The sequence below is a fragment of the Pseudoalteromonas holothuriae genome (genome assembly GCF_945859825.1).
Taxonomy (GTDB): Bacteria; Pseudomonadota; Gammaproteobacteria; order Enterobacterales; family Alteromonadaceae; genus Pseudoalteromonas; species Pseudoalteromonas holothuriae.
Window position 1 is genome coordinate 211,770 of sequence record NZ_CAMAPC010000004.1, and the last position, 57,671, is coordinate 269,440.

The 57,671-nt window shown below is 41.2% G+C and carries 59 protein-coding genes, 2 tRNA genes and 1 riboswitch (1 of these 62 only partly in view); of the genes, 12 read left to right on the forward strand and 49 right to left on the reverse strand.

What is annotated here, in order from left to right:
- Window positions 1-219 precede the first annotated feature (219 nt).
- From OCI93_RS07360 to orn, 3 genes are all read right to left on the reverse strand, one after another.
- A tRNA-Gly gene (locus OCI93_RS07360) sits at window positions 220-295 on the reverse strand.
- Window positions 296-617: 322 nt separating this feature from the next.
- Window positions 618-693, reverse strand: a tRNA-Gly gene (locus tag OCI93_RS07365).
- 105 nt (window positions 694-798) lie between these two features.
- On the reverse strand, window positions 799-1,344 hold the full coding sequence (orn, locus tag OCI93_RS07370) for an oligoribonuclease (RefSeq protein WP_261594015.1): 546 nt from the start codon (window positions 1,342-1,344) through the stop codon (window positions 799-801).
- 205 nt (window positions 1,345-1,549) lie between these two features.
- Between orn and rsgA the strand changes: the two genes are divergently transcribed.
- Together rsgA and asd are read left to right on the forward strand one after the other, a co-directional pair.
- Window positions 1,550-2,608 carry a small ribosomal subunit biogenesis GTPase RsgA gene (gene rsgA, locus OCI93_RS07375; protein WP_261594016.1) on the forward strand — a complete coding sequence of 353 codons (1,059 nt, stop codon included), beginning with the start codon at window positions 1,550-1,552 and terminating at the stop codon, window positions 2,606-2,608.
- Window positions 2,609-2,649: 41 nt separating this feature from the next.
- A complete protein-coding gene (gene asd, locus OCI93_RS07380) occupies window positions 2,650-3,528 on the forward strand; it encodes an archaetidylserine decarboxylase (RefSeq protein ID WP_261594017.1) in 879 nt (292 codons plus the stop codon).
- A 47-nt stretch (window positions 3,529-3,575) separates the two neighbouring features.
- On the opposite strand, the gene OCI93_RS07385 is transcribed toward asd, so the two are convergent.
- The 8 genes from OCI93_RS07385 to OCI93_RS07420 form a co-directional block, all read right to left on the reverse strand.
- The gene (locus tag OCI93_RS07385; RefSeq protein ID WP_261626136.1) at window positions 3,576-4,319 is read right to left on the reverse strand and encodes a HesA/MoeB/ThiF family protein; all 744 of its coding nucleotides are present in this window, start codon (window positions 4,317-4,319) and stop codon (window positions 3,576-3,578) included.
- A 6-nt stretch (window positions 4,320-4,325) separates the two neighbouring features.
- Window positions 4,326-5,840 (reverse strand): thiamine phosphate synthase, encoded by a 1,515-nt coding sequence (gene thiE / locus OCI93_RS07390; protein WP_261626137.1) that lies wholly within the window; start codon window positions 5,838-5,840, stop codon window positions 4,326-4,328.
- Window positions 5,841-5,865: 25 nt separating this feature from the next.
- The gene (locus tag OCI93_RS07395; protein WP_261594020.1) at window positions 5,866-6,654 is read right to left on the reverse strand and encodes a thiazole synthase; all 789 of its coding nucleotides are present in this window, start codon (window positions 6,652-6,654) and stop codon (window positions 5,866-5,868) included.
- A gap of 2 nt (window positions 6,655-6,656) precedes the next feature.
- Window positions 6,657-6,851: a sulfur carrier protein ThiS gene (gene thiS, locus OCI93_RS07400; protein WP_261594021.1), complete on the reverse strand. Its 195-nt coding sequence runs from the start codon at window positions 6,849-6,851 to the stop codon at window positions 6,657-6,659.
- Window positions 6,848-7,873 (reverse strand): FAD-binding oxidoreductase, encoded by a 1,026-nt coding sequence (locus OCI93_RS07405; protein ID WP_261626138.1) that lies wholly within the window; start codon window positions 7,871-7,873, stop codon window positions 6,848-6,850. Before OCI93_RS07405 ends, thiS begins: the two co-directional genes overlap by 4 nt.
- A gap of 107 nt (window positions 7,874-7,980) precedes the next feature.
- Window positions 7,981-9,933: a phosphomethylpyrimidine synthase ThiC gene (gene thiC, locus OCI93_RS07410; RefSeq protein ID WP_261626139.1), complete on the reverse strand. Its 1,953-nt coding sequence runs from the start codon at window positions 9,931-9,933 to the stop codon at window positions 7,981-7,983.
- A 124-nt stretch (window positions 9,934-10,057) separates the two neighbouring features.
- Window positions 10,058-10,158: riboswitch (TPP riboswitch) on the reverse strand.
- A gap of 29 nt (window positions 10,159-10,187) precedes the next feature.
- Window positions 10,188-10,586, reverse strand: a complete 399-nt coding sequence (locus OCI93_RS07415) for an META domain-containing protein (RefSeq protein WP_261626140.1) — start codon at window positions 10,584-10,586, stop codon at window positions 10,188-10,190.
- Between the two features lie 105 nt (window positions 10,587-10,691).
- Window positions 10,692-11,081, reverse strand: a complete 390-nt coding sequence (locus OCI93_RS07420; RefSeq protein WP_261594025.1) for an acyl-CoA thioesterase — start codon at window positions 11,079-11,081, stop codon at window positions 10,692-10,694.
- A 129-nt stretch (window positions 11,082-11,210) separates the two neighbouring features.
- Between OCI93_RS07420 and OCI93_RS07425 the strand changes: the two genes are divergently transcribed.
- On the forward strand, window positions 11,211-13,286 hold the full coding sequence (locus tag OCI93_RS07425; protein ID WP_261626141.1) for a TonB-dependent receptor: 2,076 nt from the start codon (window positions 11,211-11,213) through the stop codon (window positions 13,284-13,286).
- 35 nt (window positions 13,287-13,321) lie between these two features.
- Here the strand turns inward: OCI93_RS07425 and OCI93_RS07430 are convergent, their stop codons facing one another.
- The 12 genes from OCI93_RS07430 to rpe form a co-directional block, all read right to left on the reverse strand.
- Window positions 13,322-13,534 carry a hypothetical protein gene (locus OCI93_RS07430; protein WP_261594027.1) on the reverse strand — a complete coding sequence of 71 codons (213 nt, stop codon included), beginning with the start codon at window positions 13,532-13,534 and terminating at the stop codon, window positions 13,322-13,324.
- A 126-nt stretch (window positions 13,535-13,660) separates the two neighbouring features.
- Window positions 13,661-14,470 carry an adenosylmethionine decarboxylase gene (gene speD / locus OCI93_RS07435; protein WP_261594028.1) on the reverse strand — a complete coding sequence of 270 codons (810 nt, stop codon included), beginning with the start codon at window positions 14,468-14,470 and terminating at the stop codon, window positions 13,661-13,663.
- Window positions 14,471-14,555: 85 nt separating this feature from the next.
- Entirely contained in the window at window positions 14,556-14,969 is a 414-nt protein-coding gene (locus tag OCI93_RS07440) for an OsmC family protein (protein ID WP_261594029.1), read from the reverse strand.
- 78 nt (window positions 14,970-15,047) lie between these two features.
- A complete protein-coding gene (locus OCI93_RS07445; RefSeq protein WP_261594030.1) occupies window positions 15,048-15,383 on the reverse strand; it encodes a DUF3802 family protein in 336 nt (111 codons plus the stop codon).
- A 178-nt stretch (window positions 15,384-15,561) separates the two neighbouring features.
- On the reverse strand, window positions 15,562-17,034 hold the full coding sequence (gene astD, locus OCI93_RS07450; RefSeq protein ID WP_261594031.1) for a succinylglutamate-semialdehyde dehydrogenase: 1,473 nt from the start codon (window positions 17,032-17,034) through the stop codon (window positions 15,562-15,564).
- A 17-nt stretch (window positions 17,035-17,051) separates the two neighbouring features.
- The gene (gene astA / locus OCI93_RS07455; RefSeq protein ID WP_261594032.1) at window positions 17,052-18,068 is read right to left on the reverse strand and encodes an arginine N-succinyltransferase; all 1,017 of its coding nucleotides are present in this window, start codon (window positions 18,066-18,068) and stop codon (window positions 17,052-17,054) included.
- 71 nt (window positions 18,069-18,139) lie between these two features.
- Entirely contained in the window at window positions 18,140-19,351 is a 1,212-nt protein-coding gene (locus tag OCI93_RS07460; RefSeq protein ID WP_261594033.1) for an aspartate aminotransferase family protein, read from the reverse strand.
- A gap of 310 nt (window positions 19,352-19,661) precedes the next feature.
- Window positions 19,662-20,837 (reverse strand): HDOD domain-containing protein, encoded by a 1,176-nt coding sequence (locus tag OCI93_RS07465; protein ID WP_261594034.1) that lies wholly within the window; start codon window positions 20,835-20,837, stop codon window positions 19,662-19,664.
- Window positions 20,838-20,874: 37 nt separating this feature from the next.
- Window positions 20,875-21,456 (reverse strand): anthranilate synthase component II, encoded by a 582-nt coding sequence (locus tag OCI93_RS07470; protein ID WP_261594035.1) that lies wholly within the window; start codon window positions 21,454-21,456, stop codon window positions 20,875-20,877.
- Between the two features lie 54 nt (window positions 21,457-21,510).
- Complete coding sequence (trpS, locus tag OCI93_RS07475) at window positions 21,511-22,515, reverse strand: tryptophan--tRNA ligase (protein ID WP_261626142.1); 1,005 nt, start codon at window positions 22,513-22,515, stop codon at window positions 21,511-21,513.
- A gap of 24 nt (window positions 22,516-22,539) precedes the next feature.
- Window positions 22,540-23,205 carry an HAD family hydrolase gene (locus OCI93_RS07480; protein WP_261626143.1) on the reverse strand — a complete coding sequence of 222 codons (666 nt, stop codon included), beginning with the start codon at window positions 23,203-23,205 and terminating at the stop codon, window positions 22,540-22,542.
- A gap of 6 nt (window positions 23,206-23,211) precedes the next feature.
- Window positions 23,212-23,889: a ribulose-phosphate 3-epimerase gene (gene rpe / locus OCI93_RS07485; protein ID WP_261594038.1), complete on the reverse strand. Its 678-nt coding sequence runs from the start codon at window positions 23,887-23,889 to the stop codon at window positions 23,212-23,214.
- A 195-nt stretch (window positions 23,890-24,084) separates the two neighbouring features.
- On the opposite strand from rpe, the gene OCI93_RS07490 reads away from it, so the two are divergent.
- Both OCI93_RS07490 and OCI93_RS07495 read left to right on the forward strand, forming a co-directional pair.
- On the forward strand, window positions 24,085-24,381 hold the full coding sequence (locus OCI93_RS07490) for a hypothetical protein (protein ID WP_261594039.1): 297 nt from the start codon (window positions 24,085-24,087) through the stop codon (window positions 24,379-24,381).
- A gap of 44 nt (window positions 24,382-24,425) precedes the next feature.
- Window positions 24,426-24,566: a DUF2970 domain-containing protein gene (locus OCI93_RS07495; protein ID WP_261594040.1), complete on the forward strand. Its 141-nt coding sequence runs from the start codon at window positions 24,426-24,428 to the stop codon at window positions 24,564-24,566.
- Here OCI93_RS07495 and OCI93_RS07500 read toward each other — a convergent pair.
- From OCI93_RS07500 to OCI93_RS07540, 9 genes are all read right to left on the reverse strand, one after another.
- Entirely contained in the window at window positions 24,551-25,402 is an 852-nt protein-coding gene (locus OCI93_RS07500) for a Dam family site-specific DNA-(adenine-N6)-methyltransferase (RefSeq protein ID WP_261594041.1), read from the reverse strand. The two genes, OCI93_RS07495 and OCI93_RS07500, sit on opposite strands and share 16 nt — an antisense overlap.
- 52 nt (window positions 25,403-25,454) lie before the next feature.
- Window positions 25,455-26,906: an SPOR domain-containing protein gene (locus OCI93_RS07505; RefSeq protein WP_261626144.1), complete on the reverse strand. Its 1,452-nt coding sequence runs from the start codon at window positions 26,904-26,906 to the stop codon at window positions 25,455-25,457.
- Window positions 26,906-27,976: a 3-dehydroquinate synthase gene (aroB, locus tag OCI93_RS07510; protein ID WP_261594043.1), complete on the reverse strand. Its 1,071-nt coding sequence runs from the start codon at window positions 27,974-27,976 to the stop codon at window positions 26,906-26,908. Before aroB ends, OCI93_RS07505 begins: the two co-directional genes overlap by 1 nt.
- Window positions 27,977-27,999: 23 nt before the next feature.
- Window positions 28,000-28,518 (reverse strand): shikimate kinase AroK, encoded by a 519-nt coding sequence (gene aroK, locus OCI93_RS07515; protein WP_261594044.1) that lies wholly within the window; start codon window positions 28,516-28,518, stop codon window positions 28,000-28,002.
- 162 nt (window positions 28,519-28,680) lie between these two features.
- A complete protein-coding gene (locus tag OCI93_RS07520) occupies window positions 28,681-30,717 on the reverse strand; it encodes a type IV pilus secretin PilQ (RefSeq protein WP_261594045.1) in 2,037 nt (678 codons plus the stop codon).
- Between the two features lie 19 nt (window positions 30,718-30,736).
- Window positions 30,737-31,279, reverse strand: a complete 543-nt coding sequence (locus OCI93_RS07525) for a pilus assembly protein PilP (protein WP_261594046.1) — start codon at window positions 31,277-31,279, stop codon at window positions 30,737-30,739.
- The gene (locus OCI93_RS07530) at window positions 31,276-31,881 is read right to left on the reverse strand and encodes a type IV pilus inner membrane component PilO (protein WP_261594047.1); all 606 of its coding nucleotides are present in this window, start codon (window positions 31,879-31,881) and stop codon (window positions 31,276-31,278) included. Before OCI93_RS07530 ends, OCI93_RS07525 begins: the two co-directional genes overlap by 4 nt.
- A gap of 23 nt (window positions 31,882-31,904) precedes the next feature.
- Window positions 31,905-32,477: a PilN domain-containing protein gene (locus OCI93_RS07535; RefSeq protein WP_261594048.1), complete on the reverse strand. Its 573-nt coding sequence runs from the start codon at window positions 32,475-32,477 to the stop codon at window positions 31,905-31,907.
- Window positions 32,465-33,544, reverse strand: a complete 1,080-nt coding sequence (locus OCI93_RS07540) for a pilus assembly protein PilM (protein WP_261594049.1) — start codon at window positions 33,542-33,544, stop codon at window positions 32,465-32,467. Before OCI93_RS07540 ends, OCI93_RS07535 begins: the two co-directional genes overlap by 13 nt.
- A 133-nt stretch (window positions 33,545-33,677) precedes the next feature.
- On the opposite strand from OCI93_RS07540, the gene OCI93_RS07545 reads away from it, so the two are divergent.
- Window positions 33,678-36,122 (forward strand): penicillin-binding protein 1A, encoded by a 2,445-nt coding sequence (locus tag OCI93_RS07545; protein WP_261626145.1) that lies wholly within the window; start codon window positions 33,678-33,680, stop codon window positions 36,120-36,122.
- A gap of 72 nt (window positions 36,123-36,194) precedes the next feature.
- Here OCI93_RS07545 and metL read toward each other — a convergent pair whose 3' ends face one another.
- Both metL and metB read right to left on the reverse strand, forming a co-directional pair.
- Window positions 36,195-38,543, reverse strand: a complete 2,349-nt coding sequence (gene metL / locus OCI93_RS07550; protein WP_261626146.1) for a bifunctional aspartate kinase/homoserine dehydrogenase II — start codon at window positions 38,541-38,543, stop codon at window positions 36,195-36,197.
- 4 nt (window positions 38,544-38,547) lie between these two features.
- Window positions 38,548-39,771: a cystathionine gamma-synthase gene (metB, locus tag OCI93_RS07555; RefSeq protein WP_261594052.1), complete on the reverse strand. Its 1,224-nt coding sequence runs from the start codon at window positions 39,769-39,771 to the stop codon at window positions 38,548-38,550.
- Window positions 39,772-40,059: 288 nt separating this feature from the next.
- Between metB and metJ the strand changes: the two genes are divergently transcribed.
- Window positions 40,060-40,380 carry a met regulon transcriptional regulator MetJ gene (metJ, locus tag OCI93_RS07560; protein WP_261594053.1) on the forward strand — a complete coding sequence of 107 codons (321 nt, stop codon included), beginning with the start codon at window positions 40,060-40,062 and terminating at the stop codon, window positions 40,378-40,380.
- A 52-nt stretch (window positions 40,381-40,432) separates the two neighbouring features.
- Here the strand turns inward: metJ and OCI93_RS07565 are convergent, their stop codons facing one another.
- The 12 genes from OCI93_RS07565 to rpsJ all read right to left on the reverse strand — a co-directional run bounded on the left by OCI93_RS07565 (window position 40,433) and on the right by rpsJ (window position 47,594).
- Window positions 40,433-41,407 carry a sulfite exporter TauE/SafE family protein gene (locus OCI93_RS07565; protein ID WP_261594054.1) on the reverse strand — a complete coding sequence of 325 codons (975 nt, stop codon included), beginning with the start codon at window positions 41,405-41,407 and terminating at the stop codon, window positions 40,433-40,435.
- A 1,223-nt stretch (window positions 41,408-42,630) separates the two neighbouring features.
- Window positions 42,631-42,888, reverse strand: a complete 258-nt coding sequence (gene rpsQ / locus OCI93_RS07570) for a 30S ribosomal protein S17 (protein WP_261594055.1) — start codon at window positions 42,886-42,888, stop codon at window positions 42,631-42,633.
- Complete coding sequence (gene rpmC, locus OCI93_RS07575) at window positions 42,888-43,079, reverse strand: 50S ribosomal protein L29 (protein WP_261594130.1); 192 nt, start codon at window positions 43,077-43,079, stop codon at window positions 42,888-42,890. The genes rpsQ and rpmC overlap by 1 nt, the downstream gene beginning before the upstream one ends.
- Complete coding sequence (gene rplP, locus OCI93_RS07580; RefSeq protein WP_261594056.1) at window positions 43,079-43,492, reverse strand: 50S ribosomal protein L16; 414 nt, start codon at window positions 43,490-43,492, stop codon at window positions 43,079-43,081. The genes rpmC and rplP overlap by 1 nt, the downstream gene beginning before the upstream one ends.
- Before the next feature lie 12 nt (window positions 43,493-43,504).
- A complete protein-coding gene (gene rpsC, locus OCI93_RS07585) occupies window positions 43,505-44,206 on the reverse strand; it encodes a 30S ribosomal protein S3 (protein ID WP_261594057.1) in 702 nt (233 codons plus the stop codon).
- A gap of 12 nt (window positions 44,207-44,218) precedes the next feature.
- Complete coding sequence (rplV, locus tag OCI93_RS07590) at window positions 44,219-44,551, reverse strand: 50S ribosomal protein L22 (RefSeq protein ID WP_192508981.1); 333 nt, start codon at window positions 44,549-44,551, stop codon at window positions 44,219-44,221.
- Between the two features lie 12 nt (window positions 44,552-44,563).
- Window positions 44,564-44,842, reverse strand: a complete 279-nt coding sequence (gene rpsS / locus OCI93_RS07595; RefSeq protein WP_010561269.1) for a 30S ribosomal protein S19 — start codon at window positions 44,840-44,842, stop codon at window positions 44,564-44,566.
- A 16-nt stretch (window positions 44,843-44,858) separates the two neighbouring features.
- Entirely contained in the window at window positions 44,859-45,683 is an 825-nt protein-coding gene (rplB, locus tag OCI93_RS07600) for a 50S ribosomal protein L2 (protein ID WP_261594058.1), read from the reverse strand.
- A 17-nt stretch (window positions 45,684-45,700) separates the two neighbouring features.
- Window positions 45,701-46,003 carry a 50S ribosomal protein L23 gene (rplW, locus tag OCI93_RS07605; RefSeq protein ID WP_261594059.1) on the reverse strand — a complete coding sequence of 101 codons (303 nt, stop codon included), beginning with the start codon at window positions 46,001-46,003 and terminating at the stop codon, window positions 45,701-45,703.
- A complete protein-coding gene (gene rplD, locus OCI93_RS07610; RefSeq protein WP_261594060.1) occupies window positions 46,000-46,602 on the reverse strand; it encodes a 50S ribosomal protein L4 in 603 nt (200 codons plus the stop codon). Before rplD ends, rplW begins: the two co-directional genes overlap by 4 nt.
- 17 nt (window positions 46,603-46,619) lie before the next feature.
- A complete protein-coding gene (gene rplC / locus OCI93_RS07615) occupies window positions 46,620-47,255 on the reverse strand; it encodes a 50S ribosomal protein L3 (RefSeq protein ID WP_261594061.1) in 636 nt (211 codons plus the stop codon).
- A 27-nt stretch (window positions 47,256-47,282) separates the two neighbouring features.
- The gene (gene rpsJ / locus OCI93_RS07620) at window positions 47,283-47,594 is read right to left on the reverse strand and encodes a 30S ribosomal protein S10 (RefSeq protein WP_002957900.1); all 312 of its coding nucleotides are present in this window, start codon (window positions 47,592-47,594) and stop codon (window positions 47,283-47,285) included.
- Between the two features lie 361 nt (window positions 47,595-47,955).
- Between rpsJ and plsB the strand changes: the two genes are divergently transcribed.
- Window positions 47,956-50,382 (forward strand): glycerol-3-phosphate 1-O-acyltransferase PlsB, encoded by a 2,427-nt coding sequence (gene plsB, locus OCI93_RS07625; RefSeq protein ID WP_261626147.1) that lies wholly within the window; start codon window positions 47,956-47,958, stop codon window positions 50,380-50,382.
- Window positions 50,383-50,636: 254 nt separating this feature from the next.
- Here the strand turns inward: plsB and tesB are convergent, their stop codons facing one another.
- A complete protein-coding gene (gene tesB / locus OCI93_RS07630) occupies window positions 50,637-51,497 on the reverse strand; it encodes an acyl-CoA thioesterase II (RefSeq protein WP_261594063.1) in 861 nt (286 codons plus the stop codon).
- Window positions 51,498-51,654: 157 nt separating this feature from the next.
- Between tesB and OCI93_RS07635 the strand changes: the two genes are divergently transcribed.
- A complete protein-coding gene (locus OCI93_RS07635; protein WP_261594131.1) occupies window positions 51,655-52,104 on the forward strand; it encodes an EVE domain-containing protein in 450 nt (149 codons plus the stop codon).
- Here the strand turns inward: OCI93_RS07635 and OCI93_RS07640 are convergent.
- On the reverse strand, window positions 52,101-52,322 hold the full coding sequence (locus OCI93_RS07640; protein WP_261594064.1) for a hypothetical protein: 222 nt from the start codon (window positions 52,320-52,322) through the stop codon (window positions 52,101-52,103). The genes OCI93_RS07635 and OCI93_RS07640 overlap by 4 nt on opposite strands.
- Window positions 52,319-53,380 carry a potassium channel family protein gene (locus OCI93_RS07645; RefSeq protein ID WP_261594065.1) on the reverse strand — a complete coding sequence of 354 codons (1,062 nt, stop codon included), beginning with the start codon at window positions 53,378-53,380 and terminating at the stop codon, window positions 52,319-52,321. The genes OCI93_RS07640 and OCI93_RS07645 overlap by 4 nt, the downstream gene beginning before the upstream one ends.
- Window positions 53,381-53,831: 451 nt before the next feature.
- On the opposite strand from OCI93_RS07645, the gene OCI93_RS07650 reads away from it, so the two are divergent.
- From OCI93_RS07650 to OCI93_RS07660, 3 genes are all read left to right on the forward strand, one after another.
- On the forward strand, window positions 53,832-54,779 hold the full coding sequence (locus OCI93_RS07650) for a chemotaxis protein CheV (RefSeq protein WP_261594066.1): 948 nt from the start codon (window positions 53,832-53,834) through the stop codon (window positions 54,777-54,779).
- A 149-nt stretch (window positions 54,780-54,928) separates the two neighbouring features.
- The gene (uvrD, locus tag OCI93_RS07655; RefSeq protein WP_261594067.1) at window positions 54,929-57,094 is read left to right on the forward strand and encodes a DNA helicase II; all 2,166 of its coding nucleotides are present in this window, start codon (window positions 54,929-54,931) and stop codon (window positions 57,092-57,094) included.
- Window positions 57,072-57,671, forward strand: the beginning of a protein-coding gene (locus OCI93_RS07660) for a tRNA(Met) cytidine acetyltransferase TmcA domain-containing protein (RefSeq protein ID WP_261626148.1). 1,476 nt of this gene lie beyond the right edge of the window; 600 of the gene's 2,076 nt are visible here — the first part of the coding sequence; it begins with the start codon at window positions 57,072-57,074; the stop codon falls past the right edge of the window. The genes uvrD and OCI93_RS07660 overlap by 23 nt, the downstream gene beginning before the upstream one ends.

Below are 57,671 nucleotides of genomic sequence, written 5' to 3' on the forward strand. Positions count from 1 at the left end.
TAAAATTTTGACCGTTGGAGCGCGACAGGTCGCGTCTAACAATCTAGCAACTGAGCTAGTGAAGCTTTATAGATGCTCATAAAATTTTGACCGTTGAAGCGCGACAGGTCGCGTCTAACAATCTAGCAACTGAGCTAGTGTCGCTTTATAGATGCTCATAAAATTTTGACCGTTGGAGCGCGACAGGTCGCGTCTAACAAATGAGCTAATTTTTTAATTTGGAGCGGCACACGAGGCTCGAACTCGTGACCTCGACCTTGGCAAGGTCGCGCTCTACCAACTGAGCTAGTGCCGCTTCATAGGTGCTCATAAAATTTTGACCGTTGGAGCGCGACAAGTCGCGTCTAACAATCTAGCAACTGAGCTAGTGCCATTTCATAGGTGCTCATAAAATTTTGACCGTTGGAGCGCGACAGGTCGCGTCTAACAATCTAGCAAATGAGCTAGTGCCATTTCATAGGTGCTCATAAAATTTTGACCGTTGGAGCGCGACAGGTCGCGTCTAACAATCTAGCAACTGAGCTAATGTTGCTTCATAGGTGCTCATAAAATTTTGACCGTTGGAGCGCGACAGGTCGCGTCTAACAATCTAGCAACTGAGCTAGTTTTTAAATTTTTGGAGCGGCACACGAGGCTCGAACTCGTGACCTCGACCTTGGCAAGGTCGCGCTCTACCAACTGAGCTAGTGCCGCGTCTAACAATCTAAAACCTTAAGTTTGGTATAAAAAACCCCGCAAGGCTTCTCGTCTTAAGCGGGGCAGGATTTTACAACATAAAAAATGCTTTGCAAGTACTTTTTACACGTTGAAGAACTTTTCTTGATAAATTTTCAATTCCATTATGGAATCTTTAATATCATCTAAAGCTAAATGTGAACTTTTCTTTTTAACTTCATTTAACAGTTCAGGCTTCCAACGACGTGCTAACTCCTTAACCGTGCTCACATCCAAGTTACGATAATGGAAATAAGCTTCAAGTTCTGGCATGTACTTATTTAAAAAGCGTCGGTCTTGACCAATTGAGTTTCCACACATGGGAGATTTAGCTGGAGGCAACCACGCTTTCAAAAAGTCTAGAGTTTGCTTAATCGCATCTTCCTCTGTAAATTTGCTTGCTTTACAACGAGCAGTTAAACCCGAGCGGCCATGCTGATTAGTACACCATTCATCCATACCATCAAGTAACTCGTTACTTTGATGAATAGCGATTACTGGACCTTCAGCCAATATATTTAAATCACAGTCAGTTATCACTGTGGCGATTTCGAGGATTTTATCTGTCTTCGGTTCTAGCCCCGTCATTTCGAGGTCAAGCCAGATCAAGTTAGATTCATTAAACAACATAGACTACCTTAGCGGTACTTTCCTTTAGATCCAATGCAATTAGATATATCATATTAGCTTCACCAGTTGACCTAAAGCTTTTTTTTAAAAAGCGGGGCATTTAATTGAGTTATAGACCAATTACATGCAGCTCACAAAACAAACAGTACAGGAATAGGCAAATTTAAACAAATTATCTTATTTCTAGGCGACAGATCGAAATAATATGGCAAAACAAAAGAAACTTAGTAAGGGCCAATCCAGACGGATCAGTGCCAACCACCAAAAACGTTTGCACAAAGCTAAGCAGCAAAAAGCAGACAGTAAAGATATCACTTGGCAATCCGATAATTTAGGGCCAAGTGAATATGCCGTGGTGATCAGTCGCTTTGGCCAGCATGCCGATATTGAAACGGAACAAGGTGAAATTTTACGGTGCAACATCAGACGCACGGTTAAAAGCCTTGTATGCGGTGATGAAGTCTTTTTCCGCCGAGCTAAAGTCAGCGAAGGTGACTTAGCAGGTGTAATTGAAACCACCGAAGAGCGTCGCTCACAATTAACTCGCCCAGATTTTTATGATGGCGTTAAAGTTGTAGCGGCTAATATTGATCAAATATTAATGGTCTCTGCGGTATTACCTGAATTTACACCGCATATCATTGACCGCTACTTAGTCGCCTGTGAAGATATGGGAATTGAACCTATTTTATTATTGAATAAGGTCGATTTATTAGATGAACAAAGTAGACAACATATCGATGAAATATTAAATATTTATCGCAAGCTCGGCTATCAAGTGCTGTCAGTGAGCAATAAAACAGGCGAAGGTATTGAAGCGCTAAAACATCAACTCATCGGCAAAAATAATATTTTTGTAGGTCAGTCAGGGGTCGGTAAGTCTACACTCGTGAATACAGTACTCCCGAATGCCGAAATTTTAACTAAAGAAGTCTCCGAAAATAGTGGCTTAGGGCAGCACACCACCACGGTATCTCGCCTGCATCACTTACCAAGTGGCGGAAATTTAATTGACTCTCCGGGTATACGAGAGTTCGGTTTATGGCACTTAGACGTAGAACGGGTAACATGGTGCTTTAAAGAGTTTAGAGAGTTCATTGGTGGATGTCGCTTTAGAGACTGTAAACATCTGAACGACCCGGGCTGTATGTTAATTGAGGCAGTTAGCAGCGGAAATATCAGCGAATTACGCTTTGATAGTTACCACCGCATATTAGAGTCTATGGCTGATGGTCGTGCTGGTGCGCGCGCACCGCGTGTTTAAATCTATGCTAATATCAGCAAAAATTTTTAGGAATAAATAACGTGAACTTGGATAAATTCAAAATTGCTATGCAGTATGCGCTACCTAAACATGCGCTTTCACGCCTAGTAGGCAAACTTGCAGCCGCCGAAGCTGGTAGCCTTACTACACAGCTAATTAAATTATTTATCAAACAATATAAAATCGATATGAGCGAGGCGCTGCATGAAAGTCCAACGCACTATAAAACGTTCAATGAATTTTTTACCCGACCACTAAAACCCGGTATTCGCCCATTAGCAGAAGATAGCAATATCATTGCTCACCCTGTTGATGGCGCCATTAGCCAACTTGGTGATGTTGTTGATGGGCAAATCATTCAAGCTAAAGGCCATGATTACAGTTTACAAGCTTTACTCGGTGGCAAAGAAGAAGACTTCCTACCCTTTTCTGGTGGTAAATTTGCGACTATTTATCTTGCCCCAAAAGACTACCATCGTATCCATATGCCAATCGATGGTACTTTAAAGCGCATGATTTACGTACCAGGAGATTTATTTTCAGTTAACCCTCTGACAGCACAAAACGTACCTAACTTGTTTGCTCGTAATGAGCGTGTAGTGGCAATTTTTGATACTGAAATTGGTCCTCTCGCTATGGTGTTAGTGGGAGCAACAATTGTAGCCAGCATAGAAACCATTTGGTCGGGAACCGTAACACCACCAGCAGGTAGCGATATTTTTAGCTGGGATTACCCTGCCACTGGCAGTAATGCAGTTATTTTGAAAAAAGGCGAAGAAATGGGTCGTTTCAAACTTGGTTCAACGGTGATTTTGGCATGGGGTGCAAACCAAGCTGAGTTTTTAGATAGTGAGCAACCAGAAACTGTAACGCGCATGGGTGCTCCATTTGCTTCCATAAAACCATCACAAAACGCGTAACTTGTTAAGAAGCAAATGACCCCTCATTTGCTTCTTGCCTCCTGTTGTTACTCTGCGCATACCATGCAGCTAGAGTCTTTAACCAACCGCCACGTTGACTGCTTCAAAGTCAACGCATCGATACTCGCAAAGTAGCAACCACTGTGATGCCCCAGACTTATATTGAGTGCTAATAAAGCCTGCTGTGCACCAACAACACCCAATAAAGGGCTAATCACACCAAAGGTATCGCAGTTACCTTTATCGCTGTGTTGAGTTGGCGCAAAGACACAGGCGTAACATGGTGAATCATAGCGAAAGTCAAAGCACATTACCTGTCCGGTTGTCGCAATAGCCGCACCAGAGATAAGTACTTTTTTATGCATCAAACAATATTGATTAAGCAGATAACGAGTCGCAAAGTTATCACTGCAATCAAGTATAATATCCGCCGCACTTAACACTGTGTCAATATTATCGCCTTTAAGCTCAACACAAATTGGATTAAGTGCTATTTGATTATTTAAACTAGCTAGTACCTTACCAGCCGCGTTTACTTTTTGCTGCCCTATGTGATTCACTTTGTAGAGAATTTGTCGCTGTAAGTTTGAAAGCTCAACCTCATCATTGTCTACCAGGGTCAGCTCTCCCACCCCACTGGCTGCCAAATAAAACAGTGCTGGGCTACCTAAACCACCACAACCAATCACAGCAATATGGGCTTTTTTAAGTTTTATTTGCCCTTTTTCGCCTACTTCTTTGAGCAAAATGTGACGGCTATATCTGAGCCTTTCTTTATCATCTAATACCATGGCTTGCTATAAACCAAGCTGTGCTTGTAACTGCGTAATAGCCAATTGATGCGCTTGTGATTGCGTGATGGCTCTGACCACCGCAACACTGCCCACACCAGTGGCAACGACCTCAGAAATAGTTGATAAATCAATACCACCAATGGCAACCGTTGGATAATGATGCCGCATCAAAGGTACAAAGTGTGACAACTTTTCTAAGCCTTGAATTTGTCCGCTCATATCTTTGGTTGTAGTCTCAAAAATAGCACCAAATGCCAAGTAACTGGGTCGATAATTATGTGCTCTGAGCATTTCATAAAAACCATGGGTTGATACACCAAGACGCAGCCCCGCTTGCTGAATAGCCTGCAAGTCAGCATCATCAAGGTCTTCTTGGCCTAAATGCACGCCATAAGCGCCATGTTTTATCGCCAATTGCCAGTAGTCATTAATAAATACCCGCGCTTGATACTTGGTGCCCAGCGTTATCGCTGTTTGAATGTCAGCTTCTAAATTGTCGTCCGGTTCTTTTACCCGCAATTGAACTGTGGGCACACCGGCGGCTAAACACTTCTCTACCCAGTCAACACTATCAACAACTGCGTATAACCCAAGCTCTCCACCAGTATCAGCAAAGCCCGCGGCAAAGTTAAATTCACTCGGCGGTTCAAAATCGAGTTCATCTGCAAGCCAGCTGCCGGGTTCAATAACTTGTGGGTAATAAGTTAAGTCTTCAGGAAAGCTCGTTTGTGCAACAGGCCCTATCCCTTCGCCAAACCGCCTGGCAACATGGAGCCCTTGATTTATATAAGCTTTACCTAAAATAAATGCATCTTTTAGCGGGTAGCCTTTGGCTAAACAGGCGGCTATCGCCGAAGATAAACTGCACCCAGTGCCATGTGTGTGAGGGGTCTTTATTGATTCATTGCCAAGCCAATATTCGTGCTCTTGTGTTGCACAATAATCAACGCAGTAACCTTTAGGATAATCCCAATGCCCCCCTTTGATCACGACTGAGGCCACGCCCATTTCATGTAACTTTTTAGCCGCTTCACGCACTGCACTTGGTCCGATTAAATATACTCCCGTCAACAACTGTGTTTCATGGGTATTCGGCGTGATCACATCCACCAGTGGCAATAAATGCGTTTTTAATGCGTCAACTGTATCTTCTTCGGTGAGCTTATCACCACTGGTAGCAATGGCGACTGGGTCATAAACTATCACTGGCGGTTTAGCCCACTTTTGCTTGTAATGACTTATGTGTTCAGCCACAAGTTGAATTTGCTGCACATTCGCCAACATACCTATTTTAATGACCTTTGCAGGCATATCTATTGCGAGCGCCTGTAGTTGAGACTCAATCACATTAGTTGCTATCGAATTTATTGCTTCTACACCCAAACTATTTTGGGCGGTTAATGCGGTAATTGCCGTACACGCATGCACACCAAAGCTTTGCATTGCTTTAATATCAGCTTGAATACCAGCCCCACCACCTGAGTCAGACCCTGCAATACTCCATACTACTTCTGCCACGTCAGGCTCCTATTTAATTCTTCTGTTAGTTCTGATGCCAAAAAGGCATACCCATTGTTGGGGTCGAAGGTGCCGCCACCTCTTTTTGTGGCATCGCTTGTGCAACATAAGCATGTCTGCCAGCCTGCACAGCATGATTAAAAGCACCCGCCATAGTCACAGGGCAGCCTGCACCTGCTATCGCAGAATTTAATAATACGCCATCATACCCTAATTCTAGTGCCTGACAGGCATGTGAAGGTAATCCCAATCCCGCATCTACTATTAAAGTTAGCTCTGGTAACCGCTCTCTGATAGTTTTCAGATTATATGGGTTAAGTAGCCCTTTGCCGGTTCCTATTGGCGATCCCCAAGGCATCAACACCTCACAACCTAGCGCAGCCAAACGTTGGCATAACACCAAATCATCCGTGCAATACGGAAGTACTTTAAAGCCTTCTTGTAATAATATTTCCGTCGCCTCTAATAACGCAATAGGGTCAGGCTGCAAATTATATTCATCGCCTATCAACTCAAGCTTTATCCAATCAGTTGCGAATACTTCACGGCACATATGTGCCAATGTCACCGCTTCTTTAGTGCTATTACACCCCGCTGTATTAGGTAATACAGTCAGACCTGTATTTCTAATTAACTGCCAAAAGTCTTCCCCTGCGGCCACTGAGCTTTGCCGACGCAATGATACAGTTACAATACCTGCGCCTGACTCACTAATTGCCTGTTGCATAACCATTGGTGATGGATAAAGTGCAGAGCCAATCAGCAAGCGGTTTTCAAAAGCCTGCCCATAAATCGTCAATGGTTTATCTTGCATGATCAACCTCCTTGAATTGGGGATAATAGCTCTACACTATCACCATCTGATAATAAAGTTGTTTGGCATTGACTTCGAGGTATAAATTGACCATTGAGTGCGACAGCAAAAGGCTCTTTTGCTCCCATCGCAATCACCAATGACTGCAAGTTATCAGCAGCGCTATCGGTTAATTGACCATTAAATGTTATTTTCATAATAATTCCTTAGCAAGCGCTTGGCGCACAATCACAGGCGCAAGTAAATAGCCATGGCGATATAAGCCATTAATGCTGATCACATTCCCTTTTGAGGAAATGCGGGGCCTGTTATCATCAAAGGCGGGCCGCAAGCCTGCTTCAATTGCCATGACTCGACCTTCAGCAAAACCACTGTGAATAGTGTAAGCAGCTGACAACAACTCTAATGCAGAGCGTACTGTAATAGGCCCACTATCTTGTGATTCTATCTCCGTTGCACCTATAACAAATTCATGATTAGGTTTTGGTGCGATATAAATTGGGTAACGGGGGTGCATCAATCGCACAGGTCGATTCAGTGTCACTTCTGGGGCAAATACGCGCGCTACTTCCCCGCGCACACCTCTTAGCCCTTTATTTTGAGTTTTAGCACCGATACCACGGCAATCGATTATCCAATCAAATATTTGACCATTAACCTCAACCGGAGCGCTATTTCTTTGCTCTAGCTGCACAGCTTGAGAAAAGTGAAATTGCACCCCTACTTGCTGTAACAGCTGATAACTTTCACGATAAAATGCAATATTGTCTAATTGACCTTCACTTGGCAGGTAAACACCTTGGTGAAAACGCCCCGCTAAGTCAGGCTCCAAATTGGCAATATGCTGCCCGGACACTCGTTGAGCACTATGACCTTCAAGCGGTTTTATACGTTGAATAAAACTTTGCAAGTCACCCATATCTTGAGTATGCGCAACAACCAAGGTGCCCGCTTGCTGGAACATTACATCACCGGGTAATTGGTTTAATAATTCCGCCCATATCCCCATTGCTTTGAGCCCAAGCTCTGCAATATCAGTTTCACAGCTAACCGATTCAGCCATCGGTGCCAACATCGCTGCAGCTAAAGCTCCTGCACCATTATGACTGGCACTCTCTGCAGCCTCATAAACACTCAGTTGATAGTGTTTATGCAGCATTAAAGCAGCAACACGACCCACTAGGCCAAACCCTAATATCGCTATGCGTGGTTTTTTCATGGTGTTGCCCCAGATTGAGATTATAAAAGCCATTGCAGCACATTTTCCATAAGCCAATATGCCGCAACATAAAAAGCAGCAAGCACTTACTTACTGCTACTCCAATGCTATAACGCTTTATGGTAAATCTCAGAGCCTGATTGTTTAAACTCTTGAGACTTTGCCTGCATCTCGGCTTCGACATCCAGCATTTTCACTTCTATGGCCTCACCCATATTATTTGGGTCAATGCCTCTTGCTTCTAAATCTTTGGCGTAATCTCGTACTTCTTGGGTGATTTTCATTGAGCAGAATTTAGGCCCACACATAGAGCAAAAATGCGCGACTTTACCCGATTCTTGCGGCAGCGTTTCGTCATGATATGCACGCGCTCGTTCTGGGTCTAATCCTAGGTTGAACTGATCATGCCAGCGAAATTCAAAGCGTGCTTTTGACAAAGCATTATCTCGAACCTGCGCGCCTGGATGCCCTTTAGCTAAATCAGCTGCATGAGCCGCAATTTTATAGGTGATCAAACCTTCTTTTACGTCTTCTTTATTCGGTAAACCCAAGTGCTCTTTTGGTGTTACATAACACAACATAGCACAGCCATACCAAGCAATTTGTGCAGCGCCAATCCCTGAAGTAAAGTGATCATAACCCGGAGCTATATCTGTTGTAAGCGGACCTAATGTATAAAATGGCGCTTCATGACAGTGTTCTAGCTGTTCTTTCATATTTTGCTCAATCATATGCATTGGTACGTGGCCAGGACCCTCGATAAACACTTGCACATCATGCTTCCAAGCCAGTTTTGTCAATTCACCAAGCGTACGTAATTCTGAAAATTGTGCTTCATCATTAGCATCAGCAATAGAGCCCGGGCGTAGGCCATCCCCTAATGAAAAACACACATCATATTGCTTCATAATTTCGCAAATATCTTCAAAGTGAGTATATAAGAAGTTTTCTTTATGATGCGCTAGGCACCATTTGGCCATGATTGAACCACCACGAGATACAATGCCAGTAACACGTTTTGCGGTCATTGGCACGTAACGAAGCAACACGCCAGCATGAATAGTGAAATAGTCCACACCCTGCTCTGCTTGCTCAATAAGTGTGTCACGAAATATTTCCCAAGTCAGGTCTTCTGCTACACCATTTACTTTTTCAAGTGCTTGATAAATTGGCACAGTACCGATTGGTACTGGAGAATTACGCACTACCCATTCACGGGTTTCATGAATGTATCGACCTGTTGACAAATCCATCACAGTGTCAGCACCCCAACGCGTAGACCAAACCAATTTTTCAACTTCTTCTTCAATAGAAGAAGTTACGGAAGAATTACCAATATTTGCATTTACTTTTACTAAGAAGTTGCGACCCACGATCATCGGTTCTGATTCTGGGTGATTGATATTATTAGGTAAAATAGCACGACCACGGGCTATTTCATCACGTACAAATTCTGGTGTAATAAATTCAGGAATTGATGCACCAAATGATTGGCCTTTGTGCTGTTGAGCAAGTATTTCTTCTTGTAATTTAGCACGCCCCATATTCTCGCGAATTGCCACATATTCCATTTCCGGTGTCACAATGCCTTGGCGAGCATAATGCATCTGAGTCACATTTTTACCCGCATTTGCACGGCGAATTTTAGGCAATTGTTCAAAACGGATATGATCAAGCCCTTCATCAGCCATGCGCTGTTGTGAAAACTTGGAAGTTACTGAATCAAGCCACTGAGTATCACCACGTGCATCAATCCAGTCTTGACGAAGTTTAGGTAAGCCTTCACGTACATTGAGCTCAAAATTACTGTCAGTATATGGACCTGATGTATCATACACTCTGATAGGTTCATTCTTTTCGTAGACAGGCTCTTCTTCTGTCCCGCCCACATAGCTATCTGACTGTGCAATCTCTCGCATGCCAACACGCACGCCAATTTGCTCGCCCTCAACATAGACTTTTTGGGAGTTAGGATAAGGTTGGCCGGTAAGGTTATAAATAAATTCAGATGCCGCGGCACGAGTTTCGCGACGAGATGGTTTGCTACTATTGTTTGACATGACTTGCCTCATTATTATTTAAGGGGTCTTGTCAGATCTCCAAAAGGAGCGAGATGAGGTTACCCTCAGATGATCGAGTTTTATGCACAACATAAAACTTGGGCAGCCTACAAACAGTCGTTCGTAATACAGGCAGCTTGTTCCCTACGCAGGTTTTAACCTGATCAGGTTCACGGATCCCGCAAAAATGCGATCTCAGCCCAAAGGGCACTCCGACAAGTAACGAATTAACAACGAGTGTACTGAAGAAGCACCTAACCTGCAACTCGAAAACGCAGTTCTGGTTGCCCTTTTAAAATAAGCATGTTTTCAATCATTAAAACAGGTACTCCAACGCTAAGCATATCAATAAGCATTTGCTCATGCTTATTGATATCCCCATCACATAGTTTGCGTGTCATTCCGATATGATTAACACGTAATAAACTATCCTTGAGCACGCCTTCTCCAAAAAAGCGGTTACAGCCACCGTTTCCTGCCACTTGTAAGGCCTCAATAAACTCGATAGAAACAGCACTATCTATTACTGATTTATCTGCAATATGGCTGAGTTGCCATTGCGTGTGTTTTAACTGCTTAGTGCTTACCTTCCCTGTTGATGTGCAGCCAAGTAAAAGTACACTAATAACACATGATAATATGAAAGCTTTCATGACAAACCAAGACAAACTAAATTAGGTTAATTATACACTTTTAAACGCCACTGAAGGCAATAAATAGCTATTTCATAGCAAAAGTTTGCATTATTAACTAAATATCTATGTAAACAGACACTCAATTTCCTTACATAGAAACGGACGGCCTTTTTCATTAACCGACGTACCCGTTACGATTGCATCTAGCATCACTTTGTCGTCTGATATCCGTACCACTTTCTGTAAAAAAATAAACTTCAGCTTACTTTGCTGTTGCACTTCAACTTGTACATAAAACTCATCACCCGGTCTTAAAGAGCCTTTAAAGTTCATTTCACAGCGGATCACCACAAGGTTAATTTTTTGCTCGGCTAAGATGGCAAAATCCACGCCTTTACCGAGCAAGAACTCATGCCTAGCATGCTCTAAATAATTAAAATAGACGCCGTTGTTAACAATCCCTTGTAAATCACATTCATAATCTCGAACTTTAAAATTGACGCTAAATACCATGTTTGACCCTCTTCAAACCACTACCAACTCTATAAATGACTAAGTTATAACATATTTAAGCATTATTTTAGTTTTAACCTCGCTGCCATTTGCTAAAATGTGCGCAACTAAAATGACAACTACCAGATTATGACTTCAAAATACTCTCTACTGAGCGCATCTATTGTAGCGTTGCTTTCAAGTAATGCCGTTGCTAACAATCAGCCTATCGAAACGATAGAGGTCACTGGCGACTTTAAAAGTGAAAGCCTACAAGCTTTAAGTGCCAGTGCCACAATCATGGATCAAAGCAATATTACAGCGCGCGGTGCTAACTACCTAGATCAGATGCTCAACAGTGCAGCTAATGTTAACTTTACTGCGGGAGCATCTCGCGGCCGATTTGTACAGATCCGTGGCGTTGGGTTGCGTTCGCAATTTGTAGACCCAATTCATCCAAGTGTTGGTATGTTAGTCGATAATATCGATTATTCTGGCCTTGGCGGTAGTGCACTATTGTTTGATGCTGAACACATTTCAATCTATCGTGGTCCGCAAGGAACCCGCTTTGGTGCTGATGCGATGGCAGGTATGGTTGATGTACATACGCGTGCAGCAACCATGACCCCCTCTTTAAACGTCCAGCTCGGGATTGGTAACTACCAAAGTAAAGAGGCTGGCATAGCAGCAGGTGGCTCGGTGACAGATAGTACCGCTTTTAGAGGAAGTTATTATCTGCAGCAATCTGACGGCTACACTGATAATGTTTATTTGCAAACAGCATCACAAAAACTCAATGAGCAAGTTGCCCGATTCAAACTAAATACCCAATGGAATAATACACTCAGAACAGAGTTAGTTGCACACCATATTAATATTGATAATGGTTATGATGCATTCACACTGTATAACAACCGTCAAAGCAGTGCCGATGAACCTGGACAGGACGATCAGCAAACCAATGCTTTTGCCCTCACCACTGACTATAGCGGCGCGAAAAACTTTGATATGTCGGTGCTGGTTAGTCAACTCAGTGGTGACACATTATACAGCTATGATGAAGACTGGACCTGCAATGACAATATGCAATCGGTCATTTGCGCCGCAGGACTACACCCGTCTGGTTACAGCTCAACAGACAGTTACCTACGCCACCATGACAGAGGCACACTAGAGCTTACTTTCTCTGATAAAAAACAAAATTGGGTAACTGGGCTTTCAGCGAAACGTAAACAAGTCGAGCTTACTCGTGCTTATACTTGGCAAACACAAGACTTTAATTCTCATTATGACGTGAGCCACATTGCACTGTTTGGCCAAAAAATAACCCACCTGTCTGAAAAAACAGAACTTATAACTGGTTTACGTGCTGAGTACTACAATACAGATTACTTTGATAATAATGATATCAATGGTAAGACCGATGATTGGATGTGGGGCGGTAAACTGGCCTTAGAGCATTTTGTAGTGCCTAGCACCATGATTTATACCAGCCTATCTCGTGGTTATAAAATTGGCGGCGTTAATGGAGAAGCATTAGCCAACGCAAAAGATGACAACCTAACTGTTCAAGCTGCACAATACAATTTTGCGCCAGAATACCTTTGGAATGCGGAATTTGGTGTAAAAGGTAGCTCTGAGGATAATCGTCATACCGTGCGTGTGAGTGCTTTTTACATGCACAGAGAAGATATGCAGCTAAAACGCTCTGTGGAGATTCAAAGGAAGTTTTTAGAGTTTATCGATAACGCTTCAAAGGGCAGAAATTACGGTATAGAAGTGGAAGGTAACTACCAATACACCGAGCGCTTAAACTTAGCTTACAGTGCTGGCTATTTAAATACCAAAGTTGAAGGGCAGTTTGCTCAGCTTAACTTAGATGGTCGAGAGCAAGCACAAGCCCCAAAATATCAATATTCTTTAGCACTGAGCTATTTAATCACAGAGCAACTTGTTGGTACGTTATCATTTGAAGGTAAAGATGATTACTTTCATTCAGTCAGTCACAGTGAAAAAGCGGGTAACAGCAACCTAATCAATGCAAGTGTAAGCTATTACGCTGAACAATGGTCATTAACTGCTTGGGGTAGAAACTTAGCAGACAGAGACGTTGCTGTTAGAGGCTTTAGATTCCCAAATAACCCGCTTAATGACTACACAACCGAAACCTATGTTCAGTATGCTGAACCTCGTTTAGTCGGCATAACCTTCAAATACGATATATAAATAAAGTAAAAAAGCGCTCATTAGAGTAATGCCAGTCAGTTAAGCTGATTGGCATTTTTATTAGTCGGATATTTAGAAGCCTTTGGCTTAACCCATCTACGATAACGCCTATCGTCTCGTTTTGGTGGCAATTTAAAGTAACTTAATTGTTCAAGTAATTGAGGCGATAGTATTTCTGCAAACTTTTCAAAAGTATAAAAAGTATTACAAGCATCAAAAGTTGTAGCTAATTCTGTTTCAAAGCGCATAAAAAATCCGATATCAATAACTGATATCGGATTTTGAAGCATTCAAAAAACCGGTCAATGGATCGTTAAATATTTCTTAACTGATCAGCATTACTCAATAGAGCACTTTTTTATCTTAACCTTTATTTAATCCACTTCTGGCAAGTTACGACCATAAAATACCTCTTGGATTTCACGGTTTAATCGCGCTCTGATCTCTGACTCTTCATCATTGCTCAAATCATCGGTGGTAATACCAAACAAGTAGGTATTTAGATCTGTTTCTTTTAGCATCATCTTGGTGTGAAATAGGTTTTCTTGATACACATTCACATCGAGCATTTGATATGCTTCTTTGGTGTCTTCTGTCATGTAGTTCTGAATTGAGTGAATTGCATGGTCAATATAATGCTTCACACCCGTTACATCACGAGTAAAACCTCGTACACGGTAATCGATAGTCACTACATCAGACTCCAACGAGTGAATCAAAAAGTTCAACGCCTTCAAGGGAGAAATTATGCCGCATGTCGACACCTCAATATCGGCTCTAAATGTACAAATACCATCATTTGGGTGTGCTTCTGGATAAGTGTGTACACAAATATGGCTTTTATCTAAGTGTGCAACCACAGACTCAGGTAGTGGCCCTGGCGTTTCATTACTATCAAAAGTCTGTTGCTCAACAGGCTCTTCTGAAACCAAAATGGTCACACTTGCCCCTTGCGGCTCGTAATCTTGGCGCGCAATATTCAAAACATTAGCGCCAATAATATCAACCACATCTTTTAGAATGTCAGTAAGACGATCGGCACTGTACTGCTCATCAATGTATTCTAAATACTCTTTACGCTGTTGTTCTGTTTTGGCATAACAAATATCGTAAATGCTAAAGCTTAAACTCTTAGTTAAGTTGTTAAAGCCATGGAGTTTAATTTTATCAAAGGGCTTATTCACGATAGACCAACCTTCATACTGTAAATCTGCTGAGCAGAACCAAAAGTTCGCGGATTTTATACGAAAAACACGCTATGAAAAAGAGTTATTTTACCTCGCTTTCAATAACCTCATGGCTATGAGTAATTTCCACGGTTTTATCAAGCATTAATGCAACTGAGCAATATTTTTCAGCAGATAATTGAACCGCTCTAGCAAGGTGCTTTTGAGACACATTTCGACCCGTAACTACAAAGTGTAGGTTCATTTTGGTAAATACTCTAGGGGCGGTTTGAGCGCGTTCACTAGTGAGCTTTACTTCAACATTATCAAAATCTTGCTTTGACTTTTTCAGTATACTAACGACATCAACGGATGAGCAACACCCTGCCGACATTAGCACCATTTCCATCGGGCTTGGGGCGGCGCTATTTGAGCCCGCATCAAATACGATATTATGACCTGACTCAGAACGACCAATGAAGGTATCTCCGTCTACCCATTTTACATTTGCTTGCATAGTTACCTCTTTAATAAAACAATAACACCGCCTAAAGGCGGTGTTATTGTATACATTTGTTGTTTTGAACTGTACTTTTTAAACGGCCGAATCAAACATATTTTTAACTAAGCCTGCAAATTCTTCTATAAACTCATGCTGTTCTACCGTAACACGTTGCTCAGTGACACTTGAAAGTACTTCTTGCAAGTCGTAAACAATGCCATCAACCTCACGTACAATTAAGCTACGCTGCTCTGTATTGAGTTCACTGTGCTGTTCACAAATACGTATCACATTTTCTGCAATTACATCTTCTATGAGTTCCATTACAGTTGGCGCACCGGGCTTTACCTCGCCGGGCTTTTCAAACAAGGCTAAGTTTTGTGTTAGATACATGACCAATTCGTCATAACCTTGTTTATCTAAAACCATCTTTTATCCACCTACGATTTTACATTCACCTGATATTGATTTAAGCAGAAACTCTCCGCTAATGCTACTTTTGTCGTTTATCTGAGCATAAAAAAAGCAGCTAATGCTGCTTTTTAGAACCAAAGTATTAGCTTTTATTTTTCAATAACGTGTAAGCTAATCTTTTGTAAATAATTGACTAGTCAATATTTAGACCCGGGCTCAACGTACCTGGTAAAGTCACCTTTTCAAGCTCTACCGATGCAACTGGGTAAGCACAGTAATCTGCAGCATAGTAAGCACTTGCTCTATGATTACCCGATGCGCCAATACCTCCAAATGGTGCAGCACTTGATGCACCTGTAATAGGACGATTCCAGTTTACAATTCCCGCTCGAATACGACGTAAGAAATGATCATAATCGGCTTCATTATCACCGAGTAAACCCGCTGATAAACCAAAACTGGTGTCATTTGCCAGTTCAATCGCTGCGTCAAAATCCGTATAACGGAATACCTTTAACAGTGGACCAAAATGCTCTTCATCAGGGAACTGTGCAATATTCGTACACTCAATAATACCCGGTGTTACAAAGCCCGTATTAGCTGTATGAGTTAGCTCAACCAATGACTCGCCACCAAGTGCTTGCAACTGAGCCTGGGCATTAACCATACCTGCCGCGGCAGCTTGTGAGATCATAGCACCCATAAACGGTTGCTGTTCATCATCAAAGTCGCCAACTCTAATCGCTTTCGTTGCGCGAATCAGGTGCGCAAGGATCATGTCACCTTGCTCACCGGCTGGCAAAAATAGCTTGCGAGCACAGGTACAACGTTGACCACTTGAAATAAATGCTGACTGAATAATGTCATGTACAACAGCTTTTGTGTCTGAAGCATCTTTAACGATAAGCGGATTATTGCCACCCATTTCTAACGCCAAAATTTTACCTGGTTGACCAGCATACTGCTCATGTAAGAAATGGCCCGTGCGCGAAGAGCCAGTAAAGAATAAACCATCAATACCTTTATGAGAAGCAAGCGCTTTACCAGTGTCAACCTCACCCTGAACTAAGTTAATTACACCCGCTGGAAGACCTGCTTTTAACCAAAGTTTTAATGTCAATTCTGCAACGAAAGGTGTCAGTTCTGACGGTTTAAAAATAACGGTATTGCCCGCTAAAAGTGCAGGTACAATATGGCCATTTGGTAAGTGACCAGGGAAGTTATACGGGCCAAAGACTGCTACAACACCATGCGCTTTGTGACGAATTACAGCACGTCCTACAGGCATAGGGTTTTCAACTGTCCCCGTTCTTTCATGGTAGGCTTTTTCTGAAATAGCAATTTTACCTACCATTGCACCCGCTTCAGTGCGAGTTTCCCACAATGGTTTACCCGTTTCTTTTGCGATAGCAATGGCTAATTCTTCTGAGTGTTCTTTTAAAACTTCAGCAAAGCGTTTTACAATCTCTAAACGCTTTTCAAGGTCTAAATCACTCCAAGTATAAAAAGCTTGTCGTGCGGCTTTAACTGCAGCGTCAACTTGCTCTGCCGTTGCAGAACTTGCACGCCAGATCACCTCATTGTTTGCTGGGTTAACTGATTTAAATTCGCTGCCAAGACCAGCAGCCCATTCACCATTTATCAGTTGAGCAGGATGTGTTGTCATAATTAATACCTACAAATTTAGAGTGTTGCAATGGAGACTGAATCACCATCAACAATGTTCAATGCGTTTGCTAAATCAGCTGAAACAATGATTTCATCGCTCGTTGCATCAACGTGAAGTTCAGCAATCGTAGCTCGATATCCAGCTAGTTTATCATTTGCGACCATCACAGGGGAACCGCTTTGCGGTTGACCCAAACGGACGCGTTTGGTTTGTACCGATTGCACCGTACGAATATTACTTACTTTAGCTTCTACCGTCGGCCCTGCATCAAAGATATCCACATAACCATTGAAGGTAAAACCTTCACTCTTTAATAGCTCAATGGCCGGCCTAGTATTGTTGTGTACTTGGCCAATAACAGCTTGGGCTTCTTCACTTAACAAGTTGACATAGATAGGGTATTTAGGCATTAATTCAGCAATAAATACCTTCTGGCCAATACCTGTTAGGTAATCTGCAGTTGGAAAATCCATAGAAAAGAAATGCTCTTCAAGCCACTGCCAGAATGGGCTTTGCCCTTTTTCATCTGACACGCCACGCATCTCTGCAATAACAGTTTCTGCAAAACGATGCTGATGTTGCTTAATAAACATAAAACGCGATTTAGATAGCAATTTTCCGTTTAGACCTTTGCGATACCCATTTTTTAAAAATAAAGTACACAGCTCAGTTGCCCCAGTGTAATCATTACAAAGCGTTAAGATATCCACGGCTTTGTACACATCTAGAGTGCGTGATGAATGAATAACTTTGCTTAAGTGATAGTGATAAAATGCATCATCCAAACCTACTGCAGCTTCAATTGCGCTGGTGCCAACAACTTCACCTGTTTCGCTATCTTCAAGCACAAATAGGTAACCTTCATCAAAAGGAATATCAGCTTCTTTTAGAAACGAAGACTCAGAGCGTGCAATTTTATTTTGTAACAACTCTTCATTTACAGGTAACGACGTAAAGCCATGCCCTGATTCATGGGCAATATTTAAAAGCGCTGGATAATCGCTTTTTTGGATTGGGCGAAGGATCATCATGAGCCCGCTTACTCCTCAAATTATAACTCTAAACGGTAAATTAGGGCCAGCTTGTGCTAGCCCTTCCAAGGTTAGGCGTTGTTTGCTACTACAGTCGCAACGGCTTTTTCAAAACGCGCCATGCCTTCGCGAATATCTGCTTCTGGGATCACTAAAGACGGTGTAAAACGCACAACATCGGCGCCTGCAACTAGAGACATAACGCCCTCTTTGATACCTTCAACTAAAAATTCTTTTGCTCGCCCTTTATATTGCTCAGCCATAACGCCACCTAATAGTAGGCCTTTACCGCGTACTTCGCTAAATACCTTATATTTATCGTTGATAGCCGTTAACAACTCACGAATTAGCGCTTCTTTGGCTTTCACACCGTCTAATACTTCCGTGGTATTTACTGTATCAAGAGCTGCTTCAGCAACGGCACAAGCCAATGGGTTACCACCATATGTAGAGCCATGTGTACCAACTTTTAAATGTTTAGCAATATCAGCAGTGGTGATCATAGCTCCAATTGGAAAACCACCACCAAGCGCCTTAGCAGTAGTCAGAATATCAGGAGTAATACCTAAACCTTGATAAGCATATAATTCACCGGTACGACCAACACCTGTTTGTACTTCATCAAAAATCAACAGTGCATTATGTTTGGTACATAACTCACGTACACCTTGAACAAATTCTGCTTCTGGAGAGATAATACCCCCTTCACCTTGTAATGGCTCCATCATAACCGCACAGGTATTATCTGAGATTAATGCTTCAAATGCCGCTAAATCGTTATAATCACAATGCATCACATCACCTGGCTTAGGACCAAAGCCATCTGAATAGGCGGCTTGCCCACCGACAGTGACAGTAAAGAAAGTACGGCCATGAAAGCCTTTGTTGAACGAGATGATTTGAGATTTCTGTTCACCAAAATTATCAAGCGCAAAACGACGTGCCAATTTAAGAGCAGCTTCATTCGCTTCAGCACCAGAGTTAGCAAAATACACTTTATCAGCAAAGGTTGCATCAACCAGCTTTTTAGCCAAGCGTAATGCTGGCTCGTTGGTCATCACATTTGATAAGTGCCATATTTTTTCGCCTTGCTCTTTTAAAGCAGATACTAATGCAGGATGACAATGACCTAAACAGTTAACTGCGATACCGCCAGCAAAGTCAATATACTCACGTCCATCTTGATCCCATACGCGCGACCCTTCACCTTTTACTGGAATAACAGCCGAAGGTGCATAGTTAGGCACCATTACTTGATCAAACAATTCACGATTAATAGTCATTTAAACTCCTCATTAAGTTGAGTAGGGCACCATAGAAAAAGCGCTAATCTGGCTTCAATTCACTGCATTTTACGCAACAGTTCATGTCGTTTGGTGCAAAATTCATTCACTTATTATTTCAGAAAAAATAAGGAAAGTCTCATAGAAAACTTTTATAGAGACCTTGGTTTTCAAGGGATTGATATAATATTTCATGACCTGTGAATAACTATTTGCAGAGAAACAAACAACATAGCATACATGCTGGGTTCATAGCCTAACTCTATAACTTAATGATTGAATGGTTAGTCGTAAAAAAATTGTGTAAGTACTATGAAATAGTTAACTGCATACCATGGAAAGAGCATGTAGAGAGTGCTTTTTGCTCTGATTTTGTAAGCGCTAAATACGAAAACCAAATCTGAGTTTCATCATCTTCAATGAAATGATTGTCTTTTAACAAAATGTATAATGCATAGCCATGAGCTTTTTTAAGTATCTCGGTCAGTGGTAATGGGTCAATTAATTTTTTATTCGAATTTGGTAAATAACTAACCGAAAATTCTTCCATAATCGCATTGAAAGGTAAATAACGAAAAGCCATTTTTTCAATCAGCTGCTGCGTTACTGTCGCTGAGTGCTCAAGTAAAAGATTACGTAAAAAAAGCGGGTCGGGGCCTAGCTCCAATAATGCGGTATGTAAATCTTTATGGCCTTTGTTTCTTGCTTTAAGTACTCTGTCTTGCCATACCTTTTCATAAGTCCTTAAATACAAGCGTGTCAGTGCAGCTTTACCAATATCCAGCATCATACCTAATGTATATGCTGATTGCTCTTTCACACCATGTAACACTGCCAACTCCTTTGCTGCTAAAGCAGTTGTCATACTTAACTCACGCAGCTTTCTTTTCATTAATGAAAATGGGTCGGTTGAATGTGGCAACCAATGACGCATTGCATAAGTAGGAATCACCCATTGTAAGTTTTCTAACCCTAAATAACGCAGTGACAACGCAGGCGTATCCACCTTTACCGTTGTACTAGAGGAGCTTTTTTTACGATACTGAGGTAAATTCACTAAAGACACTAACTCTCGACCTAACCAAGATAGGTCATTTACTAAAGGCTCAAGACGCCCAACAGAAGCAGATTTTACTGCGAGTAAATCAAATATGGCGGGCACACCATCTTCAATACCCATTACCTCGTAATATAAGCAGTCGATATCATTCACCTGCTTAGTAATACTCTCTTCTATTGCTTGGTGAATATGAGCACTGGCTTTAGCAATATATTTATGATGGCTAGTACTTATTTCTTTGCGCTTCGCAGACGCGGCTATTTCAACTTCTAATAAAGTTCGCTGAGGTACTTTTTCCCCAAGGTTCATTTCTAAAGTATTTATATATCCGAGTTGCTGCTGCGCAAAACTATGACTGACAAGCAAGTCATGGGCACGCTCACAAAGTGCTTGTGCCATCCTTAAATGTGCATTTTGTTCAGTCATATATTCTCTTCATGCAAAAAAATGCTTTACTCAAAGGCTAGAAGCGCTGAATAAAGTTATCAAGTAATCTGAGGCCATGATCAGTTAAAATTGCCTCGGGATGAAACTGAACCCCTTCAAGGGCTAAATTAGTATGGCACATAGCCATTATCTCATCCACTTGCTGTGTACCAGAAACTGTCCAAGCAGTTACATCTAAACACGCTGGTAGCGTCGATTTTGCAACCACAAGAGAGTGATATCTGCATACCGTAAGTGGGTTCGGCAGCCCTTTAAAAACACCTTTTCCTGTATGCTCAATAGGAGATGTTTTGCCATGCATAACACTATTCGCTCGTACAATTTTAGCGCCTAAAGCTTGTGCAATAACTTGATGACCCAGACATATACCCAAAATAGGAATCTGCCCTTTAAATTTTTCAATTACCGATAGCGAAATGCCAGCTTCATTTGGTGAGCACGGCCCCGGTGAGATGACGATATGCTCTGGATTCAGAGTTTTAATGTCTGCCAAACTGAGCGCATCATTACGCTTGACTAATACATCTTGATCCAAACGTTGGAAATACTGTACTAAGTTATAGGTAAATGAGTCATAGTTATCGATCATTAACAACATAGAAATTTCCACAAAAAAGCCAGGCGATAGCCTGGCTAACTACAGTATGTAAATTTAAGGACGAGGAATAAAACCAACTGCATCATAAACAGCTTTTAAGGTTTTATCTGCTCTAATACTTGCCTTTTCTGCACCTTGGCGCATGATATTATCAAGCAACGCTTGATCTTCCCTTATTACTTTAAAGCGCTCTTGAATCGGTTCAATCATCGCAACAACGGCTTCAGCAGTATCTTTTTTTAGGTGTCCATACATCTTATCTTCATATTCAGGCACTAATTGCTCTATAGGACGTTTTGTTGCAACTGATAGTAACGTAAGCAAGTTAGATACGCCTGGTTTTTCATCTCTGTCAAAATATATACGTGCTTGTTCGTCTGAGTCAGTCACCGCTTTTTTAAGTTTTTTCTCAATCTTTTTAGGCTCATCTAAGAGCATAATGAACGCATTGGGGTTGTCGTCTGACTTCGACATCTTTTTCAAGGGATCTTGCAGGCTCATAACGCGAGCACCCAACTCTGGGATGAAGGGCTGCGGAATCTTAAACACATCACCATAAAGATTATTAAAACGCGTCGCAATATCTCTTGTTAACTCTAAATGTTGCTTCTGATCTTCACCAACAGGTACTTGATCTGCTTGGTACAATAAGATATCAGCAGCTTGTAATACAGGATAAGAAAACAGCCCAACATTGACGTTATTCGCATGTTTTGACGATTTATCTTTAAATTGCGTCATGCGATTTAATTCACCCATTTGTGCGTAGCAATTAAGCACCCATGCAAGTTGAGCATGCTCTGGCACTTGTGACTGCACAAATAAAGCGGCTTTTTGTGGGTCAATACCACATGCAGTATATAACGCAATACCGTCTAATACTCGCTCTCGCAAGATTTTAGGATCCTGGCGTACAGTGATAGCATGCAAATCAACCAACATAAAGAAACTGTCATGATCTTCTTGTAAGTTAAGCCACTGGTTAATAGCGCCTACATAATTGCCTATCGTCATACCACCGGTTGGCTGAATGCCACTTAACACTACTGGTTTAGTCATGATGTTCCTTTATAAAATATTATATTATCGCTGAGTTAAAATGGGGATTATATCTAAGAAATCGTCACAGAGGTACTGTGGATTAAATTCTTGCAAATTTACCCCTTGATGATATCCATAAGTTAAGGCTATTACATCAATATTTGCATTGTGTGCAGCTAGAATATCACTTTTTGAATCGCCTACCATGATAACTTCATGGGGTTTTAGTCCCATTTTCTCACAAGCTTGTAGCAATGGCTGCGCAGCTGGCTTTTTTAGCCCATCATCACCACACACAAGTACCTCAAAATGTGAGGTTAACTTTAACCGCTCCAAAAGGGGTTCAGTAAACATCCTATCTTTGTTGGTGACCACCGACTTTGAAAAGCCACTTAATGCCGCCAATCCAGTGACTACGTTAGGATAAAGGTTTACGTACTGTCCAGCCAACAATTTATAATGCCCTTTAAATGTTGCAATGGCTACATCAACTAATACCTGTGGCAACTCAGTATTAATTTCTATACCACCACTTAATCCCCGCTTAACCAGCATATCAATACCATTACCGACCCAAGTAGAAACTTGTGCGTAGCTAACAATAGGGAATGCGACTTCCGTCAATGTCAGGTTCAGTGCGATATACATATCTTGTGCACTGTTTATTAACGTACCATCCAAATCAAATAAAACACCTTGATAACGCATTACTTACTACACCTTAGATAATTGCTGGCGCATTTGTGTAATAACCTCTTGATAATCTGGCTGGTTAAAAATAGCTGAACCGGCCACAAACATATCAGCTCCTGCAGCCGCAACTTGTGCAATGTTATCAACTTTAACACCGCCATCTACTTCCAAACGAATATCTTTACCACTATTATCGATTAATGTTCTTACTTGGCGTAGCTTATCTAACGTATGAGGGATAAAACTCTGACCACCAAACCCAGGATTTACAGACATCAATAATATTACATCAAGTTTATCCATCACATGATCTAAATAATGTAAGGGCGTTGCAGGATTAAATACTAAACCAGCTTGACAGCCATGGTCTTTTATTAAGCTGATTGTACGGTCAATATGCTCACTGGCTTCTGGGTGAAAAGTAATAATATTCGCGCCAGCTTTAGCAAAGTCTGGTATTAAAGAATCAACGGGCTTAACCATTAAGTGAACATCAATCGGAGCTGTAATGCCGTACTCGCGCAGCGCTCTACAAACCATAGGCCCAAACGTCAAGTTGGGAACATAATGATTATCCATAACATCAAAATGAACTACATCAGCACCAGCTTGGATCACTCGCTCTACATCTTCACCTAAACGGGCTAAATCTGCAGACAAAATAGATGGTGCGATTAAGTAATTGGTATTTTTTTGCACAATAAAAAGCCTCTGTTCCTCGATTTGTCGGCAATACTTTACCTTATTTTAGAATTTCGACACAGTAATAAGATTATATAAGGTGTTCACTCAGATTTATTAGGCGTGTTATGTCAAGTAAAAATGCAAATTCAGTTTGTTTAATGAGCGATTGTTGTGTACTATCTAATGATAACCGTTAGGTGGAGTAATATTATGTTAGGTCGGCTTAGAACACGGATGCTTGTGCTTAGTGCGGTAGTGGTTATGTCAGTGAGTTTTGTTTCTCAAGATGGCAGCGCTACGTTAGCACTTACCAAACATGACAATTGCACATGCGAATCCTCTAGAAATACATCACAGTACTGTAAAACACAAACAGATATTAATTGGTATTCTTGGTTGATGGGTGAAAGTGGGAGCGCTCAATTTCATTATCTTGATCTGTTGGAGCTGCTTCTTGGTTCTGGTAGGCAAAGCGATAGTAGTATACCGCAAAGGCCAGGGATATAATCTCAATGTTCTCCCCTAGAATACTCCAAAGTGTGTTGGCGGCAATGATAGGAGTTCAAAGTGAAAAAAAATATAAAGACGACTTTAGTAAGCCTGCCGTTGCACCCTACCTTATTGTAGGTATCATTTTAGTTATTACATTTGTTGTTATGTTAGCAGCTTTTGTAAACTATCTTGTACCATAACATTCGCGCTTATCATACATAGCCATTAGCTCGTTGACTTTATTTCGCCCATTTCCCTTAGGGCTAATAGTGCGTTTAACCTGAATAACATCTAAGTTTGCTTGGCTATATATCTTACGCGTCCACACCGTATCATGATTTGAAATTAATACTGGTGTTCGATGCAAAAACGCAGTTTGTTCAGCTAAATTCGCTAAATTCGCTTGATCATCTAAGTCAAAGCCACCTTTTGCATAGGAAGTAAAAGAAGCCGTCTTACTTAAAGGCACATAGGGCGGATCGCAATATACAACGGCATTTTCAGGTAACTTACGAAAAGCATCAGCATAACTTTGGCAAGTAAATGTTGCTTTTTGTGCTTTGCAAGCAAACGCATACAACTCTTTCTCTGGAAAATATGGCCGCTTGTATTTCCCAAACGGAACGTTAAAAATACCTTTTAAATTATAACGACATAATCCATTGTAACCATGACGATTCATATACAAAAATAAAATTGCACGCTCATATATGTCAACACTTGCATTGAACTGCAAGCGATAAGAGTAATAAGCATCAGGATGGTTATTAAGCTCCACAAACAACTTTCTAGCATCACTTACAAATTCATCTGGCTGGCGTTTAAGCTCATTATATAAATTAATCAGGTCAGCATTGATGTCATTTAAGTAGTACTTTTTAAAATTGGTGTTTAAAAATACTGATCCTGCACCTACAAATGGCTCGACTAATGTATCGGCATCTTGACTTGCTACTTTCAAACGTCGAGCAATATCTTCAACCAAACTGTATTTTCCACCAGCCCACTTGAGGAAGGCGCGAGTCTTTTGCTGCATGCTGATTCTATTTATAAACAATGTGGGCCGATTTTACACTAAAAGTCGGTAATTACCGAGTCGGTAGGTCAATTTCCTGTTTTATTTTATCAACTTTCTTAAAAAATGGCTGCCCACTTAATATTTGTTCTGGCAGTGATGATTTTGCTAATTGTGCCTGCTCTAAGCTTTCAAAGGGACCCAAAATAACAATCCACCAACTGTTATTGATGCGAGTTGCCTTATACACTTTAACATTAGTTAACTGATACAAATCAACAAATTCTTGTGCAACTGCTTCGTCCTTAACTGCTAATAATTGGATCGCCCACTCATTATTATTACGTGTTAGCAACCACTCGCTATCATTTTGTTTTAGTGCTTGTCTACTGTTAATTAAAGGTTTTTCAATAATATCTTTCGTCGTTTTTTTTGGTTCAACATCAGTGTCTAATAATTCAATACGGCTAGGCTCACCTGCTTGCTGCTTCGGTATAACCTTTAAATTCGTCGCAGCCTTTTGGCTTTCTATTTGATCATAAGACGCTCGCATACTCTCAGTAATGGGCTTTTCATTTGCTAAAGCCGAAACGATTGCAGCAATATTTTGAGCTGAACTGTTATTCGATACCCTATTCACTTGTTCATTATTATCTTGATTACTGGGCTGAACTACATGATCTTTCGCTATAACTTGCTCAGTCTTTAAAGTATCGGCCTGCTGTTCTGGCTCATTATCGAGCGCTTTTGACACAGGTAATACAGTATTCAATTCTTCACTTTGCTCTGATGCTGGGAGCAATGCAGTTAGCTCTTTTTGATAAATTAGGGCCACCATTAAGATAGCCAATATGACGGTCAATAGTACCAAGTGCCATGACAATTTTGACACTTGCTTAGTCCCAGCTCTTAAGTCAACTTGTTGCTCAGTTTGCCACTGCAATAAAACAGCTGGATTCCCTTCGCAGCCACTTAAAAAAGCATTAAATATTGGGTCTTCCTGCGAAGGTAGTTGTTTAAAAAACATCGCCATAAGACGACGAGACTCATCTATCGACAGCCTCTCTAAATGAATATCAAGTGCTTGTGGTAACATATTTGGAGACTGAGCTGTTACCAATATATAAAGCGTTTCTGGACTCTTTTTAGCTAGGATCTGTAACTGAGTGATCATTTCGTCAGACAAATGCCGTGACCCATCTAATACCCATAAACAGGGCCCCGGTGGGTTTTTCTGATACAAAGCATAAAAGTTTTGGCTAAGAGATTGATTATGATCAACTAAAGGAGCTCGAAAACTATGCTGCAATAATTGCATCATAAGTTCACTATCTTTGGTTGTTGCTGATAATTGTATAAAGGCTTTATTAAATTCGGAATATTTATCAGTAATGAAAGATTCTGCAATATAGCTTTTACCTAGACCAGAAGAACCCACTAAACAGATCAGACTTTGTCCATACTCAAACTGTAACGCTATTCTATCAACTAGCGCAGCTCTACTCGGTAAAATTTTCGACTGCATTAGCGGCCTATTAGTAAACTCACCGTGTCATCAGACACATCATCAACCAATGCACATGCCCCAAGAGAAGTAGGTACAATGAAGCGAATACGCCCTTGTTTATTCTTCTTATCTTTGCGCATATGAAACAAAAATTGCTCAGAACTCATTTGCTTAGGTACCACCGTAGGCAACTGATAGCTTTGTATTAAAGCTTCAACGCGAGCAACCTCAGCCCCGGTTAACACATCACGTAATGCAGCCAACCTTACAGCAAGCACCATACCCACAGCCACAGCTTCACCATGAAGCCAGTTGCCATAACCCATTTGCGCTTCAATAGCATGTCCAAATGTATGGCCCAAATTTAATAGCGCTCGGATTCCTACTTCAGTTTCATCTTGTGCCACTATTTCGGCTTTTATTTGACAACAACGGTGGATCACATGCATCAATACATCTTGCTGTAATGTTGATAATGCGTCGTGGTTATCTTCTAGGTACGTTAAAAATTGCTCATCATGGATAAGGCCGTACTTGATGACCTCAGCCATTCCCGCTGCAAACTCTCTTACTGGTAAAGTAGATAAACTGTCAGTATCAATAAACACCGCTTTGGGCTGATAAAAAGCCCCTATCATATTTTTACCTAAAGGGTGATTTACTGCTGTTTTACCGCCAACAGACGAATCTACTTGGGATAACAACGTAGTAGGAATTTGGATAAAAGGAACACCGCGCTGATAACAAGCCGCTACAAAGCCAGTCAAGTCACCAATAACACCTCCACCTAAAGCAATTAGGCATGTGTCTCTTGCACAATTATTTTGCAACAAGAAAGCATTAACCTGCTCAAATGAAGTCAGTGTTTTATATTGTTCACCATCAGGTAAAATGAAATGAAGTGGCTCATAGTCATTGAGCGCACCAAGTAGGCTATTTAGATATAATGGCGCTACAGTGTGATTTGTAATGATGACTGGACGACACTGACCGATGTGCTTGGTCAGTCGCCCAACATCTGCTAATAAATTTTGACCTATGTAGATAGGATAGCTTCGCTCGTTTAAATCTACCTTCAACTCAAGCATCTATCCCTCCTAGGTAGTCAAAATTAAAAATCTAGCTTTTCTATGATTTGATTTGCTACAACCTTTGCGCTTTGCTCATCTGTGCGTACCACAAAGTCTGCAACATCTTTGTACAGAGGCTCTCGTTCCTCTGCTAAACGTTCTAGTACATCGCGTGGCGCTTCTTCTGTTTGTAACAGAGGACGACGCTTGTCACGTTGTGTGCGAGCAACTTGCTTTTCAATTGGCGTTTCCAAGTAAACAACGATACCGCGCGCAGATAACTTATTGCGCACTTCTTTGCTAACGACAGAACCACCACCTGTTGCTAAAACTATACCTTGCATTTCTGTGAGGTCCGAAATTACGCCTTCTTCACGTACTCGAAAACCTTCCTCACCCTCAAGATCAAACACCCAAGCAATATCTGCGCCTGTACGGCGTTCAATTTCTTGATCCGAGTCGAAAAATTCAAGGTGTAATTGATCAGCTAGGTGACGACCAATTGTGCTCTTACCAGCCCCCATAGGGCCTACTAGAAATATATTACGTTTCTCAGCCATATCTTTTTAGTACTAACGAACTCTAAAATTTGAAATAAAACCCCGCCTAACGACCTGGCCCCAAAATTAAGGAAGGGATTATCTCAGTAATCCATGAACGATTTCAAGTTAAATAGTATAAAAAGCAACTACAGTAGTTAAATTCGTCCAACTATATGCTCATTACTGACCGTCAATCATGATCTTTGGGGTCACAAAAATCAGTAATTCTTTTTTCTCGTTTATTTCTCGAGTGTTTCTAAACATCGCGCCTAGGTACGGAATATCACCTAATAGTGGAATTTTACTTACTGCGCTTGTAATTTCCTGCTGATAAATTCCACCCAATACAACCGTTTGACCATTATCGACCAACACCTGGGTTTGAATCTTTTGTGTATTAATTGCCACTGCAGGACCTGATGACGTTTGAACATTGTCGCCTCGTGTGTCCTGAGTGATAACCAAGTCTAGTATAATTTTATTATCCGGTGTGATTTGTGGTGTTACTTCCATGCTTAGCACCGCTTTTTTAAAGCTCACCGAGGTTGCACCACTTGCACCTGCAGATTCAGAATAAGGAATTTCAGTACCTTGCTCTATGCGTGCTTTCTTTTGGTTAGCGGTTGTAATACTCGGTGTTGCGATTATCTCACCTTTATTTTCTTGCTCCAAAGCAGATAGCTCTAAATCAATTAAAGTACCATCAGCAAGTTTCGCGATATGCATACCAATTGTACCAGCCGAGACGCCTGTAACGGGCAAATTAACATTTAAACGATTGGCAAGATCCGGTGTTATGCCATTAGACAGCTCCTGAGCACCTGTTAAGTTCCCAGAAATAGCATCTGTGCCTTGCTGATCGCCAAAGCCCCAGCGTACACCTAAATCTTCTTGTACGTTATCTTTGACTGTTACCATCCGTGACTCAATTCTAACTTGTTTTACTGGCACATCCAGTGTTTCAACCATACGTCGAATACTTTCAATACTTCGGGCGCTATCTTTAATTAATAGCGTGTTAGTCCGCTTATCAACCGATACACTCCCTCTATCACTAACAATACTGTTAATGTCCGTTTTGAGTAAGTCGGCAAACTCTTCTGCTTTGGCATAATTCAGCTGAATATATTCACTGTAAAGCGGCTCTAACTCCTCAACCTGTTTACGAGCCTGTAATTCTTTAGCTTCTCTGGCTGCTAACTCTTCAGAAGGCGCAACCATTAATATTGATCCATCCATACGTTTATCAAGCCCCTTGATTCTTAAAACGACATCTAAAGCTTGATCCCATGGAACGCCATCTAAACGTAAAGTGATATTACCTGATACAGTATCACTTGTGACTAAGTTAAAGTTATTAGTATCAGCAATAATTTGTAGTACCGATCTTACCGGAATATCTTGAAAATTCAATGTGATAGGCTGGCCTTGATAACTCTTACTCACGCCAAAACTACGCTCTTCATCATCTTTTTCAACCGTTAAAGTGAAGATATTATCTAGCTGTTGATAAGTATATTTAAACGCGCCATTTGGCTCAATCACCAGCCTACTTTTGGCACTTTCTCGAAATGTTTCTATACGACTCACTATGGTACCAAAGTCAAGCACATCTAATTCATATAATAAATCATCAGGAATAGCTATATTATGAAAATCAGCATAAATTTTACCGCCACGTTCTTGTACATCAATCGCAGCTTGGGGACTATTTAAAAATGCTAAAACTTTCGCCTCACCTTTATCACCACGGCGAAAGTCGATTGATTGAATTTGGTTCTTTTGTAAACTTGTATCACTACTTGCTTCTGAAGGGATCGGGTTATCTGAAACTTGGAGATAGGCAATATTGTTTTTAACGTATGTTTTGTAAAGCTTTAACTGTTCCATATACACGGTCACGATAATACCGTCATCAGTGAGCTTACTTGCAATCGTCGTGATCCCAGCCTTATTCACATCCAATGATTTAAGACTTTCTTCAAATTCAACGGCTGAGAAAAACAGCTCAAAACGTGCAGGTTCCGTCAACACTCGTACTTGAGGTTCACTTTCAAGCTGTTCATCAAACACCAGTTCCAACTGCGTCTCTCCATCAGGAACTGGGTTATAACGCACATCATATAGCATAGGCAATGCATTAACCCAGCTTGACGCGACCAATAATAAGCCGTAAATAATACCTTTTACGCTCAAACTATTCCCGATATGGGTCATACTTTCACTACCTTTGTTGTTATTCACTCACACTGCTCTCTTGTGCTTCTCGGATCTCTACCCTAGATAAGCGCTCTTTCCAACAGCCACTACCATCAGGGATAAGTTCTAATAATTCTATAAATCCTGACTGAACATTGATAACCTCACCGTGATACAGGCCCATATACTGACCACTTTTTATTTTATAAAAACCTTGATCGGATGCTTTAATTAATGCCCACGTGATCTCTTTAGTTGCTATAGTCCCCTTCATTGATAGTGTATCAATTGGGTATTTTTCAAGAGGGTCTCTCGCTCTGTCAGGTTCGGGATGTAAACAGTTTTGTACCTGAATCATTTTGCTCTCTATCACTTCAGGTTCAGGAGCAACAAATGGGCTTCTTAGATTATTCGCGGTATATGCAAAATGAGTAAAATCACGCATTTGAGGAACAGGCTCAACCTGGGGCGTCGCACTCGCTTGAATTTGATCAATAAACTCCTTTTGCTCAGCAGTATCATCGTTACAACCAAACAGTGCAGCTAAGCTAAGCATCAAATAGCAGTTCCTTTTCGTCATGATTCTTCACCCTGCCCATAGCGATAAGTCTTAGCCACTACGCTAAATACCAAGGTACTACTGCCTGCATTTTCTATACGAAAATCATGCAAACTTACGATACGAGGCAATTGAGCAACTTTACTAACAAACTCTCCAAATTCGTGATAGGTGCCTATAACCTCAAGTTTGATTGGTAACTCTGTATAAAACTCTTTTTTATTTTCAGGCAACCAGCCTATTTTCAAAAAAGTTAAACCACTCGATGTGCCAACATATGTCAAATCGTCCAATAAACCAGGTGTTTCGTTCGATGAAGGTAATTGACGTAAAAGCTGAGCAAATTGCGCTTCCATATCTTTCATTTGCTGACGATATAAGTCTAAATTATTTGCTCGTGCATATTTGATTCTATAACTATTGCGCAACTGTACCTCTTGCTGAACCACATGCTCATAACGCTCTATCGAATTTGATACGAGTAAGCTGTAACCTACAACAAATGTAATAATCACAACCAACACACAACATAAAACTTTAACCGCAACCGGCCACTCGCCAATGTTATCGAGTTCAATCTCATTCCAATCAATATTCTGTATAGCTTTTAAGTCAAAATTCACGTTTTTATCTCATTAATGCCGATTTAATTATCACGTTCAGCTACCTTAATTTCACGATATGGCTTTACATAAAAGTGCATAGTAAAATCACTTAATAAACGTGAACTTTGCTCGCCTGTTACAATGCCCTGTATTGTGGGCCGCTCGAGTAAATATGAACTTTCAACTGAACGTAACATTTGCGACAAACGGTTATTAGACTCGCTGCGCCCTATAACTTTAATTAGATCTTCTTTTCGCTCCAAGCTTGTAAGGTACACCCCTGCAGGCACAATTCTCACAACTTCATCAATAATTTGCGTACCTAAATTTCGGTTACTTTGCAGTTCTTCAATTAAGTTTATACGTCTTTGTAAGCTTTCTTTTTGCTGGCTCAAGTTATTAATCTCAACGATACGGCTATCTAATTGACCAACCTCCTGATTTAGATAATCATTTTTTATCTGTTGACCTGCCGTTAAACCATCGTAAAAAGAACCTATTAAGTACAAAATAAATAGCACCACAACAACATTGGCTACCACAATAGAAAGAAACTTCCTCTGAGAAGCTTGTCGCCTTTGCTCTCTCCATGGCAACAGGTTTATATGTGGCATGATGAAAAACTCCTTAATGCCAAACCTGCTGCAATTGCAAATTGTGGTTTATGGCGCTCTAACACATTACGGTCGACTTTAGGACCTATTTCCATATCGGCAAATGGGTCAGCAACAATAGTATGAATACCAAGCTCTTCTATAAGCAGTCTATCTAATCCTTCAACTAACGCAGTTCCTCCAGTAAGTACGATATAATCGACTTGCTCTCTGCCACTGCTTGTAATGAACATTTGTACAGCACGCCTTATCTGCTGTAACAATGCAGTTTGAAATGGCGCTAATACCTCGAATATATAGTTTGGCGGCAAGTCACCTGTTGTTTTAGCTATTTCAGCTTCATCAAATGATTTGTTGTAATAAGCAACAATACTATTTGTATATTGTTCACCACCAAATACTTGGTCACGCGTGTAAATTGTTTTACCTGAAAGCACAACACTTACCAAGCTAATCACGGCCCCAATATCAATAACAGCAACCATTTTATCAAAAGCGTCTGCTGGAAGTTGGCCATACATTATGGTTAATGAACGACTTAATGCGTAGTTTTCTACGTCAACCACTTTAGCTTGGTAACCTGCCTCTTCTAGCGCACCGACACGTGCTTCAACGCTTTCAGTACGCGCAGCAGATAACAGCACATTAACTTTAGATGGGTCCGCTTCATTCACAGATATTTTTTCAAAATCAATACTCACTTCATCCAAAGAGTAAGGAATCAAACTATCGGCTTCAATCGCAATTTGCGACTCTAATTCAGCATCGGTTAATGACACATCCATAAAAATCACTTTCGTGATCACGGTTTGGCCTGATACTGCAACAGCACCAAATTGAGTGAGCCTAGGAATGCGCTTTTTTATTTTGCTTATTACTCGACCGATGGCTTCAATATCTTGAATTGCACGCTCAGTAATTGCACCTTTAGGTACTGGCTCAATAGCCAAAGCTTCAACACGGTAGCCAGCGGAAGATTGCGACAATAATAATGCCTTGACACAATGCGAGCCAACATCGATGCCAATCATCATCGGAGCTTGCTTTTGAAAAAGGTTGCTGAGCATGCGCTTGGTCTTTATCCTTTGTTTTAACTTTTAACTAGTTATAATTATAACCACAAAAAATATTAATCGTTTTTCATTCAAGATATACTAGCAGTGTCTACCTATAATTGGGAGTCTAACTAGGAAACATTCCGTGACTTTATTGATAAGAGTAATACAATTTTTCGTCGTTTTGAGCATTTTGGGTCTACTTACGTTACTCAGCCTTTATTATTATGTCAAATCAGACATACCGAGTGTAGAAGTATTGCAAGATGTACAATTACAAACCCCAATGCAAGTTTTTACCCAGGATGGGAAATTAATTAACCAGTTTGGCGAAAAACGCCGTATCCCAGTCAAAATTGAACAAATTCCCGAATCATTATTAAAAGCATTTCTCGCAACAGAAGACAATCGTTTTTATGAACACTTTGGCGTTGACCCGATAGGTATTGTTCGCTCAGCTATTGTGTTAATTAGTACAGGGCAAAAGAAACAAGGGGCCAGCACCATTACCATGCAGTTGGCACGTAACTTCTTTTTAACCAGAGAAAAAGCATATATTCGCAAAGTAAAAGAGATTTTCATTGCACTGCATATTGAACGACTATTAAGTAAAGATGAAATTCTAGCTCTGTACTTGAATAAAATTGAGCTAGGTAATCGAGCATTTGGCATCGGTGCTGCAGCACAGGTTTACTATGGTAAAAACCTAAACGAACTCACGCTAGCTCAAATGGCGATGATTGCAGGTTTGCCTAAAGCGCCATCTGCACTAAACCCTATTCGAAACCCGACCCGTGCAAAATTACGCAGAAATGTCGTACTGGGGCGTATGCTCAAAGAAAAGTATATTTCACAAAAACAGTATGAACAAGCACGAAGTGCCCCCATAACCGCACAGTTTCATGGTGCTGAGATAGAGCTCTACGCCCCTTATATCGCTGAAATGGTACGTAGCTACATGGTTGAAACATACGGCGAAGACAAAGCCTACAATAGCGGCTTTAAAGTGTTTACTACGGTAGAGTCTAGCATTCAAGCAGCAGCACAAGCAGCACTCATTAACAATTTACATAGCTATGATATGCGCCATGGCTTTCGAGGCCCAGAGCGCACTTTATGGAATAGTGAACAACCCGCTTTAGACAACCATAGGATATTAGAAAAGCTAAGTAACGTAAAAGAGCCTGGTTCACTCAAAGCCGCCGTTGTCATTGATGTGGCAGAACAAAGTGCCACTGCGCTTTTAAAATCTGGTGACTATATCACCTTGGCGTGGGATGGATTAAAGTGGGCCCGTGCCTATATTTCTGATACACGCCAAGCTTTGCCCCCTAAAACAGCGTCAGAAATACTCTCTCCAGGCATGCAGATTTGGGTGCGCCAACAACCTCAATATTGGCAACTAAGCCAGTACCCGCGACCAGCTAGTGCTTTAGTCTCTATGGACCCACAAAACGGTCGCATCAAAGCCCTTGTTGGTGGCTATAGCTTTGCTCAAAGCCAGTACAACCGAGCTACGCAAGCAAAACGTCAAGTAGGCTCAAATATTAAACCCTTTATATACTCAGCTGCCTTTGAAAATGATTATACACTTGCAACAATCATTAATGATGCGCCTATAAACCAGTGGGATAAAAGCGTTGGTGTTGCATGGCGTCCTAAAAATAGTCCAGAAGTCTACAATGGTCCCATTCGTATTCGTCGCGCATTAGCACAATCGAAGAATGTCGTATCTGTCAGACTACTTAAAGGTGTTGGTTTACAGCGCAGTGCTGATCACCTATTAAAGTTTGGCTTTGCTGACGCGGATATCAACCGCAGTGAATCATTGGCTCTTGGTAGCGCCGCTATCACCCCTTTAGAAATGGCACGTGGTATGAGTACTTTTGCCAATGGTGGCCACCTCATTGAACCATATTTTATTCATGAATTACAAGACGCCTTTGGTAACACATTAGGTCAAGCAGAGCCTTTAATTGCTTGTGATGAACAGCAATTAGAAACTCACTCTGAGCGTTGTGCTCCTCGTGTGATCTCTGAACAAAACGCTTTTTTAGTCGCCAGTGCGATGCACAGTGCTATCTGGGGCGGCGGCAGTTGGAGACATAAAACTGGTTGGACTGGTACAGGCTGGCGAGCACAAACACTAAAGCGTCGAGATTTAGTAGGAAAAACGGGCACAACCAATGACTCTGTCGATACTTGGTTTAGCGGCTTTAATCGCCATGTATTAACGACTATTTGGGTAGGCTTTGATGATGCTGGCAAACCTCTTGGCAGGGCAGCATACAACACCAATCTAGGTAAAAATCAAATTGTCGGCGCTGAGTCAGGTGCAACCACTGCACAACCTGCGTGGGTAGAATTTATGAGAGCTGCGCTGGATGGTCAGCCTATTGCACCAATTGAACCACCTCCTGGGCTAATATCTACCCGTATAGACCTAAAAACAGGATTGCTAAGCGATAAAAATGATCACACAAGCCGCTTCGAGTACTTTATTTCGGGTACAGCACCCACTAAATATGCGCTTGATGAGAATAACAGCACACCATTTGATGATGAACCACAACAAGAAGAGCTTTTTTAATGCTTAGATACAAAAAGGACGATATATAATATCGTCCTCAAACTATTGAAAAACAGCTTACTATGAACTCTGTTATTTAAGCATCTGCACTAACCAATATAAGTCAGAATGTATCCCTGCAGCCGTGACTTCTTTACCTGCACCTGGGCCTTGTAACACTAGTGGGTTAAGCTCATACCACACACTTTTAATCACAAAAATGTTATCGCCAGGGGTTAAATTTGCTATCGCGGATGATTTATCAACAAAGGCAATACCTACTTTGGCTTTTACTTTACCTGACTCTAAAACATGTAATGAGCCTGTATAACGTAGTACCTTTTCTTGTGCCAATGCACTTTGGTACTGCTGCTCATAAAATACATCAAGTTCTTCACGACGAGTAAGGAACTCATCCCAACTCCCCTGTGCTAGCTCTTGTGGCATTAAAGGTTCTAGTTCAATATCTGCCAAATCTAATGTCAGCCCAATGTCACGGGCTAAAATCAACAATTTACGCTGCATATCTCGTCCAGACAAGTCTTCTCTGGGATCTGGTTCGGTATAACCCATTTTCTGAGCTTCTAACACCAAACTTGAGAACGTTTGACTTCCATCAAAGCTACTACACAGCCATGATAACGTACCAGAAAACACCCCATCAATATGCGTAATTCTATCACCACTATGTTGTAAATCAGCCAATGCAAAATTGATTGGTAAACCTGCGCCAACACTGGTGTTATAGCGCCAATATAAGTTTCGCTCAAATAATTGCTCGCACAGCTGTTGATACCATGCACTTTGCGCCGTACCTGCGTATTTATTCGCACTTATCAAGTGGCAATCTTGGTTTATAAGCTGAGGATATAAATCACTGAATGCTTCGCTTGCAGTAATATCTATTACGACTTTATGCTCATAATCAAGTTCACCGATCCGCTCTATTAACTCTTCATTACTGTACGTATTCGACTCATTTTCCCACTGCTGCTGCCATGTATTTAAAGCAATACCGTTAGCAGAAAACAACATTTTTTTAGACCGTACTAAAGCAACTACTTTAACATCAAATTGCTGCTGCAAACGTGCCACCTGATGCTGACACTGCTGTACAAACACTTCACCAACATTGCCTAAACCAGCAATGACTACCGCAAGTTCTCGATCTTTACTGACTAACTGATCATGCAAAATAGCCAATACATCGCTATCAATCGCCTGATCAGTTAAAAACAGCGCATATTCTTTATCTTGATGATTAAAGCGTACCACCACATTTTGCTCATTGAGCAGCTGTGCGGCCAGTGTTTGCAGCTGAGCAATGTCTGCAGATGAAGCAACAATGGCAAATCCTTGAAGAGCGCTTTCAACGATATTTGCGCGTCCAGATAAAACTTTTAGCACGCGATGTGTACTTTGTGCGGGGATCAAAAGGAAAGCTTCACCTTTCGTTGTAAATTGGTGAATACTGTGCTGAATCAAGTGACTTAATTCACTTACTTCACCTTGCGCCAATGCATCTACACGAATTAAATCTAAATCATCAAACGTGGTAATGAAACGCTTTGCTTTACTATACCCTTCTTTAACTATTTCAGTCGGCGTTGCTTCCACATCAAAACTACTACGAACTTGGAGCTTAATGTTAGTATGTTTAAGTGGTGATAACGTTTTTGCATGTAGAACTGGGTTACCTAAACGTGCAAGCAAATGAGCTTGTGCTCTGCATATTTTTGGGTATTTGATAGCACTTGCGACTTTACGAGGATCGGTACTAAAAACACCTTGCGTATCAGTCCAAATAGACACTGCGCTGGCATCTATATAATTTGCCAATAAAGTAGCACTATAATCACTGCCATTGCGCCCCAATGTAACGGTATTATTTGCTACATCACTAGCAATAAAACCAGTAACCACATATAAAACACGCTCAGATAACTGCTCGGCACACGAGCGTTTATTTTGTTGATGTAAGAGTTGGCCTTGATGCAAAGTAAACAAACGCCTTGCATCTACATGCCTTGCAGCAAACCCTAATTGAGTCAGGTAACAACCTAAAATGCGTGCTGACCACAATTCTCCATGTGCGAGCAAAGCCGCTTCATGTAAGGTTTTTTGCTTTGCATGTAATGTAATTACTTGTAACTCAGTATCTAATTGCGATAATAATTGACGCTGCGGCTGTGCTTGAAACAACGCTTTAATAAGCTCAGCTTGATGATTTTCTAATTGTAAAAGAATATCACTAAAGCCTTGGATGTCATCTTGCTGATAGCTTTGCCATAACTTTACCAAAGTATTCGTCGTTTTACCCGCAGCAGATACCACTACACAATCACCTGCTCGGCAATGGCTCAATACAATTTGTGCCACTGCTTGATAACGCTCAGCACTGCTTAAACTTGAACCACCAAATTTATGTACTACTTTTGCCATTGTTTTACCACAAAGCCGTATGAGCCGGCGTTAATTTAAAAGATTTTGCATCATCTGAGCCATTTGCATTACCCTGTTGCACTTTTTTAAATGCTTGCTCCAAATCATCCAATAAGTCTTGCACATCTTCAATACCAACAGAAATGCGTATCAAAGTATCGCCTACGCCCGCATCAAGGCGGGCTTGGGGCTCCATCCCAGCATGGGTCATTGTTGCCGGATGGCAAATTAAACTCTCCACCCCGCCTAACGATTCCGCCAATGAAAACTGCTTAAGGCTCGTCAGAAACGCCGCTGAGTCTTTTAAGCCACCTTTGATGTCAAAGCTTACCATACCGCCAAAACCTTCTTGCTGTTGCTTAGCAAGCGCATGCTGTGGATGAGACTCTAAACCGGGATAATAAACTTGGCTCACATAAGGCGACTGTTCAAGATATTGGGCAACTGCTAGTGCATTTTCTTGATGTTGCTTCAAACGAACATTTAATGTACGTAAGCCTCGCAGGGTTAAGTAGCTATCAAATGGCGCGCCTGTAATACCTATATTATTTGCCCACCATGCCAACTCTTCACCAAGTTCAGCTGTATTAGCTATAACAGCACCTCCAACAACATCAGAATGACCATTAATATATTTGGTAGTTGAGTGCACAACAATGTCTACACCAAACTTAATAGGGTTTTGCAGCGCAGGAGATAAAAACGTATTGTCTGCGGCAACCAAAGCACCTATTTCTTTTGCTGCATTTGCAACAGCAGCAATATCGGTCAATCTTAAAATAGGGTTACTTGGTGTTTCTATCCAAACTAACTTAGGCTTTATTGTTAGAATTTTCTTATAACTTTGTGGCTGTGTAAGATCCAACACAGCTAATTTTAATAGCCCTCGTTTTTGCAAAGACGTAAATAAACGATAACTTCCACCATAACAATCATGCGGTATCACTAATGTGTCGTCATGATTTAGTAATTGTGTTATCAAATGCACTGCTGACATACCTGTTGCCGTGATAATACCCCTCGCACCTCCTTCTAGATGCGCAAGGGTTTGAGCTAGCGTATCGCGGTTCGGGTTGCCGCTGCGACCATAATCATATGCACGCTTAGTATCAAAATCAGCAAACGAGTACGTTGTTGATAAATAAAGAGGCGGTACAACTGCACCATGATGTTTATCGGCTTCAATGCCGTAACGTACTGCTATGGTCGACTTTTTACTTTGACTCATATCATCACCTAGATAATTGGATGTTTAGACGTCTAAAAGGTTAGATGATTAAAAAGTAGAAGTCAAAGCATTTATACTTCTATATGGCTAATCAACTAGTATTTGACTATCTTTTTTAAACCGATAAAATTTCGCCACTTAATTTAATTGTATTGCTAATAAAACTGCATTTTTGAATAAACTATCATCGGTACACTTATCAAGGTTAGTTTATATCATGGAGTTCACATGTTAAGTTTACGAATCCAGTCTTATTAGCATTCCCAACACTGAGGCAACAAAAACATTATGGCTAAATGGAATGGTGAGTATATTCACCCTTATGCTGAACATGGTAAAAAGTCTGAACAAGTAAAAAAAATTACCGTTTCTATCCCGCTAAACGTGCTAAAAGTACTCACTGATGAACGTACGCGCCGCCAGGTTAATAACTTACGACACGCAACCAATAGTGAGCTATTATGTGAGGCTTTTTTGCATGCATTTACTGGCCAACCGTTACCTAGTGACGAAGACTTACGCAAAGATAACCCAGAAAAAGTGCCTGAAGAAGTACGAAAAATTATGGAAGATATGGGCTTAGAAGTACCCATTATTGACGAAGAATAACCTTAATCAGTCAACGCTCTGTTATTAAAATAGAGCGTCGTCGATAAATCATCTATTGTCTTCTAAAGTTTATCTTTTGTTGCCAATACATCCCCATTAGCTGTTTATTTTTAAGTAAAATAGCCACAACTAAGCAGCTGATTAAGATCGTAACTACAGCCTTTTCGAGTAAGTTTAGGGGCAGCAATACCAAAGAACTAGCAGCCTCCATCAAGATGATCAAAACCACAAAACCCACAATCAAAGCGGGCTTTAGCTTGGTCATAATACTCCCCCCCAGTGGCGCACCAATGGCAACAATAGGTGCAGCAAAAAACCAGCTATTTGCAACGAACTCAGATGGCTGATGTCCCTGTAAAAAAAATATCCCTGACCCCACAATCGCATTTAATGCCATAAACGTAACGGTAGTTGGAATGATTGGCTTGGCACAGCTACCTAACAGCACAATATAGAAAAAGAACAACAATGTGTCTGCTCCTGCACCTAAGTAACCAGAGATCAAACCGCCGATAAAAGTCGTCAACATAAAAGAACTATTTAACCTGAACTGCTCTGGCATATACATCTGTTTCACTCGCTCTTGAAGCAATAAAATTGCTACAAATAATAAAAAACAAGTAAACAGATATTTTAAAAACAGTCCATCAGAAAGCGGAAAGAACGACGCACAAATCTGGCCTAGAACAGCAAAAACAAGACCTTTTACGATCACATTCCAATCAATGAATATTCGCCGGCTAACAAAATAGAGCACAGCAAAAGACATACCAACAGACTGAATAAATAAAGAAAAGGCTCTCGCATCCTGAGCTGTTACATCTAGTACTTTAGTAAATACAGGGAAAGCGACCGCGCCACCACCCAAAGGGGTAGAACCGGCAACAAAAGAGCCAAACAACATGGTTAACCCAGTCTTCCAACTAGCCAAAAGCTCGTTTAAATTTGAGTACCAATAAAACCAAAGCCCCCATATAACCGCACCAGCTAGCAATCCTCCTACATAAAGCCACTTCCTTATATTCATACTGTCCACATCTTCTGTAATCCTCCCACTTTAAACAGCAGTCGTTCGTAGAAACTCTTCAAGCCGCTGTAAATAACTGTTTTGATGGTACACCACTAATTGCTACATTAGCCTGAACTTTGGATAAGAAATAACTAATTTAAAGGAACTCAATAAACATTCCATAAGCCGGTTATTCAACTAATAGTGATTAGATCAAAAAGGAACGAGCATGAACAAATTAGTTGAAACTTACTATGATGTCTATGATTTTTAAAAGTTATCTCCAAAAATTAGCAGTGTTTATTACTCTAAAATATGGCGATTTTAAGACAACTTACATTGAATATGTTGAGGCTGGAACCGTCAAAACTCAGTATGCCCAAAAAACAGAAGGTATAAATATTACGATAAGCATAACTATTTGCTTCTAAAGACTTAACGTCACTACACTAAGAGATATTTAGATACATATTCATTTCAAGAAATGAACCTCCATTTCACTTAAAGTTATTACAAGGCACATGATAGGTGGCGTGGGGCTGGAGGTTAACGACCAACAGCTATCCGATTAGCTAATTATTAACTCAGTTCAGTTATCCAAAATTTACCATCGGCTTTAGCCGCACCGCTTTGAATTGTTGCGACTGTCGATTTTACTACCATATCCTTCATGGTTATATTCCTTCTGTGACTGTTTTGCAATAAGTACTAGATTGCTGCCGCTTTAATGAAAATAGCTAATGAACCAGAGGATTAACTCACTATAAATTTATTTTTTGATGGTTCAACCATAGCTGAGCTCCTATTATAGCTCAATCCGTTACTTCGATTTCTCGTAAAATCTAAAAAGGCTTGCTGTTGTTTTTTCATTCGACAGGATATTTATACTAATTTATTAACACATTGATCATTCTAGCGAGCTAAATGACCCATTAACTGCGTTAAAAATTACTCCTATAATAACCTGGAATACATTCATCACTGACAGTTAGAAGGTAAAGAATTTATGTTTAAGAGACTAGATAAAATTGGTCAATTTGATTGATACAATTAATGTAATAGTATTACTAGGTAGATACAGCACCTGATGACAAATCAATGGTTTATAAAATCATCTGTTGTAACCATGGTGCAAGTGCATCTGTGTTTATACTGATAAGATAAACGTCCCAAACACAAAAAGCCCCAACCAAAGGTCAGGGCTTTTTTAAAACAAAGTTTAAATTAGTATAAAACTAAAATTAAGCTTGCTTAGGACGTGAAATCACATCAACTAAAGTCCAAGATTTATTCTTAGAAATTGGCGCACATTCACTAATAGTAACTGTATCGCCTGCTTTAGCTGTGTTGCTTTCATCATGTGCGTGCAACTTTGTTGTACGCTTGATGAATTTACCGTAGATCGGGTGTTTAACCTGACGTTCGATAGCAACAACGATAGATTTGTCCATCTTGTCGCTTAGTACACGACCTTGAAGAGTACGGATCTTATCGCTCATTATGCACCTGCCTTCTGGTTGATAACCGTTTTAACACGCGCAATACTGCGACGTACTTTTTTCAGCTCGTGAGTTTGAGCTAGCTGACCTGTGCTTACTTGCATGCGCAGGTTGAACTGCTCACGTAGTAGCTCAAGAAGTTCAGCATTTAGCTCTTCTACGCTTTTGTCTTTCAGTTCGCTAGCTTTCATCACATTACCGTCCGAGTTACAAATGTTGTTTTGAAAGGTAATTTACGAGCAGCAAGGTTGAATGCTTCACGAGCAAGCTCTTCAGAAACACCTTCCATCTCATAAAGTACTTTGCCTGGCTGGATTTCTGCAACCCAGTACTCAACAGAGCCTTTACCTTTACCCATACGAACTTCAAGCGGCTTTTCAGTGATTGGCTTATCTGGGAATACACGGATCCAGATTTTACCTTGACGCTTTACGTGACGTGTCATAGCACGACGAGCTGCTTCAATTTGACGAGCAGTCATACGGCCACGACCTGTAGCTTTCAAGCCGAAAGAACCGAAGCTTACTTTGTTACCGTTGTTAGCAAGACCACGGTTGCGGCCTTTATGCACTTTACGGAATTTTGTACGTTTTGGCTGTAACATTATCGCTACCTCTTACTTAGCACTTTTTTTGGCTTTCTTCGGCGCACGCTTAGATGGCTTCTCTTGCTCTTGAACTAGTGGTAAACCACCAATTACTTCGCCTTTGAAGATCCAAACTTTAACACCAATGATACCGTAAGTGGTTAACGCTTCAGAAGTTGCATAATCGATATCTGCACGTAAAGTATGTAGAGGTACACGACCTTCACGATACCATTCAGAACGTGCGATTTCAGCGCCGCCAAGACGACCGCTTACTTCAACTTTGATACCTTTAGCACCAATGCGCATTGCATTTTGTACCGAACGCTTCATAGCGCGACGGAACATAACACGACGCTCAAGCTGAGATGCGATGCCGTCTGCAACTAATTGTGCATCAAGCTCTGGTTTACGTACTTCAGAAATGTTGATCTGAGCAGGTACACCCGCAATCTTTGTTACAGCTTGACGAAGCTTTTCTACGTCTTCGCCTTTTTTACCGATAACAACACCAGGACGAGCTGTGTGAATTGTTACACGGATTGATTTAGCTGGACGCTCGATAACGATTTTAGACACAGAAGCTGCTTTCAATTCCTTAGTAAGGAATTGACGCACTTTGTGATCGCCAAAAAGCTGTGCAGAGAAATCTTTTGTACTCGCGTACCAGGTAGAAACCCAAGGTTTAGAGATACCTAGGCGAATACCAGTAGGATGAACTTTTTGTCCCATTACTTATATCTCCTAGCTATCTGAAACCACAACAGTGATGTGGCTTGTACGCTTAAGGATGCGGTCTGCGCGTCCTTTAGCACGTGGCATGATACGTTTCATTGTAGGACCATCGTCCACAAAAACCGTAGCTACACGTAGCTCATCAATGTCAGCACCTTCGTTATGCTCTGCGTTAGCAATAGCAGACTCAAGTACTTTTTTAACTAATACAGCCGCTTTCTTTGGGCTGTACGCCAGGATTTCTAGTGCGCGATCTACCGGTAGTCCGCGGATCTGATCAGCTACTAGACGTGCTTTTTGCGCCGAACCAGAGGCGAATTTGTGTTTAGCTAATGCTTCCATCATACCCTCCGATTAACGCTTTTTAGCTTTCTTATCCGCAGCGTGGCCGCGGTAAGTACGTGTAGGTGCAAATTCACCTAGTTTGTGACCGATCATTTCGTCCGAAACAAATACAGGGACGTGCTGACGACCATTATGGACTGCGATGGTCAATCCGATCATATTAGGGATGATCATTGAACGACGGCTCCAAGTCTTTATAGGCTTCTTGTCACCGCTTTCCAACGCCTTCTCTACCTTCTTCAGCAAGTGTAGGTCTATGAATGGACCCTTCTTGAGAGAACGTGGCATGGCAATTCCTCAACTATTACTTAGTACGACGACGTACAATTAATTTATCTGTACGCTTGTTCTTGCGCGTTTTAGCACCTTTGGTAGGCTTGCCCCATGGAGACACAGGGTGACGACCACCAGAAGTACGACCTTCACCACCACCGTGTGGGTGATCAACCGGGTTCATGGCAACACCACGAACAGTCGGACGAATACCACGCCAGCGAGTAGCACCAGCTTTACCTAGTGAACGAAGCATATGCTCAGCATTGCCTACTTCACCTAAGGTAGCGCGACAGTCAGATTCAACTTTACGAACTTCGCCTGAACGAAGACGTAGAGTCACATATTGACCTTCACGTGCTAGGATTTGAACGTATGCACCAGCAGAACGTGCGATTTGAGCACCTTTACCTGGTTTTAATTCAACGTTGTGTACAGTCGAACCTACAGGCATGTTACGCATCGGCAATGTGTTACCAGCTTTAATTGGTGCATCAACACCAGACTGGATTTGATCACCGGCTTTAAGGCCTTTAGGTGCAATGATGTAACGACGCTCACCGTCTGCATATAATACAAGAGCGATGTTTGCGCTACGGTTTGGATCGTACTCTAAACGCTCAACAGTGGCTGGAATGCCATCTTTAGTACGTTTAAAGTCAATTAAACGGTAGTGTTGCTTATGACCACCACCGATATGACGAACCGTGATACGACCGTTGTTGTTACGACCACCTGACTTAGAGTTTTTCTCTAAAAGCGGAGCGTATGGCTTACCCTTATGTAGATCAGGGTTAACCACTTTAACGACGTGACGACGACCCGCAGAAGTTGGTTTACACTTTTGAAGTGCCATAATTCTAACTCCCCTTATTACTCGGCGCCGCCGACAAAGTCTAGCTCGCTACCTTCTTTAAGAGTAACGTAGGCTTTTTTCCAGTCTGAACGACGACCGAAACGCATGCCAGTACGTTTTGTTTTACCCTTAACATTTAGAGTGCGAACACCAGTTACTTCTACTTCAAAAAGCTTCTCAACTGCCGCTTTAACTTCAGCTTTAGTTGCATCTTTTGCTACTTTGAAAACAATCGTGTTGTTATCTTCAGCAGCAATAGTGCTTTTTTCAGAGATGTGTGGAGCAAGAATTACTTTTAAAAGACGTTCTTCACGGATCATGCTAGCGCCTCCTCAAGTTGCTTAACAGCACCTGCAGTAATAAGTACCTTATCGAAAGCGATTAGGCTTACTGGGTCAATGCCAGCTACATCACGAGTGTCAACCTTATAAAGGTTACGTGCAGAAAGGAATAGATTCTCATCTACTTCTTCAGTCACGATTAACACGTCTTTAAGCTCAAGCTCTTTAAGTTTACCAACAAGCTCTTTAGTTTTAGGTGCTTCTAAACCGAAGTTTTCAACAACTACTAAACGCTCTTGACGAACAAGCTCAGACAAGATGCTCTTAATCGCACCGCGATACATCTTACGGTTAACTTTTTGGCTGTGATCTTGCGGCTTAGCTGCAAAAGTCACACCACCGCTGCGCCAGATTGGGCTGCGGATTGTACCAGCACGAGCACGGCCAGTACCTTTTTGAGCGAATGGTTTTTTACCACCGCCTCTTACTTCAGAACGTGTCTTCTGAGCACGAGTACCTTGACGAGCACCTGCTGCATAAGCAACAACTACTTGATGTACTAATGCTTCGTTAAACTCACGTCCAAAAGTAGCTTCGGAAACTTCAAGCGCGCCAGCGCCTTTAATTGCTAATTCCATCACTAAATCTCCAGGACTTATGCTTTAACAGCTGGTTTAACGACTACGTCACCGCCGATAGCTCCAGGTACTGCACCCTTAACTAAAAGCAGGTTACGCTCAGCGTCAACACGTACTAATTCTAGGTTCTGAGTAGTTGTTTGCACATTACCCATTTGACCAGCCATTTTCTTACCTTTAAACACCTTACCAGGTGATTGGTTTTGACCGATTGAACCAGGAGCACGGTGAGACAAAGAGTTACCGTGTGTTGCGTCTTGCATGCTGAAATTCCAGCGCTTAACACCACCTTGGAAACCTTTACCTTTTGAAGTACCAGTAACGTCTACTTTGTTTACGTCGTTGAATAATTCAACTGTAAGCTCAGTACCTACTTCAAAATCGCCTTCACCACCATTTAGGCGGAATTCCCACAGGCCACGACCCGCTTCAACACCAGCTTTAGCGAAGTGACCCGCTGCTGCTTTGTTTACACGGCTTGCTTTTTTCTCGCCTGCAGTAACTTGAAGCGCTTCATAACCGTCTGTTGCGTCAGATTTAATCTGAGTAACACGGTTTGGCGTCGCTTCGATAACTGTCACAGGGATAGATACACCATCTTCAGTGAAGATGCGTGTCATACCCACTTTACGACCGACTAGACCTAATGCCATTTTCCTAAAACCTCTCTAATCTTCCGATTAACCCAGGCTGATTTGAACATCAACACCAGCAGCAAGGTCTAGGCGCATTAGAGCGTCTACAGTCTTATCTGTTGGTTCTACGATGTCGATCAGACGTTTGTGGGTGCGGATTTCGTACTGATCACGCGCGTCTTTATTTACGTGCGGTGATGTAAGTACAGTAAAACGTTCAAAGCGTGTAGGTAGTGGAATTGGACCACGTACTTGTGCGCCAGTGCGTTTCGCAGTTTCCACGATTTCCGCCGTTGATTGGTCAATCAAACGGTGGTCAAAAGCTTTTAGGCGAATACGAATGCGTTGATTTGACATTCTTAAACCTCAATTAAAAGAGCATTTAAAAAGAGCATAAAAAAACCGCCAGAACGAAATAAAACATTAAATCGCTGGTTGCTTTCTTATTTCTACCATTGAATTCCAAATCGGAATTCCTGTTTGTGGGCTTGAAATCCAAACCCTATATTTATCTTTCTTACTACTATGTAACAAGAAAGTCAGCACATTATAATGATATTGGTGATAAATGCAACAACTAATGCTAAGTTATTTTAATGTGCTGTATAATTACACCTTGATTGCTTTTTAACCCAAGATACTTAGCTAAAGCGCCTATAAATGGTCAGTCCAATTAAAGCTTGGTATGCTATTGCAAAATTTTAAATGTGGTGTTGTCATGAGAATAATTTCTCGAGCCTTAAATCTACTCGCCCAATGGGCTAATCTATTATTAGTAAAAACAAAATTACTGCCAGACAACCCAATCGCGCAGTTTAATCTTAATCCAGAGTTACCCACTTTTTATGTCGCACGACTAAACTCACGAGCAGACCTTGCTGCATTAGATGCGATATGTAAAAAGCTTGGTTTGCCCAGAGCAACTAAACCACAAAATTTAGCTGGGAGTGATATTGAGCGCTTTATTGGTTTACAAAACCCGACACCTTTATTTGCAAAAGTCGCCAAACCAAGTAATGCGCTCACAACAGGCAAGGCAATTTTTACAGCCCTAAATAGTGAACCTAATACGCAAGCTCAGATCATCCCAGTTACTATATTATGGGGCCGAAACCCTGGAAAAGAAAAACCCGGTATTGGCACATTATTCTCCCACTCTCTCACTCCAAGCTGGTTACGTAAGTTTTTTGTAGTGCTGCTATCTGGCCGAGATAACTTAGTGCGCTTTAGTCAACCTATTGAACTTAATCAGTTGATCAATGACAAATCGGATGTCACTGAGTTACCACATAAACTTGTAAGAGTTGCGCGAGTACATTTTCGCCGTCAAAAACTGGCAGCCACAGGCCCCAAGTTACCTTCTCGAGAGCAATTATTTAGCTCTTTACTGGCCGCGCCTGCGATTAAAAAAGCCATTGCGGATGAAGCAAAAAGTAAAGGCTTAACTTATGAAGAAGCACGGCTCAACGCACAAGATTTACTTGACGAAATAGCAGCTAACTACTCTGATGCCATGGTCCGTGTTGCAGACCGCGTGCTCACTTGGTTATGGACGAAACTCTATAATGGTATCGAAGTAAAATACGCTCAGCGCGTGCACCAACTAGCTGATAAAGGACACGAGATAATTTACGTACCTTGCCACCGAAGTCATATGGATTACTTACTACTTACGTATGTAATTTATCACCAAGGGCTCGTTCCTCCACATATCGCAGCGGGCGTTAACCTTAACTTCTTCCCTGCAGGCGGTATTTTTCGTCGCTCAGGTGCATTTTTCATTCGCCGTTCATTTGCTGGCAACAAGCTTTACTCTGCCGTTTTTAAAGAATATTTAAGCCAATTATTTATCAAAGGCTATTCTGTTAAATTTTATACCGAAGGTGGACGCAGCAGAACAGGACGATTGCTTCCCCCTAAAACGGGTATGTTAGCAATGACACTACAATCAATGTTGCGTGGTATTGACCGCCCCATTTCAATAGTGCCTGTATATATTGGTTATGAACATGTTATGGAGATCAATACTTACTTAAAAGAGCTTGCAGGCAATCATAAAAAGAACGAATCCATCTTTGCTGTGTTCAAAGCGATAAAAAACTTGAAAAACTATGGTCGAGGTTACTTAAATTTTGGTGAACCAATCCATGTAAATCAATATTTAAACGAGCATCAAAGCAATTGGCGAGACGCCATTCACCCAACCGATATTCAAAAACCTCAATGGCTTAATACCCAAGTTGCAGAACTTGCTGATAAGGTAATGACTAACATCAATAGCGCGGCCGCACTTAATGCAATTAACTTACTTGCTACTATTTTGCTGAGCAATAGTCAATTTGCACTCAGTAAACGTAAGCTATTAGAACAATTATCTTTTTATCTAACATTGCAACGCGACGCCAAATATAATGAACAGGTAACAGTGCCAGAAGAGACGGCTGAACAACTGCTCAGCCATGCATTAAAGCTCAATAAGCTAGATGTACTGGCAGATGAGTTAGGTGAAATCATCGCCATAAAAGACAAAGAGCGCACACTATTTAATTACTATCGCAATAACATAGTGCATCTTTTTGCTGTACCGAGCGTTATTGCGCAACAACTATTTAATCGCTTTAGCGTATCAGTAGAGGAGTGTCATAAACTCTTTGAAATACTCTACCCATTATTCGCAAAAGAGTGGTTCCTTACGTCCATGAGCAAGGATTACATAGCACAAATACTGACGTGTTTTGCTCAACAAGGGCTCATTAAATTCGATGGCCAAATAGCCCATGTGATCAAAGACAATAACGCATTAGCACAACTAGAGATGCTAGGTAAAGTTAGCCAGTTAACCCTAGAGCGTTATGCGATCACTTCCAGTTTAATTTTTAGGAAGCAAGGTATTACCAGAAAAGCACTAGAGTCTGAAACAGATGTGATAGCAAACCGACTCGGTACATTACATGGTATCAAAAGCCCTGAATTTTTTGATAAAAAAGTATTGGTGGCCTTTATCAGCAGCTTAAAAGAACAGGGCTTTATAGAAATAGATAAACAGCAGTGCATTCAAGCACAAAAGAAGCTAGAAGGCCTACAATATCATCTCAATGAATTATTACCTGCAAGTATTTCTCAATCGATACAGGATACGATGTAGTTTTAGAGAACCTTACAATAGTGGCCGCCTCATTGAATTGGGCGGCTAACTAACCTCAGCTCTGGATAAGCGAATTTGCCCATTAAAGCTATTTTTCTCACTCTCGGTGTTGCTTTCATTTGTAATAGCCCGCTATTACAAATGAAAGTGCCTTGATATTGAACAAAATATCATCATTGGATGATACGTAAGTTTGTTTACAAAATATTTTCTATTCCAAAACCCTTATCCAAACCTGAGGTTAACTAACTTGATTAACTGCGCTGACGCATTACCCCTTCTTGAATCGTTGAAGCGACCAATTCGCCATCGCGATTGAAAAACTGCCCTCGCACCAAACCTCTACCATTTGAAGCACTTGGGCTATCTACACTATATAAAATCCACTCATCCATTCTAAAAGGCCGATGAAACCACATGGCATGATCTATAGTCGCCACCTGCATGCTCGGATGCATAAATGATAAGCCATGTGGTTGTAATGCAGTGGGTAAAAACTCAAAGTCAGATGCATAAGCCAGCAAGTAGTTATGAATACGCCGATCATCTGGTAAAGGGCCGTTGGTTTTAAACCACACATGGCGTTGAGGCTCTGTGATATCGGGCTGGAATGGGTTTTGAAATTCGACGGGGCGTGTCTCAAGCGGCATATCGCAGGTAAATTTATTGCGTAATGTCTCTGGGATCAAAGCTTTGTTTTCTCGATAAAAATCAATCGAAGACTTTAATTCCTCCGGCCCTGGAACATTCGGCATGGTACTTTGATGTGACAACCCTGGTTCATCTCCTTGAAACGAGGCTGTCATATAAAAAATGGGTTTACCATACTGAATAGCGCGTACACGACGAGTACTAAAACTGCGGCCATCTCGGATCACTTCCACATCATAGACAATCGGCTTTTTAGCATCACCTGGACGTAAAAAATATGAGTGTAGTGAGTTCACATAGCGACCTTCTGGTAAGGTATATTTTGCAGCAGAAAGTGCCTGTCCCATTACCTGCCCACCAAAAACTTGTGGAAATCCTAAATCTTGGCTTTGCCCTCTGTAAATACCCTGCTCTATTTCTTCAAGTTTTAAAAGCGATAATAGATCGGTAAGAACCTGACTCATCGGGAACCCTTATTTCATCAGTTTAATTCAATAATCATAGTATAATAGTCAGTAAAGTGAGTCACCCTAACTTAACCGACTGAGAAAATAATCTAGGTTGCTGAGCGAAATGATTATTTTTATATTATCAACACAAAATGAACAGAACGGACAGCATATGGCATATTGGTTATTCAAAACAGAGCCCGATACATTTTCTATCGATGATTTAAAAGTGGCTGGAAAACAGGGAACATTCTGGGAAGGTGTAAGAAACTATCAAGCGCGTAATTTTTTACGTGACAACGTTAAGCTCAATGATCTCGTATTTATATACCATTCAAGTTGTAAAGTACCTGCTATTGTTGGTATCGGCAAAGTAATTACGGCCGCACAACCGGATCCCTATCAATTCAACAATAAAAGTGATTATTTCGACAGCAAAGCAAGTATTCAGAATCCAAGGTGGTATGGCGTCACATTAGAGTATGTAAAGCACTTGCAGCCCATTTCATTAGCCGACATTAAAGCAGACCCTCGTATTACAGAGCTGGCTTTAAAAAAAGCCAGTAGATTATCTATTATGCCCGTCACCGAAAATGAATGGCAATTACTCAATCCAAGTTAACGATCGGTGTGTGCCTTACCCTTTTTAGGCTTTTCTGACTGTACTCCTTCTTTTGGTACAATAGAAAAGTACAATAACAATGTGAGCCATGAAAACACCAAAGAAGCGATTAGCCAGCCGTTTTTCTCATGGCCTTTTGTACGCTTACTACCAACAATAACCCCTACCGGTATCAAATACGCACAGACAGCAAAACATAATAAGATCAGCTCGCTCATATTAACTTTTGCCAAGCTACTTCGTCAGGCAACACACGCTCAGCAGCAATATAATGTAAAATATCTCCTGCATTAACTGGATAATCTAATGGCGGGTTCAAGTCCATATTTTGTGCGCTTAAATCATGGGCGATACCCAGTAAGATAGCATCATGCTTTTCTTTAAAGTAATGAAACAAGGCACCAAATTGACATGTTTTAAGGTTTGCCGGAAGCTGCAAACTAAATTGCGTGTCACCATATAAAGTCGATAACAGCTCTTCTTGTACTCGGCTTGAACCAGGGTCTTGCATCGCTCTGACCAAAATCTCTGCTGATTTACTCGAAGAGCATTCAACGTTTTGACAATGTGCTCGCAGCAAATTGACTTTGCTCTCATCTACAAATTGAGCACTGATATGTGCATTCTTTTTTACCATCGGGCTGAGCTTTAAAGCGGCCGTGAATGTTTGGTTATCATCTTGCCCATCAATAATGATTTTATCTGCATAGCTTGTACTGATGCGTGCTAATTCATCATCATCCGTAAAGCTTGCTAACTTCGCAAAATCAACTTGTGAGTAGCTCAATAATGGATGTTCAATTTCATCAACAACAGCCAACACAATGCGTCTATCTTGTCTTTTAGCATCGGCTAAAATGTAGTCAATCATCTTCTTTGTTCTTGTGGGGTGCCAACCAAAAATAATTATATGGTTACGAAGGTGGTAAAAATCTTTATCGCCAGTCATTGATCTTCTTATCCAAAATGTCATAAATTGGCCTGCCTTACCTAATAGTACACCAAACAACGCAAGCCCAAATGGAATTTGTACTAGCGCGACAACCCAGCGGCCAAAATCTGTGGTTGCACTAAAATCACCATATCCTACCGTTGATGTGGTGACTATATAGTAATAGATAAATGTGTTTGGTTCTATAAGCGCTAATTCCCCAGCGCAAAAAAGTAACACCCAAACCAGTATTAAATGGCACACAGTCACTGTACTTAAAAGCTGCCAGCTAGCTTGATCTACATGTGCGCGAAAAATGACTACCAACCGTTTGAATATATGCACTAAAGTCTCCGTATTCCTGATTACAGCACTATCTTACCTAAACCGTAAACTCACTATGGCAAAGCACACAGCAAAAATAAACACGCCCTAGAGTTCCTCTAAATAAGAATTATAAATGTTTAATTTACAAAGGAAATAGGCAAACTAAAGTCCATCCAGAAAAGAATGAGTACTCTCTAGTATGGCAACTGCCTAAGATCCCTATAATTATTACCTAAGTACGATTTTGCACTGTGATATGTCAATAACTTATCCCATATGATAGCGCCAACTTCTATTGACATCTAAAGAAGTATTCTCGCTAAAATTTGAACACATAAGTTCTCATCTTGATAGATCACCTGCAAGCTTTCTTAAGATCCAAGCTACGAATTCTATTGTACTTGACTATGCGCATGGTTAATTTCTTTGATATAGTCTTATCTATATTAAAGAAAAAATTGGATGTGGTATGGCTGGCTTATTAGCATCTGTAGATCAAAGAACGCAACTGGTAGGTGAAAACCGTCTAGAGCTTTTGCTGTTTCATCTGCATAGTCGCCATTTCTTTGCACTCAACGTCTTTAAAGTAAAAGAAGTCGTTAAACTGCCGCATCTTAATATAATACCCAACGCTCACCCTAAAGTATGTGGTGTAACAACCATTCGTGGAGAGTCCATCCCTGTCATTGACCTTCGTAAAGCGATTTGTATGCCTGATTGTGGTCAAGATACTGATAGCAACTTAGTGATCACCGAATATAACCGTACAATACAAGCATTTCTTGTTGGTAAAGTAGATCAAATCGTAAACACCACATGGCAAGACATTATGCCCACGCCCAGTTCGGTGGGGAAAAACCACTATCTAACAGCCCTAACAAAAATTAAACGTGATGGGGCTGAACACATCGTGGAGATCATTGATGTTGAAAAAGTATTAGCCGAAATAGTGTCTTATGATGTCATCATACCTGAAGGAATTTTAGATAAGGAGATTATTAATGAGTTCCAAGGTCGTAAAATTCTCCATGCCGATGACTCGCCAACCGCACGCCGTCAAGTGTCAGACACGCTGGCACAGTTAGGCATTGAAATTATTCCTGCCACCGATGGTCAAGAAGCCTTGAACGTATTAAAACATTGGGCCGATGAAGGTATTGATGTTAATAAAGAGCTACTGGCTGTGATCACAGATGCCGAAATGCCCGCAATGGATGGTTACCGGCTCACCTACGAAATTCGTAACGATAGTCGTTTAAAAAACTTATACGTTATTTTAAATACATCACTCAGTGGTAGCTTTAACCAAGCCATGGTAAAAAAAGTGGGCTGTGATGCCTTTTTATCAAAATTCCAACCGGATCTATTAGTACAAGAGATGCAAAATAGACTCAAATCTGTATTAGATAAAGAATAACTGGTTATTTATACAGCTTAATAGGTAGGTTTTTTATTTAAAATTCAAATAGATAGTGATTACCACAGTAGTTTTTCATGTGCTGAACTGGGCAACCCCCCCCTAACACAGGTATACTTTGCGCTCAATTAACATATATAGGCGCGGCAATGGACGTTTCTGAATTAATCGATGGCTTAAACGAAAAACAACGTGAAGCAGTGGCAGCGCCACTGAGTAATATGTTGGTCCTTGCCGGTGCCGGTTCAGGTAAAACTCGTGTACTTGTACACCGCATAGCTTGGTTAATGCAGGTTGAACACGCCTCAGCTTATAGTATTTTTGCTGTTACCTTTACCAATAAAGCAGCTAAAGAAATGCGTACACGGGTAGAAGAAACACTACGCTCACCCGTTGGCGGTATGTGGATTGGTACGTTCCATGGTTTATCTCATCGTATTTTACGCGCTCATCACCGTGAAGCGAAACTACCTGAAGCGTTTCAAATTTTAGACAGTGACGACCAAGTGCGTATGATCCGCCGCTTATTGAAAGCGATGAACATTGATGAAAAAAAATGGCCAGCCAAACAAATTGCCTGGTATATCAGTGCCCGCAAGGATGAAGGACAAAGGCCAAAAGATATTCAAGCATACGATGTAAACGAGCAATTGTTATTGCGTGTTTATACCGCTTACCAAGACGCCTGTGATCGCGCAGGGTTAGTAGACTTTGCTGAAATACTATTACGTTGTTATGAATTGCTATGCCAACAACCCACTCTGCTCAGGCACTACCAACAACGCTTTAGACATATGTTGGTCGATGAATTTCAAGATACTAATAGCATTCAATATCAATGGCTAAAGTTGTTAGCTGGAAATGAAAATAACATGATGATTGTTGGCGACGATGATCAAAGTATTTATGGTTGGCGTGGTGCAAAAGTAGAGAATATCAAACGCTTTTTAGACGATTTTTCCGCACAAACTATTCGACTAGAACAAAATTATCGCTCCACAGCCATTATTTTAAAAGCATCCAATGCACTCATTCAAAATAATGCTGAGCGTATGGGAAAAAGCTTGTGGACAGAAGGCGACCAAGGTGAGCCGATTTCGATTTATGCCGCCTTTAATGAGCTAGATGAATCACGCTTTGTTGTGAGTAAAATTCGTTCATGGCTTAATTCTGGTAATGCTTTGCAAGATTGCGCCATTTTATATCGCAATAATGCGCAGTCTCGTGTTTTAGAAGAAGCCTTATTGCAAGAAGGTCTAAAGTACCGAATCTATGGTGGTATGCGCTTCTTTGAACGCCAAGAAATTAAAGACGCCCTCGCTTATTTACGCTTGATAAGTAATCGCCAAGACGATGCCGCATTTGAGCGCGTGATCAACACCCCAGCCAGAGGTATTGGTGATAAAACGCTCAGCCACATTCGTGATTGTGCGCGAAATGAGTCGATGCCATTGTGGTATGCGGCTAAAGCGGTATTAGAGCAAAAACACCTTGCTGGGAGAGCCGCTACCGCCATTGCACGATTTATAGAATTAGTTGAGCAATTGGATGATAAAATTACTGAACTAGAACTTTCAGAACAAGCTAAAACTACCATTGAAGGCTCTGGGCTTATGGCCATGTATCAAGCCGAAAAAGGTGAAAAAGGCCGTGCTCGTGTAGAAAACTTAGAAGAGTTAATCAGCGCCTGTGGTCAATATGAGCTTCCAATCGATGAAGATTTTAGTTCTCCTTTACAAGGCTTCTTAGCTTACACCTCTTTGGAATCTGGTGAAGGGCAAGCTGACGAGCATGAAGATGCAGTACAAATGATGACGCTGCACTCAGCTAAAGGCTTAGAATTCCCGCTAGTATTTATGGTTGGCGTTGAAGAAGGCATGTTCCCTTCGCAACAAAGCCATGAAGAATCAGGTCGCTTAGAAGAAGAGCGTCGCTTATGTTACGTCGGTATGACACGTGCTATGGATAAATTGTACATTAGTCACGCTGAAAGTCGCCGCTTGTACGGGCAAGAAAAACACCACAGTCCTTCTCGATTTTTACGTGAATTACCAGAAGAGTGCATTGAAGAAATTCGCATCAAAACCCAAGTTTCTCGACCTGTTAACAGTGGCCGATTTAGTGCTTCGGTAACCCATGCTGCCTTTGAAGACAGTGGCTACAACCTTGGAGAACGCGTTTTGCACGCTAAGTTTGGTGCAGGTACTGTACTAAACTATGAAGGCAGTGGCGCACAATCTCGGATCCAAGTGAACTTTGATGATGTAGGCAGCAAGTGGTTGGTAACAGCATATGCCCGTTTACAAAGCCTCTAAATTAGCACCATTACTCACTGAACTGGCCCGCAATCGGCACCGCCAACTATTATTACTGTGCGGCGAGCATGAATGGGCCATCAAGCAGCTCAATGAATTATTTGACCTATCAGATAGTGACCGCTTGTTGCTATCGAAACATCCAGCACTTGAGCATGCATGCTGGCTTGAGCATTTACACCAAATTCTTGGCCAAGAGTTTGCTCTGGCAATTTATGATGGCTACAGTGGCATTGAACCTAATAAACTGGCCGCTCTGAGCGGCACTGTTAAAGCAGGTGGACTCCTGATACTTATTTTGCCAGAGCTTAGTCAACTATCAAATTGGCTCGACCCGAGTGCGGCTACTTGGTGCTCTCATGGCTTTAGTGTCAATCAAAGCCCTTTTTTACAACGCTGGCAAAAACTACTTAGACAACTCAATGTGTCATACCTATCGCAATGTGATGGCTTATTTTTGTCACTTCATGGCATAAAACAGCAGTCTCAAGCAAATTATAATGAACAAAAAAGTATCATCGAAAAAATTGCCAATAACTTAACGTGTAAAAAACCACAACCCACTTTATTAAGTGCA

What these genes read in the sequence shown, in the direction of transcription:
- orn (WP_261594015.1), bottom strand. Translation starts at nt 1,344, where the DNA reads ATGTTGTTTAATGAATCTAACTTGATCTGGCTTGACCTCGAAATGACG.
- rsgA (WP_261594016.1), top strand. Translation starts at nt 1,550, where the DNA reads ATGGCAAAACAAAAGAAACTTAGTAAGGGCCAATCCAGACGGATCAGT.
- OCI93_RS07385 (WP_261626136.1), bottom strand. Translation starts at nt 4,319, where the DNA reads ATGGTATTAGATGATAAAGAAAGGCTCAGATATAGCCGTCACATTTTG.
- OCI93_RS07395 (WP_261594020.1), bottom strand. Translation starts at nt 6,654, where the DNA reads ATGCAAGATAAACCATTGACGATTTATGGGCAGGCTTTTGAAAACCGC.
- thiS (WP_261594021.1), bottom strand. Translation starts at nt 6,851, where the DNA reads ATGAAAATAACATTTAATGGTCAATTAACCGATAGCGCTGCTGATAAC.
- OCI93_RS07405 (WP_261626138.1), bottom strand. Translation starts at nt 7,873, where the DNA reads ATGAAAAAACCACGCATAGCGATATTAGGGTTTGGCCTAGTGGGTCGT.
- thiC (WP_261626139.1), bottom strand. Translation starts at nt 9,933, where the DNA reads ATGTCAAACAATAGTAGCAAACCATCTCGTCGCGAAACTCGTGCCGCG.
- OCI93_RS07415 (WP_261626140.1), bottom strand. Translation starts at nt 10,586, where the DNA reads ATGAAAGCTTTCATATTATCATGTGTTATTAGTGTACTTTTACTTGGC.
- OCI93_RS07420 (WP_261594025.1), bottom strand. Translation starts at nt 11,081, where the DNA reads ATGGTATTTAGCGTCAATTTTAAAGTTCGAGATTATGAATGTGATTTA.
- OCI93_RS07425 (WP_261626141.1), top strand. Translation starts at nt 11,211, where the DNA reads ATGACTTCAAAATACTCTCTACTGAGCGCATCTATTGTAGCGTTGCTT.
- OCI93_RS07430 (WP_261594027.1), bottom strand. Translation starts at nt 13,534, where the DNA reads ATGCGCTTTGAAACAGAATTAGCTACAACTTTTGATGCTTGTAATACT.
- OCI93_RS07440 (WP_261594029.1), bottom strand. Translation starts at nt 14,969, where the DNA reads ATGCAAGCAAATGTAAAATGGGTAGACGGAGATACCTTCATTGGTCGT.
- OCI93_RS07445 (WP_261594030.1), bottom strand. Translation starts at nt 15,383, where the DNA reads ATGGTTTTAGATAAACAAGGTTATGACGAATTGGTCATGTATCTAACA.
- astD (WP_261594031.1), bottom strand. Translation starts at nt 17,034, where the DNA reads ATGACAACACATCCTGCTCAACTGATAAATGGTGAATGGGCTGCTGGT.
- astA (WP_261594032.1), bottom strand. Translation starts at nt 18,068, where the DNA reads ATGATGATCCTTCGCCCAATCCAAAAAAGCGATTATCCAGCGCTTTTA.
- OCI93_RS07460 (WP_261594033.1), bottom strand. Translation starts at nt 19,351, where the DNA reads ATGACTATTAATCGTGAATTGTTTGATCAAGTAATGGTGCCTAACTAT.
- OCI93_RS07465 (WP_261594034.1), bottom strand. Translation starts at nt 20,837, where the DNA reads ATGACTGAACAAAATGCACATTTAAGGATGGCACAAGCACTTTGTGAG.
- OCI93_RS07470 (WP_261594035.1), bottom strand. Translation starts at nt 21,456, where the DNA reads ATGTTGTTAATGATCGATAACTATGACTCATTTACCTATAACTTAGTA.
- trpS (WP_261626142.1), bottom strand. Translation starts at nt 22,515, where the DNA reads ATGACTAAACCAGTAGTGTTAAGTGGCATTCAGCCAACCGGTGGTATG.
- OCI93_RS07480 (WP_261626143.1), bottom strand. Translation starts at nt 23,205, where the DNA reads ATGCGTTATCAAGGTGTTTTATTTGATTTGGATGGTACGTTAATAAAC.
- OCI93_RS07490 (WP_261594039.1), top strand. Translation starts at nt 24,085, where the DNA reads ATGTTAGGTCGGCTTAGAACACGGATGCTTGTGCTTAGTGCGGTAGTG.
- OCI93_RS07495 (WP_261594040.1), top strand. Translation starts at nt 24,426, where the DNA reads ATGATAGGAGTTCAAAGTGAAAAAAAATATAAAGACGACTTTAGTAAG.
- OCI93_RS07500 (WP_261594041.1), bottom strand. Translation starts at nt 25,402, where the DNA reads ATGCAGCAAAAGACTCGCGCCTTCCTCAAGTGGGCTGGTGGAAAATAC.
- OCI93_RS07505 (WP_261626144.1), bottom strand. Translation starts at nt 26,906, where the DNA reads ATGCAGTCGAAAATTTTACCGAGTAGAGCTGCGCTAGTTGATAGAATA.
- aroB (WP_261594043.1), bottom strand. Translation starts at nt 27,976, where the DNA reads ATGCTTGAGTTGAAGGTAGATTTAAACGAGCGAAGCTATCCTATCTAC.
- aroK (WP_261594044.1), bottom strand. Translation starts at nt 28,518, where the DNA reads ATGGCTGAGAAACGTAATATATTTCTAGTAGGCCCTATGGGGGCTGGT.
- OCI93_RS07520 (WP_261594045.1), bottom strand. Translation starts at nt 30,717, where the DNA reads ATGACCCATATCGGGAATAGTTTGAGCGTAAAAGGTATTATTTACGGC.
- OCI93_RS07525 (WP_261594046.1), bottom strand. Translation starts at nt 31,279, where the DNA reads ATGACGAAAAGGAACTGCTATTTGATGCTTAGCTTAGCTGCACTGTTT.
- OCI93_RS07535 (WP_261594048.1), bottom strand. Translation starts at nt 32,477, where the DNA reads ATGCCACATATAAACCTGTTGCCATGGAGAGAGCAAAGGCGACAAGCT.
- OCI93_RS07540 (WP_261594049.1), bottom strand. Translation starts at nt 33,544, where the DNA reads ATGCTCAGCAACCTTTTTCAAAAGCAAGCTCCGATGATGATTGGCATC.
- metL (WP_261626146.1), bottom strand. Translation starts at nt 38,543, where the DNA reads ATGGCAAAAGTAGTACATAAATTTGGTGGTTCAAGTTTAAGCAGTGCT.
- metB (WP_261594052.1), bottom strand. Translation starts at nt 39,771, where the DNA reads ATGAGTCAAAGTAAAAAGTCGACCATAGCAGTACGTTACGGCATTGAA.
- metJ (WP_261594053.1), top strand. Translation starts at nt 40,060, where the DNA reads ATGGCTAAATGGAATGGTGAGTATATTCACCCTTATGCTGAACATGGT.
- OCI93_RS07565 (WP_261594054.1), bottom strand. Translation starts at nt 41,407, where the DNA reads ATGAATATAAGGAAGTGGCTTTATGTAGGAGGATTGCTAGCTGGTGCG.
- rpsQ (WP_261594055.1), bottom strand. Translation starts at nt 42,888, where the DNA reads ATGAGCGATAAGATCCGTACTCTTCAAGGTCGTGTACTAAGCGACAAG.
- rpmC (WP_261594130.1), bottom strand. Translation starts at nt 43,079, where the DNA reads ATGAAAGCTAGCGAACTGAAAGACAAAAGCGTAGAAGAGCTAAATGCT.
- rplP (WP_261594056.1), bottom strand. Translation starts at nt 43,492, where the DNA reads ATGTTACAGCCAAAACGTACAAAATTCCGTAAAGTGCATAAAGGCCGC.
- rpsC (WP_261594057.1), bottom strand. Translation starts at nt 44,206, where the DNA reads ATGGGACAAAAAGTTCATCCTACTGGTATTCGCCTAGGTATCTCTAAA.
- rplV (WP_192508981.1), bottom strand. Translation starts at nt 44,551, where the DNA reads ATGGAAGCATTAGCTAAACACAAATTCGCCTCTGGTTCGGCGCAAAAA.
- rpsS (WP_010561269.1), bottom strand. Translation starts at nt 44,842, where the DNA reads ATGCCACGTTCTCTCAAGAAGGGTCCATTCATAGACCTACACTTGCTG.
- rplB (WP_261594058.1), bottom strand. Translation starts at nt 45,683, where the DNA reads ATGGCACTTCAAAAGTGTAAACCAACTTCTGCGGGTCGTCGTCACGTC.
- rplW (WP_261594059.1), bottom strand. Translation starts at nt 46,003, where the DNA reads ATGATCCGTGAAGAACGTCTTTTAAAAGTAATTCTTGCTCCACACATC.
- rplD (WP_261594060.1), bottom strand. Translation starts at nt 46,602, where the DNA reads ATGGAATTAGCAATTAAAGGCGCTGGCGCGCTTGAAGTTTCCGAAGCT.
- rplC (WP_261594061.1), bottom strand. Translation starts at nt 47,255, where the DNA reads ATGGCATTAGGTCTAGTCGGTCGTAAAGTGGGTATGACACGCATCTTC.
- rpsJ (WP_002957900.1), bottom strand. Translation starts at nt 47,594, where the DNA reads ATGTCAAATCAACGCATTCGTATTCGCCTAAAAGCTTTTGACCACCGT.
- plsB (WP_261626147.1), top strand. Translation starts at nt 47,956, where the DNA reads ATGAGAATAATTTCTCGAGCCTTAAATCTACTCGCCCAATGGGCTAAT.
- tesB (WP_261594063.1), bottom strand. Translation starts at nt 51,497, where the DNA reads ATGAGTCAGGTTCTTACCGATCTATTATCGCTTTTAAAACTTGAAGAA.
- OCI93_RS07635 (WP_261594131.1), top strand. Translation starts at nt 51,655, where the DNA reads ATGGCATATTGGTTATTCAAAACAGAGCCCGATACATTTTCTATCGAT.
- OCI93_RS07640 (WP_261594064.1), bottom strand. Translation starts at nt 52,322, where the DNA reads ATGAGCGAGCTGATCTTATTATGTTTTGCTGTCTGTGCGTATTTGATA.
- OCI93_RS07650 (WP_261594066.1), top strand. Translation starts at nt 53,832, where the DNA reads ATGGCTGGCTTATTAGCATCTGTAGATCAAAGAACGCAACTGGTAGGT.
- uvrD (WP_261594067.1), top strand. Translation starts at nt 54,929, where the DNA reads ATGGACGTTTCTGAATTAATCGATGGCTTAAACGAAAAACAACGTGAA.